The sequence below is a fragment of the Allomesorhizobium camelthorni genome, assembly GCF_011045125.1.
GTDB classification, from domain to species: domain Bacteria; phylum Pseudomonadota; class Alphaproteobacteria; order Rhizobiales; family Rhizobiaceae; genus Allomesorhizobium; species Allomesorhizobium camelthorni.
Genome location: NZ_JAAKZF010000002.1, coordinates 223382 through 279866, shown reverse-complemented (window position 1 = coordinate 279866; position 56485 = coordinate 223382). Strand labels below are relative to the sequence as shown.

Genomic DNA, 56485 nt, shown 5'->3' with positions numbered 1-56485 from the left:
CGTCGGCGATCTCGCGAAAGCGCTTCCAGTCCCAGATGCGCGAATAGGCGGTGCCGCCGGCCAGGATCAGCTTCGGCTTGTTCTCGCGCGCCAGCCGCGCCACTTCGTCCATGTCGAGCAGATGGTCGTCCTTGCGCACACCGTAGGAAATTGGCTTGAACCATTTGCCGGACATGTTGACCGGCGAGCCGTGCGTCAGGTGCCCGCCCGAATTCAGGTCGAGGCCCATAAAAGTGTCGCCCGGCTGCAGCAGGGCCAGAAACACCGCCTGGTTCATCTGGCTGCCGGAGTTCGGCTGGACGTTGGCGAAATTGCAGTCGAACAGCTTCTTGGCGCGCTCGATCGCCAGTTCCTCGGCGATGTCGACGAACTGGCAGCCGCCATAATAGCGCTTGCCCGGATAGCCCTCGGCGTATTTGTTGGTCATGATCGAGCCCTGCGCTTCCAGGACCGCGCGGGAAACGATGTTTTCCGAGGCGATCAGCTCGATCTCATGGCGCTGGCGTCCGAGTTCCTGGCGGATGGCGCCGAAAATCTGCGGATCGGTCTCCGCCAGTTCGGCTCCGAAAAAGGTCTCGAAATGTTGAGCGGCGGCCGCTGCTGCTGTTGCCATGACGGTTCAATCCTCGATGGGCGGACAATCGTGTCCGGGGCTTCACGATGGGGCCGGCAATTAGCACAGTTGCCCCGGTCCCGCCACGCTCGCGGCGCGAAATTTGCTGGCTGCTTTGCGCCAAACGGCGGTCACGGTTCAGGCGGGAATGGGCCGCGCCGGATTTCCGACCACGGAAGCGCCGGCGGACACACTTCTGGTCACGACAGAGCCGGCCCCGACGATGGCTCCATTGCCGATCGAAACGCCGCCCAGAATGATTGCGCCGCCGCCGACCCATACGCGCTCGCCGATCTCGACCGGCCGGGCGATCTCCAGGCCGGCGCTGCGCAGCGCGGCATCCTTGTGGTGTTCGGCGCAGTAGATCTGGATGTTCGGGCCGAGAAGCGATGATTTTCCAATCCTCACCCGCGCGGTGTCGAGGATGGTGCAGCCGGCATTGAGGAATACGTTGTCGCCGAACTCGATGTTGATGCCGTAGGCGCAGTGGAACGGCGCCTCGATGCGGACATTGTCGCCGACTTGCGCAAGCAGAAGCCGCAGCGCCGGCCCCATATTTCCGCGCTCGCCGGGCCGCATCAGATTGTGCTCGTGCAAGGCGTCGCGCGCAGCGACCCGCAGCGCCTCCAGTTCGGGGTCGATGCAGGTGTACCACTCGCCGGCGGCCATTTTTGCGCGTTCGCTGATGCTCACGAAAAAGCTCAAGTGATTCGGGTCCGCACTATCTTAGCATCGCGCCGGCCGCTGATCGCTCCGGCAATGCATTCTGGCTGCGCCACAGCCGTTTCAGGCTTCATGAGGTACCGGAAGCTTTGTAATGATGCTTCACCAGTTCATGGTCCCGCAAGGCTTCGGGCCGATAAGGCTTCAGCATGTTGTACTGCAGCACCTCGGGCAGGTCGAAGCGGTCGATAACGGACTGGTGCAACTCGGCATCGGGACGTACCCTGCGGACCAGAGTTTGGGTGTGCCTGTAGACACCGTTCCTTTTCTCGTCATGCTGCGGGCCGGCTGCATCGGGGAAAAGGCTCAACCAGGCTTGGTCATGGACCAATCCGACGGCCGTCGCGGCGTCCAGCATCCATCTGAGCGCCGTGTCCGAAAGGCGTGAATCGTTTTCCGGATAGCTGCCCCCGACATCGGAATGGTTCCCGGCGAACCAGACCTGCTCAAATCTCCTGACACCGTTTTCATCGCCCCCCTCGTCGCCTATCCATCGAACCGGGTTGAATTCGGCACGGTTCTCGTCGATCGAGATCGCGTGTCGGGCATAGGGGACTCGCGACGACAGCTTGAAATCGTGAAACCTCATGCGGAATTCTGTCCAGTGCCTGGTCTGGCGGGCGCTGTAACCAGGCAGGGGACCTGGAGCTTTCAGGTGCTCGCCTGCATACCAGACGGCGGCAAGGACAATGGCAAGGCCACCCAGAACTCCTGACCACCAAAGAAACGAGAAGGCAAAGAACGATAGTATCCAGGAAGCAGCCATGAGTATGGCGGCCAGCAAGGCTACGAGCATGCCGAGCGCCTGCGGATTGGCCAGCGAAGCAATCGTGTCGAACACTCCGATGAAATACGGAACGGTGTTCGACATGCCGCCGTCGCCCGATCCGTATTTCTGCCTGAATTGCGCGGCCAACAGGTCACGCTGTTCCAAGCGCATCAGTTGCTCGGGAGTGGCTTTCTCCCGGTACCTTGAACTTGTGAACTGGTACACATCCTTTACCGCCTCCTTTGCGATACGGATGGTCGAGGTCTCGTCGCGCAGGAGCGGCGTGCCGTCCGGCATTCGGGTCGGCACCCCGCAATAGGCGAGCACCCCGCCCAGCGCCCTGACCGTATACGCCCCACGGCTGAACCCGAACAGGAATATCCTGTCTCCCGGTCTCCACATCCTTATGATGGCTGCGTAACACTGGATCATGTTCAAGGTCAGACCGAGTCCGGTTGCCTGGCTGACTAGGTTATGAAGACGGCGGAACAGCTTGAGGAAGATATTGCCTTCGATGGGTTCGGTGCCGATTCCGGGGTCGTAGAAGGCCAACTGTTCGGCGGGATTGACCGAATACTCAGGCCCGCATCGGGTGGCCCGGTAGAGCTTGTAGATGTTGCTCCGGTTCTCGTCGAAAAAGATTCCGCCACGCTGTCCCGTCCCGTCCGCGAAAACAACAATGTTTCTTGGCATCGCACTCCTCGCCGAGCAGCAGCCGCTTCAGCTTGGCGTCCTCATCATCGAGACCTTCAGACTGGAACGCCAGTCTCCGTAAATCCGGCGCGATTCGCTATACCATCGCGCCGGGCTGGATGATCCTGGCCACTTCGAAGTGCATCCCGTCTGGTCGTTTGCTGAAATGGCCGCCCCAGGCGAATCCGAACCGATTTGCGATCGGAACCAATTCTCGCACGCACCCTTTCGCTCCCATCGCCGCCGGCTCCTGGCCTAGCGGATTAAATTGAGCGTTGATGTCGAATGCCGTTCCGAATGCATGATTGCTCAGGGTACGCGTGCTCCCGCGGATAAAGCGCGGCACAAATGAGCCATCAAAGGTCAGGATGCGATCCAGCAGCCCCTCTTTCTCCCACTGCAGCCACATTGCGATCAGTTGATCGGCAGCCGATCTATGGAATTCGAACTCAAGCGGACCGTTCCGGCCGAGGACGGAATTGACCGGGATGCTGACCTTGACGATGTTCTTCTCCGGCCAATCGTTTGTGATCCGAATGTTCTCTTTGTTTCCGGGTTTCGGATCGGCCACAAACGTGAAAGTACCGAAAAGTCTTTGACGTTCCGCGGTGCCAACCAGCGGAGAAAGCTCAGAGCGCGGTGCAGAGTCGGCCAGTTCCACATCGGGGCTCTGACCACCGATGGCCGACGCAAAACTGGGTACGGCCGGGTCGCTCGCCCAATCATCTTCAGCCGCCACGACCATACAATCCGAAAACCAGGCCACGAACTTGTCTATGTGCTTGCCAGTCCCGCGAGGGTGACAGACAAGCTTCCAGCGGTTGGCGTCTGCTTCGTCACGGCGTAGCGATCCGGCATTGTATGCGGCCGCAACCAATGGAGGATCGAACCATGTCGAGCTTCTCTGCTGAGCGATGTAGGCCGTCCCTGCTTCGATGGAGTTCCGGGGGTCGAGCAAGTCGTCGCTGCGCAGATTCTTTCGACCGGTAGCATTGCGGGCCGTCGCTACGAGTGTCTGCATCAAGCCGACGCTCTCGTCGTTTATTCGCGGTTCCGGCCGTCGTGCATTTGGATCGCCGGAACTCTCGGTCGCGATTGTTGCGACGATCAATTCGACAGGTACGCCGTACTGCTTTGCAGCCGCAGCACAAAGCGCTCCATAACGCTGCCAGATGGTCCGGACGGTCGTAGGCTTCCCTGGCGTTCCCTGCGCGGGGGCTTCCTCAATCGAAATGCCCCTTGATGAAAGCGCCCAGCTTACGCTGTCAGGGAAATGGCGATGAGGCTTCACCAGATCCGGGAGAAGTTCGTCCAGCAGGCCGGGAGCGGCCGGCTTAGCGGGATCGACGGTAGGTTCGCTGTCTTGCTGTTCGTCTGGAACCGCCGGCTTCGGCATTGGTAGGTCAACGCTGGAGGAGCGACGAACGACAACGTCCGTCGCTCTGTTTAGGACTTCCGATGCCTGAGCGGATTGTCTGGTCTGAATTTGGGCGACGAGTTCATCCTTCGAACGAGAACCCTGGGAGGATCCGAGCCAGAAGCTCATTACCGTAGCAAACGCCGCCGTCAGCGTTCCGACACAGATATTTATTATCTGAAGAACAAAATCACTGCGTACCGGAGCAGCCGCTGTAAATTGCGCATCAGTTAAATTGGCAAGCCCCATACCAGCAGGAACTACAGGCAATGAAGTCAATTCAAGACTGTTTTTGTTGAAGATGAACAAGCCTAAGACGACAAAGAAGCCGACCGTCACTATCAGGGAAAGGGTTGGAGCAACCCACGCCACAGGCGATTGCGCAGAACTCAGGTCTCTTTGTAGAATCCGTGCTCCGCTGCGATCCTCCCCGTCAACCCGACGGCTGTCGAGCTCCGTTTGACGCCTTTGACTCTCCAACTCGGCGCGAATCTTTAGATCCGCGAGCGCGGCTTCGCGCTGGCGCTGCTCATCGTCGAGCCGAACTTTGGTCTGCTCGAGAGCGATCTGCGCCAGTTTCTCGCGCAGGCTCTCCGCAATCTGCGGATTCTGGGTCAACTGCTGTTGTGCCTGGACGGGATCTTTGGTCTTGACAGAATCGGTCACCGCCCTGGTGACGCGATCTGCTACCGTTCCGGCGCGATCACCTGCGATCGCCTTTATTATTTCAGGAAATAGCGTTGCAGCAATTGCGATAAGAGGGCTCATAGCTCATCCTCCAGAATGGGTCGCGATCGCTGAGGTCCTGGCCAGAGCCATACCCCCGGAAGCTCTTGGCGCGCTCGGCCTACTCGCCGGTTGGGACAGCCGGAGCCAGTGGAGCATCCACACGGCCCCCCGCGAACTCTGTCACCGGAGTTCGAGGCAGATCCTGCCGCCGCGGACCGTTAGGCGATGTTTCAGCCTGACGCTTGCACAGAGCAGCGCACACGAATGCCATTAATGCCGCCGATACGTTGATGACGACCATCAGGACGGCCAGGTCCGCGCCATTGGGACCGAAGGGCGCATCGAACTTGTGCTGCACCTGCGCCGCTGCATAGAAAAGCGACGCCAACGCCACCCCCGCCACCAGGAGCGAGATCGTGGATGCCGCCCTCCACCTCGGCGGCTGCGTGCGGTCGTCCATGTAACGCAGCAGCACGAAGCAAACAACGAGCGATACGAAAGAGTGCAGCAGGTAGAAGGGCAGGCTTACCTGAACTAAAGCCACGAATTCCGTCGTTTTTCCAAGCCCGTAGGCTCCGTAATCAAAAAACGCCTGGAAAATGTCGAACAGGACGATGGCGATTACGGTAAAGGCCAACAGGCCCGCATAGCGGCTGAAATGGTCAGCCATTCCGGCAACGGGCTGAGGTTCGTCGACAGCGACCATCTGTGCTCGACCAAAAGCGCTTACCCATGTTGCTAAAGCAACGCCGATAGCAAGAAAGATTGGTCCGGCCTGCGATATGAGATACTGACCGGAGAACCGAAGATTGTTTGGCCAGAAGTCATATTCGGACCCAGCGCTCAGGAACCGTTCCGCCGTACTGTCAAACACCGGAATGAGGTTCCATAGGAATGTCATTCCGATAAGGAACAGAGTACCGCCCGCAAGGAAAGCGTTAGACCAGCCGGAGTTCGGAAGCATGGAAACGCGAAGATCGCCGGCCAGCCGAGACAGGGACGCCACGCCGCTCTCCCGTACGGTCGCGAGCGACGCCACGTCCACAAGCTGTCGCGTGAGGATTTTTAGTTCCCGCCGTGTCCCCTTCAGGAGCTCGGCTGCATCGTCGAGCTTCAGCCGCGCGAGGTGAGCCCGGTAGAAGTCCGCGTCGGCATAGGCTTCGATACGTTGCACAAAGGCGTCACCGACCAATATTTGAAGCTCCTTGGCCAACTGCTTTGTATCCTGACATCGCGTGAATATCTGGGTGGCGAAGAAGCTAGACGTGCTCATGACCCGGCTAGGGACTCCCATCCAGGCGTGGAACATGTTCCGCTGCACGTTCCCAATGTTGGAGAGAAAAGGAATGCCCGGCTGGGTAAAACCGATGTATGCGGCCGCGATGTAGAGAGGGTAGTTAACGGTGTCGACGAACTTCTTAAGCTCCTCGTCTAACTGCGCACCGGATACTTGAGCCCAACCGAGCAGGATGGTCGGGGATACTTTGCACAGGACGAAATAGATGAGGAATGTCGCTACCAGGAAAGCCACAAGCGTAGCGCAGTAGGTCACTCTTCCAGCGAAGTCGATCGCCCGCAGATTTGGGATGGTCGCGGAGCGCGCGGCGAACTCAGGGTCCAGCGAACTGAGCTCGCTGAACTTCGCGAACTGGTATGCGCCGAGCACGGCGGCGCCGAACCAGAACTCGGTCGAGAGGAACAAGTCCGACATGGCATTGTCCTCCCTCGCTTTCTAAGGACAAACGCCGTTCGGGCACTGTTGCGCATTGGCTTCGGGCGTTGCCTCGAGGAGCGTCACCGAGCCGATCAGCGCGGACAGGAATCCGAAAACCAGAAAGGCTTTGAACGATTTCATGCTGGCCTCCCTTGAGAGCGCACATGGCCTCGCTACTCGAAGTAGCGAGCATGCGAGGGTTCGGGAGCGGAAAAATTACTATGCCCGAGCTCGGCGCATGTCGAACTGTACGACCCTGGTTTCCGGTAGTCTGTGAGATTTGCCACACATATTAGCCTTGTCCAGTAGGCAACATAAGCTGCCTACTAGATGGCTACCGGCGGCATGCGATTTAGCTATAGTTCGATTGGGGTAATACGAGAGATGATCTGAACCACTTCCTCGTCAAGGAATAGGTCAACTCCTGCCAACGGCGACCGTCCGCTTTCGAGAAGCATCCCGAATATCTGGAAATAGCGCCACCCGCTCGTTCTGGTAGCCGCCGTGGACGCCGCACAGCCGAAATTCAAGCTGAGACGCTACCATTCCGCCACGGCTCTGCGCTGGGCTATTCGGCCGGAAGAAAGGCCGGGCCGACCAATCTCACACGCCGCTTCGCCGGTTCGCCGGACGCCGGCGCGGCCTCGGAGGGCCCGCCGGAGATGCTGGCAAAGGTGCTCATGTCAGGCCGGGGCGTCGGCAAGGGAATGACGACATCGGTCATCTTGAACGGGGTGACTGACCGCGCCCTCGCCTCCTCGACGCGCCGGTGATAACGCTGCAGGTCGCAGGCGCGGAATGCCGTGGCCTCGCGATAGGCGAAGGCCGACGGCAGCTCCGTATAGGGCTTTCGCGTTTCGACCGACACCATCTCCTCGGTTTCGCGGCTCACGTCGTCCAGCGTATAGACGTCCATGCCCTCTTCGCCGCAGATGAACCGGCAGCGGTCGAGGGTGGCCTTATAGTCGTCCTCCCCGACAAACTGGGAATGCGGCGGCGGAAACAGATAGCCGTCCGACAGCCTGACGCAGAACAGCATCGCCGGCGCCGGCGCCGCGCGGGCGGTGCGTTGCCGGCCGGGCGACGCCGCGCATCCGAGCGCTGCGAGCCTCCCCCGGATCGCCGCAGCGTCATCCGGCCCGGCGAACCCGCGGCTAGAAACCCGGCTTATCTGCCGCTGCACAGCGGCGCGGCGCTTTGCCAGATCGGCGCAGGGATTGAACCAACCGCCCCGTTCTCTGGTCGCGGAACACTGACGCTTGCGTTCGAGAGAGCGGATCGCCGCCAATTGCCGGGCAAGCTGCGCGGCCTCGGGATTGGCGCTCACGGAACGGCCGACCGTGCGAAGCTGGCTGCGCAAAGCGCTGCATGCGTCGGCATGGGCGTAGGACACGGCCGAAACCGTCAAGATGAATGCGGCAATCGCCGAAATGATCGGGGAGATTAGGCGACAGTTATAGTTTGGCTCGACCTGAAGCCAATTGACCCATCGCCCAACTATATAAGAAAAACGTAATTTAGGACCAGCTTGCATTGCCTTCGGCCCCGCACACAATTTGATAATCCGTAGTGCGGATGTGCGGAAGCTGTCAACAACCTGAGGCGCAACCTATGCGCGATGTTTAACGGCGGAGGGTGAATTCTCGCCCGCGTTAACGCCGGCTTATCTATGCCGGATGGCCGACCGTCTGTGCGGCGGAGCGCCTGCGGCCGTGATTGAGCTGCCAGAGTGAATGCAGGACGAGAGAGCCATACCGCCAATGGCGATCAGCAGCAGGCCCCGGGGCGTGATTGGTCTCGGTCGCTGACACGGTCTTGCTCCGTCAAGAAATCCAGCGGCAGCGTGGGTGTGCGGGGCCGGGAGTGTCAGGTCTGCGGCGGGAAGCGCTCCCAACCCCTCGGGCCGAGATGTTCCTGCGGCATGAAGCGCACCTTATAGCTCATCTTGCGCGAGCCGTTGACCCAATAGCCGAGATAGACATGGGGCAGGCCGGCGGCGCGGGCGCGCGCAATGTGGTCGAGGATCATGAAGGTGCCGAGCGAGCGATCCTCGAAGTCCGGATTGAAGTAGGAATAGACCATGGACAGGCCGTCCGCCATCTTGTCCGAGAGCGCCACCGCGATCAGCTCGCCCTGCCCCCGGCCGGTGATGAAGCTGTCCGGCCCGCGCTTGCGGTATTCGATGATCTTGGTGTCGACATGGGTGTCCTCCACCATCATGGCGTAGTCGAGCACGGTCATGTCGGACATGCCGCCCTTGCGGTGGCGGGCGTCGAGATAGCGGCGAAACAGCGAATATTGCTCGGTTGAGGGCTCGGCGTCGTGCATGGCGCCGATCAGGTCGGAATTGCGCTGGATGACCCGCCGCATGTTCTTCGTCGCCTGGAACTCGCCGGCAAGGATGCGCACCGAGACGCAGGCGCGGCAGGATTCACAGGCAGGCCGGTAGGCGATGTTCTGCGAACGGCGGAAGCCCCCCTGCGTCAGGAGGTCGTTCATCTCGGGCGCCTTGTCGCCGACCAGATGCGTGAATACCTTCCGCTCGAACTGGCCTTCAATATAGGGGCACGGCGAAGGCGCGGTCAGGAAGAATTGCGGCGACTGTGTCGTATGGTGCGTCATGGCGCGTAGGTTAGGCTCCCGCGAACAACACTACCATGGCCCCAGCAGCGAAAAATTCAACTCAATATTCGTGATCCTATTGTGATCGTTGTCGACCGATGCGGCCGACTGTTCGCCAAACGCCAGGTCAGCGGTCGGTGCGTGTGACCACGGTTCCGAGCAGCAGATCGTGAACGGCGCGCTTGCGGTCGGTGAACAGGGTCGCAAGCAGGATCAGCGGCGTCAGCACAACGTTCAGGCCCCAGAACAGAACGGAATGAACCACGGCAAGCATGCCGTCGACCCGGTTGCCGTCAAGCCTGTCGAGACGGATGCCCATCATGCGCATGCCGACCGTGGCCTGGTTGGGGCCGCCGAGCGTGTTCCAGACATAGACGAGCGCCACCGCCGGCACGAGAATGCTGAACAGCATCCAGCCGAGGCCGAGCGTCAGGACCCCCAAAATAGCGATCAGTATCGCGAAGGGAATGATGAGGACCGCAACGATCATATAGTCGATGCAGAAGGCGAGCACACGCCGGGTCAGTACGCCTTCATAAGCGCGTACATCGTCCAGCCGGGTTGCGATGATCTCGCCGTCGAGTGCCTGGGTGCCCATTGCCTTTCCTTTCGATAATCCGGGAAGATTACAAGCCGGACGCGCCGGAAATGGTGAAAAGCGGCAAAAACTTCAAGAGCGTGCCGGCTTGCCGTCGCCACACGCCAAGTGGCTCCCGGAAGGTCGGCGCGTCGGAAACTAATCCCTAAGATTACTCGTCTCACAATACGGCTAAGGCCACTTCGCCGACAAATCAGTTTGAAAATGGCCGAATCATGTTACTTTGATGGCAAAAAAGGGGCTTAAAGGGTGGTTACGTTGTGATTCGGGCGGGTGTCGTAAGACCTCGACCAGGGCTTATACGCAGATGGCGTGGCAGGGTTAATTCCCCTTCATTGACGCCCGTTTCTTCGATGTGCGGCTTCTGGGGCCTGATGCGGGCCTACTGGTTCTCGAACCGGTGGAAGGAAGCCTGGACGCTGACGGTGGTGATCGCGCTGTTCACGGCGGCTTCCAGCAAGACCAGCGTATGGATGGCCGAAGCCTCCGGCGAACTCGTCAACTCGATCGCCTACTTCCACGATCCCGGCAACGCCAGCCCGCTGGCCACGGTGCTCGGCAATGCCGGCCTGCTGGTCCTTCTCGTGATCCTCAAGGACGCCGGCATAATCGGCGTCCGGCACCTCTTCTCGACGACCCTCCACCGCAAATGGCGCGGCTGGCTGAACGGCCGCTTCAACGAAGCCCTGCTCGACGCCAATCATACCCACTTTCATTTGCAGCACGGCGCCCGCGATCAGGATGGCGCGCCGCTTGCCCCTCCCGACAACATCGACCAGCGCGTGCAGGAATCCATCAAAGGCATGACAGGCGGCGCGATCGGCCTTGCCATGGGCGTCATGGGCGTCGCCGCGTCGCTGTTCTTCGTCGGCCAGAAGCTGCTCGAGACCTCGACGGTGGTCGCCGGCCTCGAATTTCTGGGCGTCTATGGCGGCGCGATCGTCGCCTTCGCGGCGGTCGCCGCCTACGTGCCGCTGAACACCTTCATCGCCCTGAAGCTCGGCAGGATACTCGAGCAACTGACCATCGCCATCCAGCGCGCCGAAGGCAGCTACCGCAGCGAGTTGACCACGCTTTTACGCCGCAGCTTTCATGTCGCGGCCGCACGCGGCGAAGTCGTGCAGAAGGAGATGCACGAAAGCCTCTACACGGACATCGACCGCACATGGTCGCGCCTGAACTGGTTCCACTCAGGCTACATGTCCTTCGAGAAGATCTACGATTTCCTCGGCTCCCGGATCGTCGCGTACGGCCCGGGGTTGTTGCCCTACATGCACGAAAAGATCAGCCTGAAGGGCTACATAACCGGCGCCGAACTGGTCAATTCGCTGATCAGCCAATGTTCCTGGTTCATCCATGTCATGCCGGCGATCGCGACGCTGAAAGCCAACGCCAGGCGCGTGAGCGATCTCGCCAACGCCATTGAACAAGTGCAGCAGCCGGCCGAATTCTACCGCAGCACCGGCCGGTGCGATTTCCGCTTCGGCAACCAGCATGCGGTGTTCGGGCTGACCGTCCGCGATCTGGAACTGCTGCACGAGGGCGATGACGCGACACCCTTCGTCACCGCGGCCAATCTGCGCTTCCGCCGCGGCGAATGGACCTTCATGAAAGGCGAATCCGGCTGCGGCAAGACCAGCCTCCTGAAGGCGATCAACGGGCTCTGGCCGCATGGCGGCGGCGACGTGGTCTTTCCCGAAGGCGTCCGCTCCTTCTATGCGTCACAGGACATAAGGCTGTCGCGAGTATCGCTGAAGCAGCTCGTCTGCCTGCCCGAGAGCCATTGCGGCCATTCGGACGCAGCGGCCTCATCAGCCCTGCACAAGGCCGGCCTCGGCGAGTTCATCGAATTTCTGGGCGAGACCTGCCGCGATGGAAAATGCTGGGACGAGGTTTTGTCCGGCGGGCAGAAGCAGAAGCTGGTGCTGGCGCGCATCCTTTTGCACCGGCCGGGTCTGCTGTTCCTCGACGAAGCGACGGGCGCGCTCGACGTCGCAGCGAAAACCGCCTTCCACCAGGCAATCAAGGACAATTGTCCCGGCATCACGGTGATCAGTGTCATGCACGAGGCCTCGCCGCCGAAATCGGCGACCGGAGCGGAGTTCTACGACAGCGTGCTCAGCATCGCTGACGGCGTCGCGGTCAAGCATCCGCTTCGCGCCACGCTTCCGGCCGAACTCACGACGATCCTGGAACAGCCGGTCGCGGTAAGCAGGTTGGGCATTCCGCGTCTCCGCCGGAAGGACGGGACCAGCCAGCCCATCCGGTAAAGTCGCCGCGGCGTTGGGCTGGGTATGCTGAGAATCGGGTCAGGCCGGCATCACCTGATTCCGGGCGCGGCGGCCGTCGAGCCTCGGACCACGAGCTCGACATCCAGTATTTCCTGCCGGATCGTCCCGTCGAAGCCGAGAATCGCCTGCACGGCCCGGCGGCCAATCTCGACGATGGGCTGCGCGACCGTCGTCAGTGGCGGGATCGAGACGGCGCTTTCCGGCACCCCGTCGAAGCCGATCACCGATACCTCGCGGGGAACGTCGATGCCGCGCTCGCGCAGCCAATCGAGCGCCTCCAGCGCCATGCGATCCGACATAGCCAGGATTGCCGTCGGCGGCTCCGCGGCCGCGAACAAATGCTCCATGCCGGCGCGGGTGGACGCTTCGTCGTTTTCGGTTTCGTAGATCGGGACTGCCTTCACGTCGATCCCATGCGCGGCAAGCGCCTCGAAATAGCCGCGGACGCGGTCGCGCGTACCCGAATAGATGGCGTTTTGCGCACGCTCCAGGGTCGTCGGCCCGTAGCCGGTCTCGATGGTCGGCAACGCGAGAACGGCGAAGCCCCGGTGGCCGAGTTCGGCAAGGTGCCGGGCCGCCATGCCTGCGCCGGCGACGTCGTCGACACCGATGGTGGCGACCGTGTCGTCACGCTCAGCGAAATCCAGGGTCACGAAGGGCAGCTTTCGCTCCCGGGTCAGTTCGACCAGGCGCGACCCGCCCTCGACGCAGAAGACGATGAAGCCGTCGACGAGTGCGCTCTGGATGTTCCAGGCGAGTTGTTCCTTATTGGCCGCCGAGACCAGCGATATCCCCGCGCCGGTGGCGTCGCAGGCCTGGCTGATGCCGGACATAACAGTGCGCGCGAACGGATCGTCGAAGAAATAGGAAAGCGGCTCGGCAGTCGCCACGCCGATCGCGTTGACCTTGCCGGCACGCAGCAGCCGGCCCTTAGGATCCGGGCCGGCATAGCCGAGCTTTTGCGCGGCCGTGAAGACGCGTTCCCTCACCTCGTCCCGCACGATTTCCGGGCGGCTGAACACGTTGGAGGCGGTTCCATGCGAGACGCCGGCCTCCCTGGCCACATCCGCAAGCCTGACCGGTCTCGTCATTCGTTCTCCTTGCCGCGATCGAGGCGCCGTTTGGGCCACAGATAGCATAGCGCTTGGATCGATTCAAATTTTACTTGACATCATCGCCGATCGGATTATTTTTGAATCGATCCAATCGGAAGCATGGTTCCGCCGATTGGATCGATCCAAGCTGAAAGCGGAGGCCGCTATGCATCCCGTCAACTATTTGTTCGAAGACATCTACCGCAACCATTGGGGCATCCCGAAAGGCAATGCCTGGAACGAGCGCAAGCGCTGGTACGCCTCGCGCCGGAAGCGCTCGGCCCGCGACGCAGCCGCGATTTGACGGGTCAGTCATTGAATCGATCCAAAGGAATGAAGGAGGCTGCCATGCATCCTATCCATCTTCTGTTCGAAGACATCTATCGCAAGTACTGGGGCATCCCGCGCCCGAAGCGCGACGAGGATGCGCTGAAGGAAGCGCCGGTCAGGCCACGGATCCACCCCTTGCAGCGCCTGCTCCGGCTGCCGTGAGGATGGCGGAGCCGTTCTTATCTAATAGGCGACTGCCGTCGGGATTCTCCTGCGTTTCTGCCCAATGAGGCTGAAGCAGCTTCCGATCCTTCGCAGGCAAAGGAATTGCGATCGCGAGTTTAGTTGTCGTTGGCGAGCGATTCGGAAATGATTTCCATGGCGGAGCGTAACGAGGGCAAGCTGTCGACGACCACGGCCCAGACAATCGGGTCGGCGATCTTATGATATTCATGCCGCAGCACGTTGCCTATGCCACGAACTTGCTTCCAGGGAACGTCCGGAGCAAGCGCAAGCAGATCGTCAGGTATGTGACGAGCAGCTTCGGAGATGATCTCCAAGCCGCGCTGGACGCCATGCTTCAACAGCCAGTCAGCCTGAAATTCTTCAAGCGTCTTGCCGGCGGTCGCTGCCTCGATGCCATCGAGTGCCTCCAGTATTTCCGCCAGGATGGGGCCGATCTTGCGCTTAGCCATCAGAACACGCGGACGGCCGAGCGCTCGATGTCTTCCTTCAGCATCGGATGGAGACTGTCGCGTGTCGTGACGTCCACTTCCACCGCCATCTCCTCTTCGAGCAGTTGCTTGATGGCGATAAGATCGAGCAGAGAAAACCGTCTGCTGGCGTCATAGTCGATGAACAGGTCGAGATCGCTGCGCCCGGATGTTTCGTCGCGTACAGTCGAGCCGAACAGGTAAAGCGCCGTGGCGCCCATGCCCTTCACGGCATCCGCGCTTTTCCGCAACTTGCTGATGGCTTCAGTCCTGTTCATGCCTATATCCTACAGCAACGCAGCGCTCCCATATAGAACCGGTCGCTCACCTCCGCAGCAGCTCCGCCACTTCCGGCGCGAAGTAGGTCAGGATGCCGTCGCAACCGGCTCGCTTGAAGGCGAGTAGGCTTTCCAGCATCGCCTTCTCGCCGTCGATCCAGCCATTGGCGGCGGCGGCCTTGATCATCGAATATTCGCCCGACACCTGGTAGGCGAAGGTCGGCATCGAAAACTCGTCCTTCAGCCGGCGGATAATGTCGAGATAGGGCAGGCCCGGCTTGACCATGATCATGTCGGCGCCCTCGAGAATATCCTGCTCGGCCTCGCGCACCGCCTCGTCGGAGTTGGCGTGGTCGAGATAGTAAGTCTTCTTGTCGCCCTTGAGCAGGCCGGCGGTGCCGACAGCCTCGCGGTAGGGGCCGTAGAAGGCGGAGGCGAATTTCGTCGCATAGGACATGATCGCCACGTCCTGGAAGCCGTTGGCGTCGAGCGCGTCGCGGATAGCGCCGATGCGCCCGTCCATCATGTCCGACGGCGCGATGATGTCGGCGCCGCTCGCCGCCTGGATGACGGCGGCAGCGGCGACCTGCTCGACCGTCTCGTCATTGACGATGACGCCGTCGCGCAGGATGCCGTCATGGCCGTGGCTGGTGAACGGGTCGAGCGCGGCGTCGGTGATGATGCCGATCTCGGGCACGGCGGCCTTGATGGCGCGGGTGGCGCGGTTGATGACGTTTTCCGGATCGAGAATGTGCGAGCCGGTCTGGTCGCGCCGGTCGATTTCGATGTTCGGGAAAGTGGCGATGGCCGGGATGCCGAGCTTCGCCGCGCGCTCGGCTTCCGTCACGGCCAGATCTAGCGTCAGGCGGAAAACGCCCGGCATGGCCGGGATCGGCTCGCGCCGCCCCTCGCCTTCTATGACGAAGATCGGCCAGATCAGATCGTCCACCGTCAGCCGGTTCTCCTGGACCAGCCTGCGCGACCAGTCCGCCTTGCGCATGCGGCGCAGGCGGCGGCTGCCGGTGATTTCGTCGACCGAGCGGACGCCGGCGGGCTTTGCGGGGGTGAATCTGTTCATCGGCCTGCCTCCGGATCGCCGGTCTCTAGCACGCCGGGGCGTTCATCGCCAATGCGGCAGCTTGTGCCAGGCGCTTTTGCGGCGCGCCGTTTCCCGACAGGATCTGCGCCGCCCGCGCATTGCGGCGCGGAAAAAGCGCTACAGGCAATCACCCAGGCAATGCGCAAGATATCAGGCATATCCCCTCCCCTCCAAACCTGCCATTGACGCGCCCGTCCGCCCTCCTTTAGCACTTAAGCTCGGCAGGGGCCGCAAGGGATTTTTGCAACGATGGATTTTGGCGGCGGCGATGAGATCCGTTTCGAGCGAAGCGGCAAGGCCGGCATCGTCACGCTGACCCGCCCGAAGGCGCTGAACGCTGTCACCCACCGCATGGTCCGGGCGTTGAGCGCGGCGCTTGCGGCGTGGGAAGCCGATCCGGGCGTGGCGGTGGTGGTGATCAAGGCCGAGGGCAAGGCGTTTTCGGCGGGCGGCGACATCCTCGACATCTATGAAGCGGGCCGCGCCGGCAATCCGCCGATCGACTTCTTCGCCGACGAATACCGGCTGAATGCGGCCGTCGCCCGCTTCAAGAAACCCTATGTCGCGCTGATCGACGGCATCGTCATGGGCGGCGGCGTCGGCGTGTCGTTCCACGGCTCGCACCGGGTGATGACGGAGAATGCGGTCTTCGCCATGCCCGAAGTCGGCATCGGTTTCTTCCCGGATGTCGGCGGCAGCTTTCTTTTGTCACGCATCAAGGGCAGCTTCGGCATGTATCTCGGCCTGACCGGCAGCCGCATCCGCTACGGTGACGCGCTGTGGGCGGGGCTCGCCACCTATGTGGTGGCCGCCTCGAAGCTCGACGGCCTGGTCGAGGAGCTCTGCGCGACGGGCCGGCCGGACGCTGCCCTGAAGAAGGTATGCCATGTGCCGCCGCGCGAGACCGACGATGCGACGCTGCATCTGATCGCGCAGTCCTTCTCGCGCGAAAAACTGCACGACCTGCTCACCGGCCTGCGCCGGCACGCGGCCGAGCCTGCCGGCGAGTTTGCCGCAGCCGCGCTCGCCACCATCGAGAAACGCTCGCCGACCAGCGTCAACGTCGCCTTCCGGCAGATCAATATGGGCGCGATGCTCGACATGGACGAGTGCATGCGCATGGAGTTCAGGATCGTCAACCGCATGCTCTCCGGCCATGATTTCTACGAGGGCATCCGCGCCGCGATCATCGACAAAGGCTCGAAGCCCGAGTGGTGGCCGGCGACGCTGGACGACGTCGACCCCGCCGCCATCGAGGCCTATTTCGCGCCGCTTACGGGCGGAGATCTGGTTCTGTGAGCGTGTTCATGGACAGGCAGCCGGCGATCGGGCTCTCCGCCGTCGAGATCGCTTTCGCCTGGTTCCAGCGCATCATCGCCGGCTATTGCCTGCTGTTCGGCGTGCTTTATTGGGTGCGCCTGATCGGCATCTATGACGGCGCGCTGTGGCGCTTCGACCTGATGCCGGTCCACTGGCAGATCGCCGCGGTCACCCTGTCGGTGTTTTATCCGTTCGCCGCCAGCGGCCTGTGGATGCTGGCGTCGTGGGGACCGGTGATCTGGTTCATCTGCGCGGCGACCGAGATCGTCATGTATGCCGGCCTCCCGGACCTGTTCGGCGCCCGCCCGGCCATCGTCTGGTCGCACGCCTTCGTCGCGCTTCTCTACGTCGCCTTCCGCATCGTCATTTTCTTGCAGAAGCGGCGACAGGCCCGACACGGTTAATTTTATCCGTTCGCGTCATCGTTCATTAAGCCTCTTTCGAAAGCCATGCCCGGTAAGGCATTGTTAAGCTTGGCGTTTAAGTCGAATTTTATGTGCATTCGATAGTGTCGCGATCAAGGTGAGAAACAAAACAATCACCGGGCGACAAACGAGAGGCAAAGACAATGATCAACCAGCGTCAAGCGGCCAAGACCGCTAACGTATCCGACGATCGCCGCGACGCGATCCGCTCCCTTTACATGGAATCGCTTCAGCTCGTCGAACGGCTGCACCGCCGTTTGCTCGACGTCATCAAGGATGAATTCGACCGCAACGGCCGCAGCGACATCAATGCTATCCAGGCACTGCTGCTGTTCAACATCGGCAATTCCGAGCTGACCGCCGGCGAACTGCGCTCGCGCGGCTATTATCTCGGCTCCAACGTCTCCTACAATCTGAAGAAGCTGGTCGATCTCGGCTTCATCAACCACCAGCGCTCGCGCATCGACCGCCGCTCGGTTCGCGTCAGCCTGACGCCGAAGGGCCAGGAAGTCGCCGAAGTGGTGGCCGGGCTCTACGACCGCCATGTCGGCTCGATCGAGCAAGTCGGCGGCATCAACACCGAAGAGTTCAAGCAGATGAACCGCGCCCTGCAGCGCCTCGACCGCTTCTGGAACGATACGATCGCTTACAGGATGTAAGGACTACGCCGATATTGCTGGCTTGCCGCAGCGGCTTTCGCTCGCGGCCGGCAGCAGCGGCAAACGAGCAACACTTTTCAAGCAAAGCCCACGCCGGCGACGGCGCGGGCTTTCTTTTTGGTCTTCGTCACGGCTACGTGTCCATGGCGGTCACGCTAACGCCATAATCCAGTGAAAATCCGGATGCTGAACTGACCGTCAAGCCGGATGCCGCTTGCCGACGCCCACATCCCTTCGTTGCATTCAGGACAGGGGCGGCGGGGGATTATGGTTGGCCATTTGTTAACGATGGCCGCCATAGAATCCGGATGAAATTCGTCCGTTGTCGAAACGCAGGATCGATGTCTGGAATGTCCATGAAAACAACCCGCCGCTTCTTCCTCTCCGGTGCGGGCGCGATCGCCGCAACCGCATTCGCGGGCGCCGCCAGCGCCCAGGACGTGATCGGCGATATCCTCAAATCGTCGCGCCGCGGCAACTGGGACGACACGTTCGACGCCCGCGCCAGCGAAGGCGGCAAGGTCGCCTCGAACCTGCCGATCTTCTCGCCGCAGACGGTCTCCTACATCGAGCAGGCTGTCGCCCGCTATCAGGGCATCGTCGCCCAGGGCGGCTGGCCGATCGTTCCGGCTACCAAGAAGCTGAAGCTCGGCGTCATCGACCCGGACGTCGAGGCGCTGCGCAAGCGGCTGATGATCTCGGGCGACCTGTCGCAGAACGCCGGCATTTCGCCGGCCTTCGACACCTATGTCGACGGCGCGGTCAAGCGGTTCCAGGCCCGTCACGGCCTGCCGTCCGACGGCGTCCTCGGCCAGTATTCCTATGCCGCGATGAACGTGTCGGCGCCCGTCCGCCTCGGCCAGCTCGAGACCAACCTGGTCCGGCTGCGCAGCATGTCGGGCGATCTCGGCTACCGCTATGTCATGGTCAACATCCCGGCCGCGCAGATCGAGGCGGTCGAAAACGGCCGTGTGGTGCTGCGCCACACCGCGATCGTCGGCAAGATCGACCGCCAGACGCCGATCCTCAATTCCAAGATCAACGAAGTCATCGTCAACCCTTACTGGAACGCGCCGGAATCGATCGTCCGCAAGGACATCATCCCGCTGATGCGGAAGAACCCGCAATATCTGACCGAAAACAGCATCCGCATTCTCGGGCCGGACGGCAACGAGCTCGATCCGACCACGATCGACTGGAACACCGAAGACGCGGCGAAGTTCCGTTTCCGTCAGGATCCCGGCGCCGGCAACGCCATGGCTTCGGTCAAGATCAACTTCCCCAACCCGCATGCCGTCTACATGCACGACACGCCGCAGCAGAGCCTGTTCTCCAAGCTGATGCGCTTCGATTCGTCGGGCTGCGTGCGCGTCCAGAACGTGCGCGACCTCGTCACCTGGCTGCTGCGCGGCACCGAAGGCTGGGACCGCCAGCGCTTCGAGCAGACGATCAAGAGCGGCGAGAGCACGCCGGTGCAGCTTGCCGATCCGGTCCCGGTCTACTTCACCTATGTCTCGGCCTGGTCGACGGGTGACGCGGTGGTGCATTTCCGCGACGACATCTACGCCCGCGACGGCGTCGACGAGCTGCAGATTTCCTCCGCACTCTGAGCGTTCGGGAAATTTCAAAGAAAAAGCCGCCTCCGGGCGGCTTTTTTTGCGCGTATCTCCGCCTTGCGAGGGAGAAACCCTACTCCGCCGCGACCGGGAACTCCTCGCGCTGCGGCAGGACATGAACGGTTGCGCCGTGCTCGGCATCCGGCTCGTCAGCCTGGTTCGGGTTCACCAGCCAGCGGAACAGCCTTGCCGTGCCGACAGCCGCGTCGTCCATGATCGTGTAGAAGGACGGCACGAACACCAGCGACAGAAGCGTCGAGACCAGAAGCCCGCCGACCACCGCGATCGCCATCGGCGCGCGGAACTCGCCGCCGTCGCCGAGCGCAAGCGCGGCCGGGATCATGCCCGCCGACATGGCGATCGTGGTCATCACGATCGGCCGGGCGCGCTTGCGGCCGGCGTCGATGATCGCCTCGGCGCGCGGCACGCCCTGCTTGCCCTCCTCGACCGCGAAGTCGACCAGCATGATGGCGTTCTTGGTGACGATGCCCATCAGCATCAATATGCCGATCACGACGGGCATGGAGACAGCCGAATTGGTGAGCCACAGCGCGGCCACTACGCCGCCGATCGCCAGCGGCAGCGAGCCCAGGATGGTGAAGGAGTGGAACACCGAGCCGAACAACAGGATCAGCACCACCAGCACCAGCATGATACCGGTGCCCATGGCGGTCGCGAAGCCCGCGAACACCTCGCCCATGATCTCGGCGTCGCCGGTCTCCTGGATGCGGGTGCCGGCCGGCATGTCCTTGACCTCCGGCAGCGCCCAGACGATGCCGAGGCCCTCGCTGAGCTCGGCGCCCTGCGCCATGTCGGCGCCGATGACGACGCGCCGCTCGCGGTTGAAGCGGGCGATCGAGGACGGCCCCTGCCCGAAGCGGATCTCAGCGACCGAGGCCAGCGGCACCGAAACGCCTGACGCGGTCGGCACCGGAAGCTGGCTGACCACGGAAAGATCGTCGCGCGCCGCCTCGTTCAGCTGGACGCGGATCGGTATCTGCCGGTCACCGACGGTGAACTTCGCCAGATTGGCGTCGATATCGCCAATCGTGGCGATGCGCAGCGTCTCTGCGATGGTCGCCGTCGAGATGCCGAGCTCGGCAAGCCGCTCATGGTCGGGAACGATAATGACCTCCGGCCGATCGAGAGCAGCGTTGGAGGTGACGGCGCGGAATTTCCCGGTCGCCGTCATGGCGCTCTGGATCTTGCGGGCCTGCTCGTCGAGTACAGCGCCGTCCGTTCCCATCACGCCGAAGGCCAGCGCGCGCTCGCCGCGGTCATTGACGAAATAGGCGCGGACATCGGGAACCGTCTCCATCTTGCGGAGCAGGATTTCTTCGATCTCGTGCTGCGGCACGTCGCGCTCGGACTTGTGCTTCAGGTCGGCGACCACCGTGGCGCGGCGCGTCTCCAGCGTGCCGGTGGGGCTCGCGCCGCCGATCACATAGACGTTCTCGACCTCGGAAACCTCGCGCATCAGCCGCGTCACCTCATCAGTCGCAAGGCGCGTGTCTTCCAGCCGGCTGCCGGGCGGCAGCTCGACCGAGAACACGATGCGGCTCGCATCCTCGCGCGGAATGAAGCCGGACGGCAGGAAGCCGATGGCGTAGATCGAGCCGGCGAAGAAGGCGATGCCTGCGGCAAGCGTCAGCCAGCGGAAGCGCAGCGTCATCTTCAGGAAGGCGACATAGGCCCGCATGACAATGCCCGGCTTAGGCTCGGCATGGCCGTGGCAGCGCAGGAAGTAGGCCGCCATCATCGGCGTGATCAGGCGCGCCACCAGCAGCGAGAAGAACACGGCGACGGCGACCGTCAGGCCGAACTGCTTGAAATACTGGCCGGCAATGCCGCCCATGAAGGAGACCGGCGCGAACACCGCCATGATGGTCGCTGAAATAGCGATGACGGCCAGGCCGATCTCGTCGGCCGCCTCGAGCGAGGCGCGATAAGGCGACTTGCCCATTTTGACGTGGCGCACGATGTTCTCGATCTCGACGATGGCGTCGTCGACGAGAATGCCGACCACCAGCGTGATGCCGAGCAGGCTAACCAGGTTGAGCGAAAAGCCCATCATGTCGAGCGCCCAGAAGGTCGGGATGATCGACAGCGGCAGGGCGGCGGCGGCAACGATCGTGGCGCGGATATCGCGCAGGAACAGGAAGACGACGATGACCGAGAGCACCGCGCCTTCGAGCAGCATCTCCATCGCCGAATCGTAATTGCCCTCGGTATAGGTCACCGAATCGTCGACCTTGGTGATCGACACGTCGGGATAGGTCTTCTGGAGGTCGGCAATCGCCGCCGTCGCGCGCTCGTTGACCTCGACATCGCTTTCGCCCTTGCCGCGGAAGATGCCGAACGACACCACCGTCTGGCTGTTCACCCGGGCGAAGGATTTCGGCTCCTCCCAAGAATCGGTGACCGTCGCGATGTCGGTGAGCTTGACCTTGCGGTCTCCCGCCAGCGGGATTTCGAGTGCTTCCAGGTCGGCGATCTTCTTGGCGCCGCCGAGCGTGCGGATCGACTGGTCGCGGTTGCCGAAATCGGCGCTGCCGCCTGTCATGTCGGCATTGACCGAACGCAACGCGCGGTTCACGTCGCCGGCGGTCACGCCGAGGGAATTCAGCCGGTCCGGATCGATCTCGACCTTGATCTCGCGCGTCACCCCGCCATAGCGGTCGACGCGGGCGACGCCCTTCAGGCCCTGCAGCTTGCGGATGACGGTGTCGTCGACGAACCAGGAAAGCTCCTCGATGGTCATGGCCGGCGCGGAGACGGCGTAGGTCAGGATAGCCTGGCCCTCGACGTCGACACGGTTGACGACCGGCTCGTCGGAGGTTGCCGGCAGGTCGGAGCGGATGCGCTCGACTGCGTCCTTGACGTCGTTGACGGCGGTCTGCGTGTCCACTTCGAGCCGGAATTCGACCGTCGTCTGCGAATTGCCCTCGGTGATTGTCGAGATGACGTTCTTGACGCCGGAAATGTTGGCGACCGCGTCCTCGACGCGCTTGGTCACCTGCGTCTCCAATTCGCTCGGCGCGACGCCTGGATCGGTGACCGTGACGTTGACCAGCGGCACGTCGATGTTGGGAAAGCGGGTGATCGGCAGATTCGCAAAGCTCATCAGACCGAGCACGACCAGCACGATGAAGAGGAGGAACGCGGGAACCGGGTTGCGGATCGACCAGGCGGAGAAATTCATGGCTGGATGGCTCCCGTCTCATCTGCGCGCACCGGCGTCACCATGTCGCCGTCGGCGACGAAGGTGCCCGCTCGCGAAACCACTTCCTGGCCTTCTTCAACGCCCGAGACGACCTCGACGAAGCCGCCGTCGCGCACGCCGAGCGTTACGGGCACGGTCGCAATCTTGCCGTCGGTTACCTGTTGCAGAAAGGCATTCTGGCCGCGGAAGATCACTGCCGATGCCGGCACCGCGACGGCGTCGCTGCGCCTTGTCTCGACCTCGCCCCGCGCGAAACTGCCGGCGCGGGCCTCGCTGCCGGCGTCGAGCGTGATGCGGATCGAGCCCAGCCGCGACTTGCTGTCGATCTCGGGCGAAATCCGGCGGATCTTGCCGCCGATCGTCTTGTCCGAGCCGGCAAGCGATATCTCCGCCCGCATGTCTTTCGAGAGCTTCGGCAGCACCGTCTCGGCGACGGTCGCCGCAAGCTCGAATTCCGAGCCGATGGCGATCCGGAACAGGGGACCGCTGCCGGCCGAAACGATGCCGCCCAACGTGGCGTCGCGGGCGAGAACCAGGCCGTCGGCGGGCGCCCTCACCTCGGTCTTTTCGATCTGCAGCAGCACATTCTTCTGCTGTGCGTCGATGACGCCGAGCTGCGCCTGCGAAGCGGCGAGCGCCTTCTGCGCCGAAACCAGCTTGGCGTTGGCGCTGTCGAAGGCGTGCCGCGCATTGTCGAGTTGAGCCTGGGTGGCGACGCCCTTGCCCTGCAGCGCCTTCGCCCGTTCGAGCGCGTCCTTCGCCTGGCTGACGCCGACCTCGGCATCGCCGATCTGGGCGTTCATCTGCGCGATGTTGGCTTCCGCCTGGGCGCGGCTCGCCTGCATCTGCGCAAGCTGCGTGTCGAGCGTGGAGCGGTCGAGGACGGCGAGCACGTCGCCCTTCTTCACCATGTCGCCTTCGTCGGCGTTCAGCGCCGTCACCGTCAAGCCGTTGAGATCGGTGCCGGCGGCGGCTTCCTCGCGCGGCAAAATCGTTCCGGTCACCGACAGCGTCTCGACCAGTTCGCGCCGCTCGGCCCGCGTCACGCGGATCGAGGGCGGCGTCTGCACGACGGCCGGCTCGGCTTCGCTCGCGGCAAAGGAGGCCGGGGCGAACCCGGCCACGGCGGCTGCGCCGGCCAACAGCACGCCAAGTGAAACGGCAATAACGGCATTACGCGACATGGGAATTCAACCAGTTTGGCTTGAGGGTTCGAAGGCCGCCTATTCGGCGGCCGGAGTGCTTTTGATTGGCCGAAGCATGCCTTCGACCATGGCGCGAAAGGCGATTTCGAGCTTGTCGAGCGGCACGCCGCGGGCCGGCAAATCGTTGATCGCCAGACCCTCGCCGACCGACATCAGCACGGCCATCAAGACAGGAAGTTCGACCACCGGATTAATCTCGCCCTGCGCAATCGCCTCCGCCAGAAGCGGCTCGATCATCGCGGCCACTTCGCCCTTGTGTCCGTCGACGGTGGCTCGGACCGCCTCGTTGCGCATGGATTCGGAGCGCATTTCGGCGAACAGCGGGGCGCTGCCCTTCATGCTCGTATGGGTGATATGCGCCATCGCCGCCTGCACGAGGCCCTCGGCCGCCGAAGTGGCGCCGCGCAACACTCCGAAGCAGGTCATGTCGTCCTGGCGGTCCGCTTCGCAGATCGCCTCGACGATCGCTTCCTTCGACGGGAAGTAGCGGTAGAGCGCTCCCGGACTCATGCCCACCTCGGCGCAGATCTGCTGCATCGACGCGCCCTGGAAACCTGAACGCACGAAGCATGTCTTTGCCGCGTCCAGAATGCGCTGAATCTGCTGGTCGCGGCGCTCGGCGCGCGACAGCAATTCGCCGTCCATCGCTTCGGCGCCGCCCGGCTGGTTCTCGGTATTGGACAATTCTACCATTGTTCTTTCCCGCAGAAAGCGAACGTTCGCTCTCATTTGATGCGAATGATCGTTCTCCCTTTATGCGAACGATCATTCGCAGTCAATGGAAAGTCTGAATCATGCTGACAGATGGCGTGCGACATGGCGGCGCATGGGCAGGTCGTGCCCCGCCACCGCTCCAGCCGGGATCGTCGAGTTTTCCAGCCAAACCCAATTCATGCTCTAATCGTAGCGATTCCCTTCGCGCCGCACGCTTTTCCCGGTCAGCCGGTTGGAGCCGCCATGTCGTTTTCTGACTTTATCTATCGCCCCTTCGAGACGCTCATCCGTCCGCTGGACATTCCTCCCACGCCGCTGCCGGCGAGCGGGCCGTTCGCGCTTCTCCTGCATTTCGCCCGGATATTCCGTGGCGTCCTCGTGGCCGTTACCCTCCTCATGGTTGCGATCGAGGGGATCAACCTGGCGACGATCTGGGGCATCTCGTTCCTCGTGGACGGGGTGAGCACGAAGGGTGCGGCCGTTTTCCTGCAGCAGGACTGGCGGACGCTGGCCGTCCTTGGCGTACTTATATTCCCCGTGCTGCCGCTGCTGATCTTCCTCGGCAATACGTTGAACTCACAGGCGGTGGCCGTGTGCATGCCGGCGGCTATGCAATGGCAGGGCCACAAGGCGGTGGAACGCCAGGACCTTGCTTTCTTCCATGATCTGTTCGCTGGTCAGGTTGCCTCCCGCATTTCGCAGGTGGCGTCGGCAGTGCAGCAACAGATCGTCGTATCCTTTTACAGGATACCGCTTTTTCTCGTTCAGTTCGTCGGTTCGCTTGTCCTGCTTGCCACGCTCTCATGGCCGTTGGCGGTTCCCGTCTTCGTCTGGATCGCGGCCAACATCGCCCTCGCAGTGGCGGCCGTGCCGCATTTTTCCGAGCGTTCGCGCCGTACGGCCCGCGCGCGCAGCCTGATCGTCGGCGCGATGACCGACCTCTACAGCAACATCCAGATGGTCAAGCTGTTTGCGGCGGAAGACAGCGAGGCGGGCGCGATGCGCACATTCATGGGAAACGCTATCGAGACCCAGCAGCGGGAACGGCGCATCCACCTGACGACCGACACGAGCGTCGTCCTGCTCAACGTTGCCCTTTCGCTGAGCAGCTTCGCCATAGGGTTTTGGGGACTTGTCGCCGGCTTCGTCACCCTTGGCCAGTTCGTCGCCTCGATCGCAATCGTACAGCGGCTCAATGCCAACTCTCGAACTTTTCTGCAGATGGGCCAGCAGATATTCCAGGCGGTGGGCACGATCCGCGACGCGATGCCGGTGGTGACCACGCCGCCGACCATAAAAGATGCGCCGGACGCGAGGCCGCTTGCCATCACTGGCGGCGAAGTCGAGTTCGAAAACATCCGCTTCGAATATCGGCAAGGGCAAGAGGTGATCGAAGACTTGTCGCTCACGGTGCAGGCCGGCGAGAAGGTCGGGCTCGTCGGCCTGTCCGGAGCCGGCAAGTCGACCCTGGTCAGCCTGCTCTTGCGCTTCTTCGACCTGAAGGAGGGCATGATCCGAATCGACGGTCAGGACATCCGCTCCGTTACGCAGGCGAGTCTCAGGGAAAGTATCGGCGTTGTGACGCAGGATGTTTCGCTGCTGCATCGCTCCGTCGGCGACAATATCCGCTACGGCCGGCCCGCTGCCTCGCGGGAGGAGATTGAGCGCGCGGCAATGCTGGCCGAGGCGAGCGGCTTCATAGCCGATCTCAGGGACAGCGAAGGCCGCACCGGTTATGACGCTTTCGTCGGCGACCGCGGGGTGAAGCTTTCCGGCGGCCAGCGCCAGCGCGTTGCAATCGCCCGCGTCTTGCTCAAGGACGCGCCGATCCTCGTTCTCGATGAGGCAACATCCGCACTGGACAGCGAAGCCGAGGCGGCGGTCCAGGATAAGCTCGCGCTCCTGATGGAAGGCAAAACGGTGATCGCGATAGCCCACCGCCTGTCGACGATCGCCCGGATGGACCGGATCGTCGTGCTCGACAAAGGCCGCATCGTCGAGGAGGGAACGCCGTCGGCGCTGCTCGAACGCGATGGGCTTTATGCCCGACTGTGGCAACGGCAGACCGGGGGCTACATTGCCGACGCCATCGAGGAGACGTGAGCCACCTGTCAGGAGCACGCAGCCCCACGGCTCCGTTCTCAAATCTGATGGGGTGACGCGCCTGCCTGCTGGAAATTCAGGAAGAGCGGCTTAGCCCTACCCGAACTTCCCCGTCCTCGGAAAATCCTTCGGCGCAAGGCGACCGGCGGAGGCGCGCGAGCCTATCCATTCGATCAGTTCCTCGCGCGTCTTACGCCAGCGGAGGCTTTCAGTTGCATTCCCCAGGCAGTTGATCCTAATATGCAACTGATTGCAATATGCAATCATTTTCTGAAGGAGGGTACGACCATGCTGCTGCGAGGACAAACCGCGATCGTCTATGGAGGCAGCGGCGCGATCGGCGGGGCAGCGGCCGGGGCGTTCTCCCGCGAGGGCGCAAAAGTATTTCTTGTCGGGCGCACGCTGCAAAAGCTCGAGGCGGGAGCGCAGGAAATCGTCAGGCGGGGCGGCGCCGCTGAAGTCGCTGTCGTCGATGTTCTCGACGAGCAGGCGGTCGAGCACCATGCCGAAGCCGTGGCAAGAGAGACCGGCGGCATCGACATTGCCCTGAACGCGGTGGGCTTTTCCCACGTGCAAGGAACGCCGCTGGCAGAGCTTTCTCTCGTCGACTTCATGCTACCGATCGAGACCTACGCAAGGGCGGTCTTCATCACGGCCAAGGCTGTATCGCGCTTCATGGCGCAAAGAGGCTCGGGCGTCGTCATGAACATATCGACGCCGGGATCGCGTCTGCCTGGTATCGGCTATCTCGGCTATGGCGCGGCCTGTGCGGTCACGGAAGGCATGACCCGACTGCTGGCCGCTGAACTCGCGCCGCGCGGCATTCGTGTCGTTTGTCTGCAGCCCCACGCTATTCCGGAGGCGCTGACAAAGGGCTCGCACAGCAAGGGTGTCTTCCAGCCCGCAGCCGACCGCGCCGGCATGACTGTCGAGGAAATGCTTCAAGGTGCGGCGGAAGGAACCCTGCTCAAGCGGCTGCCGACACTCGGCGAGTTGGCAGATGTCGCAGCGTTCATGGCGTCAGACCGTGCGCGTGCCATGACAGGCGCCGTCGTGAACATGACTTGCGGAGCCCTGGTCGACTAGGAGAATCTCAGCGCAACAGCATCACGCCGCCCAAGCCTACCCGAACTTGCCCGTCCGCGGAAAACCCTTCGGCGCAAGGCGGCCGGCGGAGGCGCGCGAGCCTATCCATTCGATCAGTTCCTCGCGCGTTTTCAGGAAGGTGCGGCCGGCCGAATCCTGCCAGCTCAGGCCGGCATCCATGGCGAACAGCTTGACGTCGAGAACGCCGCCATCCTTGTATTTCTGCAGGCGGACGCCCTTGCCGCGGCCCATCTCCGGGACATCGGCCAGCGGAAAAACCAGCATCTTGCGGTTTTCGCCGACGATGGCGATGTGGTCGCCATCGACCGGAACACAGCGCTGCGCCTCGTCGGGCGCGCGCACATTCATCACCTGCTTGCCCTTGCGGGTGTTGGCCGCGACCTCGGCCTCGGGCACGACGAAGCCATTGCCCTCGTGGCTGACCAGCAGCAGCTTGCGGCCCGGATTGTGGACGAAAGCGGTGACGATATCCTGGTCGTTGTCCATGTCGACGATGATGCGGATCGGCTCGCCATGGCCACGCCCGCCCGGCAGCCGGTCGGCGCCGATCGTGTAGAACTTGCCGCCCGTGGTGAAGACGATGATCTTGTCGGTGGTCTGCGCCGGAAAGGCGAGCTTCAGGCTGTCGCCTTCCTTGAACGTCAGCTGCGATAGGTCCGAGAGGTGCCCCTTCATGGCGCGCAGCCAGCCCTTGGCCGACACGACCACCGTTACCGGCTCCTTCTCCACCATGGCGTGGTGGATGTCCGTCAGATCATGGTCGGGCGCGTCTGCGAAGGTCGTGCGGCGCTTGCCAATCGGGGTATGCGAGCCGAACTTGTCGCGCACCTTCTCAACTTCCCAGCGGATGGTCTTCCACTGCTTGGCGTCGGAAGCGAGCAGCGCCTCGATCTGCGCCTTTTCCGCCGACAGGCCGTCGAATTCCTTGCGGATCTCGAATTCCTCCAGCTTGCGCAGGGCGCGCAGCCGCATGTTCAGGATCGCCTCGGCCTGGTTGTCGGTCAGGTCCCAGCGGGCCATCATGACCTGCTTGGGCTCGTCCTCCTCGCGGATGATCCTGATCACCTCGTCGATGTTGAGATAGGCGATCAGATAGCCGGCGAGGATTTCCAGCCGGCGCTCGATCTCGCCGAGACGGTGGCGCGAGCGGCGCAAGAGCACGTCGCGGCGGTGCTCCAGCCATTCCTGCAGCACGCTTTTCAGCGACAGCACGTTCGGCACCTTGCCGCGCGATAGGACATTCATGTTGAGCGGAAAGCGGCTTTCGAGCTCGGTCAGCTTGAACAGCGATTCCATCAGCAGCGCGGGGTCGACGGTTCGGCTCTTCGGCACTAGGACGAGGCGGATGTCCTCCGCGCTCTCGTCTCGGACATCCTCCAGCAGCGGCAGCTTGCGCGTGATCAGAAGCTCGGCGATCTTCTCGATCAGCCGCGCCTTCTGCACCTGGTAGGGAATTTCGGTGACGACGATGTTCCAGGTGCCCCTGCCCTGATCCTCGGTCTCGTAGCGCGCCCGCACGCGAAAGCCGCCGCGGCCGGTCTTGTAGGCCTCGACGATCGATTCCCAGCTATCGACGATGATGCCGCCGGTCGGGAAATCCGGGCCGCGCACCATGTTCTCGTCCGCATCGTCCGGATGCGGCTCCTTGGTCATCAGGTCCTCGACAGTCGCGTCGGGGTTGTCGATCAGATGCAGAGCGGCCTTGCAGAGTTCGGCGGCATTATGCGGCGGGATCGAGGTCGCCATGCCGACCGCGATGCCCGAGGAGCCGTTGGCGAGCAGGTTAGGGAACGCGCCGGGCAGGACCACCGGCTCTTCGTCTTCCTCATTGTAGGTGGGGCGGAAATCGACGGCGTCCTCGGTGATGCCGGCGAGCAGTTCGGTCGCCACCTCGGTCATGCGCGCTTCCGTGTAGCGCATGGCGGCGGCGAAATCGCCGTCGATATTGCCGAAATTGCCCTGCCCGTCCACCAGCGGGTAGCGCACGGCGAAGTCTTGCGCCAACCGCACCAGCGCATCGTAGATCGACTGGTCGCCATGCGGGTGGAACTTGCCCATCACCTCGCCGACGATGCGGGCGCATTTGGCAAAGCCCTGGTCGGGGTTCAGCCGCAGGAGCCGCATGGCGTGCATGATGCGGCGATGGACCGGCTTCAGCCCGTCGCGGACATCGGGCAGCGCCCGGTGCATGATGGTCGACAGCGCATAGGCGAGATAGCGCTCTTCGAGCGCCTTTTTCAGATCGACCGGTTCTATTGCGTCGCCACCGCCGGACCCCGGCGGCAAAAGCCCTTTTCCCATGGCGTGCAGTTAGCTTAGCCGGCGATTCGCGGCAAGAGGAGGCTTGCCGGAACGGTCCCTTCACCGTGCGCAAGCGCCCAATCTTGCCTTTTTACGCGAATTTCGACCAATGTGTTGCGATGCGCCTTCATCCGGTCCGGATGATACGCGACAGAGAGGCGCAACAAGTTTCAAAGACCAGTTTCAGGGAACATTCCGATGACCATTCGCCGTCACGTATTCCATAAGCTTGCCGTTTCGACATTCCTGCTGACCATTCCGCTGCACGCGGCCTACGCTCAAGACGCCAACGCTGTCGCCGAGCGCTTCAAGAAGGCGCTGGCGGATCAGGGCATGAACTTCACCTGGACCGGCATCAGCGGCGACGCATCATCGCTGGCGCTCGAAGGCGTGTCCTTCACCCCCGCAGCGCAGACCGAGCCTGTGGCGCTGGGCAAGATCACGTTCGACGGCATTACCGAGCAGGATGGCGGCTACCGGATCGAGACGATCACAACCGAGCCGTACAGCATGACGGAAGAAGGACTGACCTTCGACATCAGCGCCGCGACTTTTACCGGCCTGACGCTTCCGCCCGAGGGCTCGACCGACCCGGTCGCCTCGATGGTGATGTATGAGGGTATGGAAATAGCCAGTATCAGCGCCAAGATGGCCGACAAGACCTTGTTCTCGCTCGACAGTCTCTCGTTCGACATCACGCCGCCGGCCGACGGCGCCGCCCTTGAATTCACCGGCTCGGCCGAAAAGTTCACCGCCGACCTTACCCAAGCCGAGGATCCCCAAGCCAAGAAAGTCATCGAGGCGCTGGGCTACCAGACCATCAGCGGCAATTTCGAGATGGCGGGATCCTGGCAGCCGAGCGACGGCCGCATGGGGCTGACGCAGTACGACATCACCGTCGACGACGCCGGCACGCTGGGCTTCACCTTCGATCTCGGCGGCTACACGCCGGCCTTCCTGAAATCGCTGCAGGAGATGCAGAAGAAGATGGCCGAACAGCCGGCCGGCGCAGACAATTCGGCGCAGGGGCTGGCCATGCTCGGCCTGATGCAGCAGCTGACCTTCCATGCGGCGAATATCCGTTTCGACGACGATTCGCTGACCGGCAAGGTGCTGGACTATGTCGCCAAGCAGCAGAATATGAAGCCCGAGGACATCGCCAACCAGGCCAAGGCGATCGTGCCGTTCCTGACGGCGCAGCTCAACAACCCGGAACTGTCGGCCGAGATCACCGCCGCGGTGAGCAAATATCTCGACGATCCGCAAAGCATCGAAGTCGTAGCCGCGCCGCCGGCGCCGGTCCCCTTCGCACTGATCGCGGCCGGCGCAATGTCGACGCCGCTCGACCTGCCCAAGACGCTCGGGGTAAAGGTCAAGGCAAACGACGGCGAATAGGCCGGCTGCTCGTAAACGCTCAAGAAAAAGCCCGGCTTCACAGCCGGGCTTTTTGCTTTCCAGTAAATCGCTTGCGAGGTTTTCCTAAACTTCCTTCTTAGGCGTCGCCACGCGCAGCCCAAGCTCGCGCAGTTGCTGGGGCGTTGCCTCCGCGGGCGCGCTCATCAGCAGATCGTAAGCCTGCTGGTTCATCGGGAACATCGTCACCTCGCGCAGGTTCTTCGCGCCAACGAGCAGCATCACGACGCGGTCGATGCCGGCCGCCATGCCGCCATGCGGCGGCGCGCCATACTGGAACGCGCGGTAGAGGCCGCCAAAGCGCTCCTCAACGATTTCACGCGAAAGCCCGACCATCTCGAACGCCTTCACCATGGTTTCCGGCAGATGGTTGCGGATGCCGCCCGAGGCAATCTCGAACCCGTTGCAGACCATGTCGTACTGGAACGCCTTGATGCCAAGCGGCTCCTGGCTTGTCAGTGCTTCAATGCCGCCCTGCGGCATGGAGAACGGATTGTGGGCGAAGTCGATCTTCTTCTCGTCCTCGTTCCATTCGAAGAACGGAAAGTCGACGATCCAGCACAGTTCGAAGCGGTCGCGGTCGACGAGGTTCAGCTCCTCGCCGGCGCGGGTGCGCGCGGCGCCCGCAAACGACACGAACTTCTTCGGATCGCCGGCGACGAAGAACGCCGCGTCGCCCTCGCCCAGGCCGAGCTGGACGCGGATGGCCTCGGTCCGCTCGTCGCCGATATTCTTGGCGATCGGCCCGGCGCCTTCGAGCTTTTCGCCCTCCTTGCGCCAGAAGATATAGCCCAGGCCCGGCTGGCCCTCGCCCTGCGCCCAGGAGTTCATGCGGTCGCAGAATGCGCGGGAGCCGCCAGTCTTTGCCGGAATGGCCCACACCTCGGCCTTCGGGTCGCCGGCCAGAATGCCCGCGAAAACCTTGAAGCCCGAGCCGCGGAAGTGTTCGGACACATCGTCCATGACGATCGGGTTGCGCAGGTCGGGCTTGTCGGTGCCGTATTTGCGCATGGCGACATCGAAAGGAATGCGCGGGAAATCCTGCGTCACCGGCTTGCCGTTGGCAAATGCCTCGAAGACGCCGCGCATCACCGGTTCCATGGTCTGGAACACGTCTTCCTGCTCGATAAAACTCATTTCGAGGTCGAGCTGATAGAATTCGCCCGGCAGCCGGTCGGCGCGCGGGTCCTCGTCGCGGAAGCAGGGCGCGATCTGGAAATAGCGGTCGAAGCCCGAGACCATGATCAGTTGCTTGTATATTTGCGGCGCCTGCGGCAGGGCGTAGAAATTGCCGGGATGGATGCGGCTCGGCACCAGGAAGTCGCGCGCGCCTTCCGGGCTCGACGCGGTCAGGATCGGCGTCGAGAATTCGGTGAAGCCCACCTCGCCCATGCGCTTGCGCATCTCGGCGATGATTTTCGTCCGCGCCACGATGTTCTTGTGCAGCGTGTCGCGGCGCAGATCGAGGAAGCGGTATTTGAGGCGGATATCCTCGGGATAGTCCGGCTCGCCGAACACGGGCAGCGGCAGTTCCTTCGCGGCAGACAGGACCTCGATCTCCCGCGCGAAAATCTCGATCTCGCCGGTCGGCAGGTTCGGGTTGACCGTGTCGGCCATGCGCGCCTTGACCTCGCCGTCGACGCGGATCACCCATTCGCCGCGCACGGTTTCAGCGATCTTGAAGGCCGGCGAATCCGGATCGGCGACGATCTGCGTCAGGCCGTAATGGTCGCGCATGTCGATGAACAGCAGACCGCCATGGTCGCGAACGCGGTGGACCCAGCCCGAAAGACGGACGCTCTGCCCGACATCGGACTTTCTCAACTGGGCGCAGTTATGGCTGCGGTAACGGTGCATGATCGAATCCGGTCTGGAAATGTTGGAGTGGCCGTGCCGGCGCGGCGTCGCGCCTGGCTCGAAAATTCGCGCGAAAAGCGCATGGGAGGCCCTGTTTGTCAAGGCAAAGCAGCGGGACAGCGCTAAAGCTTCAGTCCCTTGACGCTGCGGCCGTGAACGACAGCGACGATCAGCACGTGATCGGGCTGCTCCTTGTAGATCACGACATGGCTGCCATGCTCATGCCGGCGCAAACCGGCGCGGATCGTGTCCGACAGCCGTCCCATGCGCGGGTTGTCGGCAATCAGCTCAAAACATCTTTCGAAGCTGAACTGATATTCGACGGCTTGCGGGCGTCCAAACCGTGCGACGCCATACAGATAAATGTCGAGTAGATCCTCGTCAGCCTGGTCGGAGACCCGATACTCACCCATTCGTCCGGCCACGCAGGCCGGCTATGCGGTCCCCCTCAGCGATCCTTTCTGCAAAGGTCCGTTTGCTGACGCCGCCGTTCAGGCCTTCGTCGACGATGCGGCGAAGCTCCTCGAGCCGAGCTTCGTTGCGGCGTTCGCGGTCGCGGCGGATGAGATCGCGCACATAGTCGCTCGAGCTCGCATATTCGCCATCTTCGACCTGCATCTCGATCCATTCCTTCATCGGGTCGGGCAGGGAAACGGTCATCGTGGCCATTGCGGATTCTCCTTCACAAGAATCATATAGAAAATGTGAAAATTTCACAAGATCGGCTGGACCAGCAGGCGCGCCAATTGGTGCATCGCCACACCATCTGCTTCGGCCTATAGAGGAATCAGATACTTTATTGCCCGTGGCTTCATGTCCTCCGTCCGCCCGCTGATCCCCCTCCTTATCGCCGCGGGCATTCTTCTCGGCGGCAACGGGCTGCAAGGCACGCTGATTGCGCTTCGCGGCGCCTCGGAAGGCTTTTCCTCGTCGACGATCGGCTTCATGGGCACGGCCTATTTCGCCGGTTTCCTGCTCGGCTGCGTGTTCATCACCCGCATTATGAAGGCAGTCGGCCATGTCCGCTCTTTCTCGGCGCTGGCCGCGATCGCGTCCGCCGGCACGCTGCTGCTCGTGCTGGTCATAGATCCGGTCATGTGGTCGGCGGTGCGCTTCGCCTCGGGCTTCTGCTTCGCCGGCCTGTTCACCATCATGGAAAGCTGGCTGAACTCCGGCGTGTCGAACCACGACCGCGCCCGCGTACTGGCGCTTTACCGCATCATCGACATAGGCTCGGTCACCGGCGCGCAGTTCCTGATCCCGGTTTTCGGGGCCGACGGCTTCGCCATCTTCGCCATCATGTCGATCATGATCACGCTTTCGCTGGTGCCGGTCTCGCTCGGCGACCGTTCCAACCCGACGCCGCCGGAAAGCGTGAAGCTCGACCTCGCGCGGGTCTGGCGCATTTCGCCGCTCGGCTGCATCGGCTGCATCGCGGTCGGCGTCACCAACAGTTCCTTCCGCACGCTCTCGCCGGTCTATGCCGAGCAGATCGGCATGAACGTCACCAACGTGGTGACGTTCGTCAGCGTCGGCATCATCGGCGGCGCCATCATCCAATACCCGCTCGGCTATCTGTCCGACATCTGGGACCGCCGCATGGTGCTCCTGCTGACGGCGATCGGCGCGCTCGCCTCGGCGCTGGCCCTGGTCTTCTTCGCCGGCAGCGACGCGCTCACCAATTTCGCCAGCGTGTTCGTATTCGGCTCGTTCGCCATGCCGCTATTCTCGCTGTCGGCCGCCCATGCCAACGACCGCGCCGGCAAGGACGAGTTCGTGCTGGTGAACGCGGCCCTGATGCTGTTCTATTCCTTCGGCGCGATCGGCGGGCCGATCTCGGCGTCATGGATGATGCAGAATTTCGGCCCGCACTCGCTGTTCATCTTCTCAGCGCTGGTCTATTCGGCCCTGATCTTCATCATCCTCTACCGCATGCTGGTGCGCTCGGCCGTGCCCGCTTCCAAGCGCGGCCGCTTCATCGCGCTGCTCCGCACCTCCCCCATTTTCGCCCGGCTGGCCCGGCGCAATGGCGGCGGCGACAAGTCCGCAGACTAGCCGCAAGGCGGTTACGCTTGACGAAAGCCTCCGCGGCTGAAATGGAGACAGACCCATTTTGAAGCCGAAGAGCCTTCATGCACGTTATAAAGACCCAGAATGAACTTGAAACGGCCATCGCTGCGCTCGAAAAGTCGAGCTTCGTGACCGTCGACACCGAATTCATCCGCGAAACCACCTACTGGCCCGAGCTCTGCCTGATCCAGATGGCGGCCCCCGGTGTCAGCGCTCTGGTCGACCCGCTTTCGCTCGATATCGACCTCGCTCCGTTCTTCGCGCTGATGGCCAACGAAGCCGTCACCAAGGTGTTTCACGCCGCACGCCAGGACATCGAAATCGTCTTCCATCTCGGCGGGCTTCTTCCCCACCCGGTTTTCGATACCCAGGTCGCGGCCATGGTGTGCGGCTTCGGCGACAGCGTCTCATACGACCAGCTGGTGCAGCGCATCACCGGCGCGCATCTCGACAAGTCGTCGCGCTTCACCGACTGGCGCCACCGGCCGCTGTCGGACAAGCAGCTCGAATACGCGCTGGCCGACGTCACCCATCTAATCGAGGTCTATCAGCATCTCAAGGCGCAGCTCGAGCGCGACGACCGCGCCCACTGGCTGAACGAGGAAATGGAAATCCTGACCTCGCGCGAAACCTACGACCCGCATCCCGACGATGCCTGGAAGCGCCTGAAGATGCGGCTGAGGAAGCCGGTCGAACTCGCGGTAGTGCAGGCTGTGGCCGCCTGGCGCGAGCGCGAGGCGCGCGACCGCAACGTGCCGCGCGGCCGCGTGCTCAAGGACGACGCCATCTACGAGGTGGCCCAGCAGCAGCCACACGACGCCGCGGCTTTGGCCAGGCTGCGCACCGTGCCGAAAGGCTGGGAGCGCTCGTCGACGGGGACGGCGCTGCTCGAGGTGGTCAACGCCGCGCTCGCCATCCCCAAGGAAGAAATGCCCAAGCTGCCGCGCTTCGCGCAAGCGCCGGAAGGCACCAGCGCCGCCGCCGAACTGTTGAAGGTGCTTTTGCGCCAGGTCGCCGAACAGGAAGGCGTGGCCGCAAAGGTTCTCGCCTCGGGCGACGACATCGACCGCATCGCCGCGGAAGGCGAAGCCGCCGACGTTCCGGCCATGCATGGCTGGCGCCGCGAGGTTTTCGGCGACATCGCCGTCAAGCTGGTGCGCGGCGAGATCGCGCTCAAATTCGACCGCAAGAAGATCGCGGTATTCGAGACGCCGCGCTGACGGCATCTCGCTCGGTAGGCTGCCTACGCTTTTAGATTCAGGTCAGGTGCTTCACCTGAATCAGACGATCGCCAGCAGGTGCAGCGCGAAATAGATCCACAGTAGCGCTAGCACGGCCGCGCCGGCGACGAAGGCCGGGTTGCGGTGCCGGATGCGGTTGGTGGTGAGATGCACCCACGCATGCAAGTAGCGCGTGGCTATGAACAGCCATGCCAGGACGAGCGCGAACCAGGAAACGCCGGCAGTCACGAAAAGCGCCAGGCACACTACGTGGAACAGCACCGGCAGCTCGAACTGGTTCATCAGGTTGGCGCTCGAACTGGCGCTGCTTTCCGGATCCCTGCCGCGGTCGCGGAACTGCGACGCCTGCGCCTCGCCGGATCTGATTGCGCCGACCCTGCGCCGGAACAATACGAGATAAACGACATAGACCAGCACGACATGGGCGATCATCGGCCAGAAAATCTGCGTCGCGCTCATCCGCTCTCCCTGGCTGGCCATCCGTGGTCGACGAGTTTTTTCCAGCAGGCTGCTTTAGCTATTGCTTCTTCGCAGCGAGCCTTTCGAGTAGGGCAAGATCGTGCAGGATAAGTCTTCTCCCGCGCCTGTCGATGAGCCCCCTCCTGGCGAGGGCGCTCATCTCGCGTGAGACCGCCTCCCGGTGAGTACTTATCCTTGCCGCCAACTCGGAGTGCGTCGGCGCCGGGCTTATGGAGACCTGGCCATTGACGGACCCGTTCTCCTCTGCCCGGCGCAACAGTTCAAGGATCAGGCGTTTGCGCACGACTAGAGTGCTAAACTCGAAGACCCTGTCGGTCATGCGCCGCAACTGAGCCGACAAATGCTCAAGAAGCACCCAGGCGAAAGTCGGATGGTTAATCACAATGTCCCGGAATGCCGCCCCGGTCAGTCGCGCAACGCGGGTTGGCTCAAGCGCGACGACGCTGGCCGAGCGCGCTTTCCCATCGATCCCGGCCAGTTCCCCGAAAATTTCGCCTGGCGCGATATCGCGATAGGCAATCTCTCTGCCGTCCTCTGAAAACATTGTGACCCGAGCCCGCCCCTCCAGCAGGAAGAAGACGTCCCGATCACTATCGCCGTGCGCGATGATCAGCTCATTGTGCCGAAAGTTGCACTCGCTCCATCGCCGGGCAATGGCGGCGAGATCGGTATCGTCCAGCCTCGACATGAAGGCGAGCGCGGGTGTCACGACGGTATCCCCCTGGTTGTTCGACCAAGTGTACTTCCCCTGACTCACTCCCGAAAGGAAATTGATTGCTGTCGCAACGTTGCCGGTGGCGAGGGTCGATTTTGCGAATGGCTTCGAAGGGTGTGGGAATTCCCACATACGAAACCGACGCCACTGCCTACCCTGTATCGCATCAGCGTACAGGCCTCGGTCGTCAACACCGAGGCAGATGAGGTAAAAGGACCGGTGTCATGAAACTCCTGGCTCCCGTCATGCAACTTATGTCAGCGGTTCGCGAATTCGTGGCGCCGCGCTACCGCCCGGAGTTGCACTACATGCGCGGCCCGGGGCCAGCCTTCGCCCGTCGCATGGCCGAGCACAACCAGTCCCTGGATCGCTACGCATAGATCGTTTCACGGACAGCTGCGGCTTTGTCCAAAAGTGCAGATCGCCACATTCCCTCGTCAATTCAGGTGAAGGGACGATCCAATGATGGATAAGGTTCTTCTTGTCGCCATCGGTCCGATTCGCAGGTGGTCCCGCCGTCGCGCAGAGCGAAGAGCCATGCGGTGGACAACGGATCAATTGAGCCGTTCACCGGATGACGTTCTCAACGACATCGGCATTTCACGCGATGACATCACCTGCGCTTCTCAAAGCAGATTTTTGCCGTAGCCAGCCGTGGTCCGGACGTCGACCATCGGATCGCCGGACCCCTGTCGCTCATCAGATCCCGCCGGGATAATTCGGGCTTTCGCGCGTGATCGTCACGTCATGCGTATGGCTCTCGCGCAGGCCCGCATTTGAGATGCGCACAAAGGTCGCCCTTTCGCGGAAATCGGCCAGGTTGCGCGCGCCGACGTAACCCATGGCGGCCTTCAGCCCTCCGGCAAGCTGGTGCAGCACGCCCGCCACCGGACCCTTGTAGGGCACCTGGCCCTCGATCCCTTCGGGCACCAGCTTCAGCGTGTCGCGCACTTCGGCCTGGAAATAGCGGTCGGCCGAACCGCGCGCCATCGCGCCCACCGAGCCCATGCCGCGATAGGCCTTGAACGAGCGGCCCTGGTAGAGATAGGCCTCGCCGGGGCTTTCGTCGGTGCCGGCGAGCAACGAGCCGATCATCGCGGCGCCCGCGCCTGCGGCAAGCGCCTTGGCGAGATCGCCCGAATATTTGATGCCGCCGTCGGCCACCACCGAAACGCCGGCCTTCTCGGCTGCCTCGACCGCCGACATGATCGCCGAAAGCTGCGGCACGCCGACGCCCGCGACGATCCGCGTCGTGCAGATCGAGCCGGGGCCGATGCCGACCTTGACCGCATCCGCGCCGGCGTCGATCAGCGCCTGCGTGCCGGCCGCCGTCGCGACATTGCCGGCCATGATGCGCACCGAATTGGAAAGTTTCTTCGCCCGGGTCACGGCGTCGAGGACGCGCTGCGAATGTCCGTGCGCGGTGTCGATCACCAGGAGGTCGACGCCTGCTTCGATCAGGCGCTCGGCGCGCTCGAAGCCGTCGTCGCCGACGCTGGTGGCGGCCGCCGCGCGCAGCCGTCCCTGGCTGTCCTTGGTGGCGTTCGGGTTGAGCTGCGACTTCTCGATGTCCTTGACCGTGATCAGGCCGACGCAGTTGCCGGCCTTGTCGACGACCAGCAGCTTTTCGATGCGGTGCTGGTGCAAAAGCCGCTTGGCCTCAGTCTGGTCGACGGTCTCCTTCACCGTGATCAGGTTCTCGCGGGTCATCAGTTCATAGACCTTCTGGCCCGGATCGGTGGCGAAGCGCACATCGCGGTTGGTCAAAATGCCGACCAGCCGTCCGACCTTATGGCCGCCCGTACCGCCATTCTCGACCACCGGAATGCCGGAAATCGAGTAGGTGCGCATCAGCGCCTGCGCGTCGGCAAGCGTGGCGTCCGGCCCGATCGTGACCGGATTGACCACCATGCCGGATTCGAACTTCTTGACCTGGCGCACCTGCTCGGCCTGTTCGGCCGGCGAGAAATTGCGGTGGATGACGCCGAGTCCGCCGGCCTGCGCCATGGCGATCGCGAGCCTCGCCTCGGTCACGGTGTCCATGGCCGCCGAAAGGATTGGAGTGTTCAGGTCGATGTCGCCGGCGATGCGGGTGCTCACATCGGTCTCGCCGGGCATGACCTCGGAATGGCCCGGCTGCAGGAGCACGTCGTCGAACGTGAGGGCGAGCGTGCCGGTTGCCGTTTCGATGATCTTTGCCATGCCAAACCCTCAAATACGTGAAGCCGGCGCTCAAGCCCGTTGGACTGCGCCGACTCGTGATCTTCCCTTGCAGGATTGGCAAGGGCTGGTACCACGTATGTCGCGCGATGAAAAGCCGGCCTCACGTGCGGTAGTGTTTCTGTTTTAAATCCCGCGCTGGATGGCGCGCGGACACGCTCTGGCAGCAATTTGGCCCGCAAGACGCGATGGAACGTCAGCCGCGCCGCGCCGCCTCGATCGCTGCGACGTCGATCTTCGTCATATCCATCATTGCGTCAAACGCGCGCTTTGCTTCGGCGCCGCCAGCCGCCAGGGCGTCAGTCAGGACGCGCGGAGTGATCTGCCAGGAAACCCCCCATCTGTCCTTGCACCAGCCGCACGCGCTCTCCTGGCCGCCATTGCCGACGATGGCATTCCAGTAGCGGTCGGTCTCCTCCTGATCGTCGGTGGCGATCTGGAACGAGAAGGCTTCGTTGTGCTTGAACATGGGACCCCCGTTGAGGCCGAGACAAGGAATGCCCGCAACCGTGAAGTCGACCGTCAACACGTCGCCCTCCTTGCCGGCCGGGTAGTCACTGGGCGCACGGTGCACGGCGCTCACCATGCTGTCAGGAAAGATCTCGCAGTAGAAGCGGGCGGCAGCCTCTGCGTCCTTATCGTACCAGAGGCAAATCGTGTTCTTTGCAATTGCCATTGCGTGTTCCTCTCGCTTTGAAGCCAGGATTTCGGCTTGTATCCCCGTCCGCTCTCTTCCGAAATAGGCAGCCAACCGCTTTTCTCCACCCGGAAGGATGCGGAAGCTCAGCGCGAACATGCCGACCAGCCGCCTTGCGGACGAAACCGGGGCTTTCATTGATTTTGTTTGCCATATGGTGAACTTTCACCTATAGTTCACCATATGGAAAACTATAAGACCTCACTCGACGCCGCATTCCACGCGCTTTCCGACCCCACAAGAAGAGCGGTCATCAACCGCCTGACAAAGAGTCCCGCGCCCGTCAAGGAACTGGCGAAGCCCTTCGATATGGGGCTTCCAGCCTTCCTGAAACACCTGCGGGTGCTTGAGGAGAGCGGACTTATAGCGACCGAGAAGACCGGCCGCACCCGCACTTGCCAGGTGAAGATCGGGCGGTTGGCGGAGGCCGAGTCGTGGCTTTGCGAGCAACGCGCGCTTTGGCAGGCCAGAACGGATCGGCTTGCAGACTATGTCGAAACCCAAATGTCACGGGACACTGAAAATGACGGTTGAAAACACTGAACTTGCGATCTCACGCTTCATCAATGCCCTCCCGACCACCGTCTGGAAGGCATGGAGCAAGGCCGAGCATCTTGCGAAATGGTGGATACCCGATCCCATCGAATGCAAGGTCGTCAAACTGGACCTGCGCCCGGGTGGCGACTTCGAGACGCGGATGCGCGAGGGCGGTGGCGAATTCCAGCCGCATGTCGAAGGCTGTTTCCTGGACATAGTCCCCGAAAAGCGCCTCGTGTTCACCACGGCGCTGGCCGAGGGTTGGCAGCCAACGGAACCTTGGCTGGCGCTGACCGCGATCATCACGTTCGAGGCGGAGGGACAGGGCACCCGGTATTCGGCCCGCGTGCTGCACAGAAATGCCGCCGACAGCCGCAAGCACGAAGAGATGGGATTTCAGGAAGGCTGGGGCACAGCGCTCGACCAGCTCGCGGCCCTTTGCAGAGCGCCTGGAATGAACGGTAATCGGGAACCCAGGGTGCAACGCACCGCAGAAGGCCCGCGAAGGGGTGGACTTCGGACCTTCCCGAAAAGCTGACTGAATGGTGATGTTCAGCTCTTTTCGGACTTTCCTGCAATCCTCGGGCCGGTTAGATCTCGCAGCCTCCCAATAAAATACTATCTGCTGTACATTGATCCTCGCTTATCTGGCTGACATTCGGGCAGGCCAGCGTTGTTGAAGCAAGACGAGGCCCTTCGTGCTGGGCAGGCAGCGTTGCTGCGAGCAGCGTGGCAGGAAGCGCGTGTTCATTTCGAAGCGGCGCTGACCAGAGGCGAAACGCCGCAAGCTCTTGAGGGCCTTGGAGCTGCGGCGTGGTGGTTGAGCGACGCCCCGGCGGTGTTCGCCGCGCGTGAGCGCGCCTATCGGCTCTATCGCAAAAGTGGAGAAGATCGGAGCGCCGCGCGTGTCGCGACCGCCCTGGCAATGGATTGCTGCACTTTCCGAGGCAGGGCGGCGATCGCTCGCGGATGGGTTCGGCGCGCTGAGCGCCTCCTCGGCGACGAGATTTGTCGCGAACTCGGTTGGCTTCTGATCGTCAAAACGCATGTCGCGCTGATGATCGACCATGATCCGGCTACTACACGTGACTTTGCGACGCGTGCTGGATCGCTCGGCGAGACCCTTGGCGATATCGACCTGGAGATGCTTGCGCTCGCCTACAGGGGCCTGGCGCTCGTCAGCCTTGGCCAAGTGGACGCGGGGATGCGCTGCCTGGATGAGGCAGTGATAGCCGCGGCTGCCGGCGAGATGGGCGACATCGATGCAACCTGCACCGCCTGCTGCTTAATGATCTACGCTTGCGAAAAGGCGCGGGACCTGGAGCGGGCGGCCGAGTGGTGCGCGCAACTCAAGGAGCGCTCGCAGCAATCCTCCTACAGGCTTATGTTTGCCCTGTGTCGGGCTCATTACGCCGGAGTGCTGATCCGGCGCGGCGTGTGGGCCGAGGCTGAAATAGAGCTCATCGAAGTTATTGACGAATTGGAGCGGACCCATCGCGCGCAGGCAGCGGAAGCGCTCGTGCTGCTGTCGGAGTTGCGCTGGCGGCAGGGACGGCTCGAGGAAGCCGAAGAGTTGTTGCAGCGTGCGGAATCCCCGCCTTACCAGATGTTTGTTGGCAAGCGCTGTTTGCTCCGGCGAGGAGCTTTGGCCCTTGAACTGGGCAATGCCGACGCCGGGTGTGATCACATACAGCGCTTCCTGCGCTCGGTTCCGGCAGAGGATCTGTTGGAACGCGCTGCGGGATTGGAACTGCTTGTGCAGGCTCATGTCATGCTCCGAGATCGTCACCGGGCGGAAGCGACCCTTCAGGAGTTGCGCGATGTAGTCTCGAACGTATCCACGGGCCCAATGCAGGCAGCGTTGCGTTTCGCCGAAGGACGCGTCAGCGCCTTGTCAGACCCGCTTGCGGCCAAAGTCTGTTTCGAAGACGCTGTGGAGTTGTTTGCGCGCAGCAGTTCCCCCTTCGAATCGGCCCAGGCGCGCGTCGAGCTTGGTGGAAGCCTTTCTGCACTGGGGCGCAAGCCGGCTGCAATAGATGAAATCCTGACGGCTGTCCGGACCTTCGATAAGATTGGAGCCGCGCGTTGGACCCGCAAGGCGCAGTCGCTCGCACGTGAGCTGCGCAGTTTCGGCGGCGGAGAGACGCGGGCCGATCCCCTCCATTGCCTGACCAGGCGGGAAATCGAGGTCCTGACGTTGACTGCCCAAGGGCTGACCAACAGGGAGATCGCGACCCGCCTTTGTCGGAGCGAACACACGGTGCATCGCCACGTCGCCAACATCCTCACCAAGCTAGGATTGCCCTCGCGGGCCGCGGCGGCTTCTTTTGCCGCTAAGCACAATCTGCTTTAGCCGGAAGCCGCTCCAATCGACGGCCGGAAATGGCCCGAACGGGCCATAAAAACCTCTCGCACAAAATGGCCTGCGCGGGCGACGCGTCTTTTGTCCCCGCCGTTAAATTATGACGCTGCGATCGCAATGTTCGCGCGAAAGCGGAGGCAGGCAACCGCTTGAGTCGGAAGGAAGTATGCCATGACAAAAGGTGCGTTGAATCCCAACAAGGTCGAGGAATTCCGAAAGAGCTTTCGTGGCGCGATCCTCCAGCTCGGCGATGAGGGCTACGAGGGAGCGCGCCGAATCTGGAACGGCATGATCGACAGGCGTCCTGTGGCGATCGCGCGCTGCACCGGTTCGGCGGACGTCATGGCTGCGGTCCGCTTTGCCCGGGAGCGGCAGCTGCCGATCGCGGTACGGGGCGGCGGACACAATGTCGCCGGCAATGCGATTTGCGAGGGCGGACTCGTCATCGACCTCACGCCAATGCGCGAGGTGCGGGTGGACCGCTCGCGGTCGGTCGTCAGGGTTGGGGGCGGAGCGCTTCTCGGCGACATCGATCACGAGGTTCAGGCGTTCGGGCTGGCGGTGCCGGTGGGCGCGGTGTCGGAAACCGGTATCGGAGGGCTCGCGCTTCACGGCGGGCTCGGATTCCTGACCCGGAAATACGGCCTCACCGCGGACAACCTGGTATCGGCCGATGTGGCGACGGCCGACGGAAAGCTGATCACGGCAGACGAACGGAACCACTCAGACCTGTTCTGGGCGCTTAAGGGTGGCGGCGGCAATTTCGGTGTGTGTGGTCACCTCCTTCGAATTTCGGGTCCACCCGGTCGGCCCCGAGGTGTTCTTCCTCCTCACTTTCTACCCGGCGTCCGCTGCGGAGGACATCCTCAAGGAGTTCCGCTCCTTTATGTCGTCGGCTCCCGACGAGCTGATGGCAATCGCTATCTATTGGAACGCCCCGAACGGCGAGCCTATCCCCGACAAGCACCGAGGAGCGCCCGTGATGGTGGTCGTGGGGTGCTGGTGCGGCCCTCTCGATCAGGGCGAGGAAGCCACGCAACCGCTCCGCCGGATCGCAACGCCGATCGCCGACCTCAGTGGGCCGATGCCATATGTCGAAGCTCAGCAGCTCTTCGACCCCGACTATCCCAAAGGTCTCCGGTATTACTGGAAATCGCTTTACCTCAATGAGTTGAGTGACGATGTGATCCGTCTGGCCTGCGGCGCCGGAGCCGACCGCCCCACGCCAGCAAGCACGGTGGAGGTATGGGCGCTCGGCGGAGCGATGGGGCGCGTCGGGCCGGAGGCGACCGCCTTCTACCATCGCGATGCGCCCTTCCTGCTCACGATCGAGGCCAATGCCGAAGACCCCGAAACCGACGAGGCGAATATCGCTTGGGTGCGTCGATGGCATCAGGACGCCACGCACTTCTCACGAGGCGGTACCTACTTCAACTTCGGTGGTTTCTGGGAGGGTGGAGAAGAAGTGCTCGCCCAGTCGTTTGGGGCGAACTACCCGCGCCTCCGAGAGGTCAAGATAAGGTACGACCCGGAGAACGTCTTCCATCACAGCTTGAAGATCCCGGTCGACAGGACAGGCACCCTGCCGTAATCGCGTTAAGACGCCATGGTGACAGTCCGCTTTGTCCGCGTACTTGCGCCGCGCGGCCTTCGACATTCTCTGTTGCCTCCGTGCCTTCATCCAGACTCAAAGCCTCTCTACCCGCCGATTCATGAACCTCCCGCCCATCGCAATCCTTGCCGGCCTCCTCCTGCTCGCCGCCTGCGCAACCCCGGCGCCGATAGCGCAGGGCGACGCACCGCCCGAACCGGTGCCGGCCGGCATCACGCCGCTGACCCAGGAGCAGGACGAGCTTTTGGCCCAGTAGCCGGTTGTCTCCACCTTGGGCGGAGGGAGACGCCCGGTTCTGCCGCAACCACCTCCCCTGCCCGCCTCTCTTGGTTCAGCCGCTTGCCGCCCCGCCTGGCCCAACCGAACCGAGGCAAAAATCGGCGACAGCGGGCGGCATTCGTGATACCCGCCCTGATTGCCGGCAGCCCCACCGGCCAGCCGGCAATCACATCCGGAAGATGCCTTGAAACGCACCATCCCGCTCATCCTCGCGGTCGCCCTGTTCATGGAGAACATGGATTCGACGGTGATCTCGACCTCGCTGCCGGCGATCGCCGCAGACATCGGGACCAGCCCGATCGCGCTCAAGCTGGCGCTGACCGCCTACCTCGTATCGCTCGCCATCTTCATCCCGATCAGCGGCTGGATGGGCGACAGGTTCGGCGCAAAACGCATCTTCCGCATCGCCATTGCGGTGTTCGTCCTGGGCTCGGTCGCCTGTGCCGCCGCGGGTTCGCTCGGCGCATTCGTCGGTGCGCGCTTCCTGCAAGGCATGGGCGGCGCGATGATGACGCCGCTCGCGCGCCTCGTCCTGGTGCGCGCCACGCCGCGGCGCGAACTCGTCGCGGCGATGGCCTGGCTCACAATACCGGGCCTGATCGGGCCGCTGGTCGGACCTCCGGTCGGCGGCTTCATCACCACCTATTTCAGCTGGCACTGGATCTTTCTCATCAATGTGCCGATCGGGCTCGCCGGCATCTGGCTAGCCGGGCGCTTCCTTCCAGATGTCGAGCTTGCAGGCAGTCCGCCGCTCGACATTCTGGGCTTTCTGCTTTCGGCGGCCGCCGCCTCGGGGATAGTCTTCGGCCTTTCGGTGGTTAGCCTGCCGGCGCTGCCGCCCATCGTCGGCGTCGTCACGCTGCTGATAGGTGTCGCCGCAGGCCTTCTCTACGTCCGCCATGCGCGCCGCAAGCCGCACCCGATCCTGGATCTCAGCCTCTTCCGGATACCGGTCTTTCGCGCCGCCATCAGTGGCGGCTCGATCTTCCGCATCGGCAATGGCGCGGTGCCGTTCCTGCTGCCGCTGATGTTCCAGCTCGGCTTCGGCATGACGCCGTTCCAGTCGGGCATGCTGACCTTCGCTTCCGCGCTCGGCGCGATCGCCATGAAATTCCTGGCCTCGGCAATGCTCAGGACCGGCGGTTTCCGCACCGTGCTGATCGCGACCGTGCTGCTCGCCGCCTGCTTCGTCGCCGCCAACGGGCTGTTCACGCCGCAGACTTCGCCTGCGATCATCATTCCGGTGCTGATCGGCGCCGGCTTCCTGCGCTCGCTGTTCTTCACCTCGGCCAACGCCCTGGTGTTCGCCGATGTCGAGGACCGCGACGCCAGCCAGGCAACCGCGATCGCGGCTGCCTCCCAGCAGGTCAGCATCGCGCTGGGCGTCGCCGTCGGCGGCGGCATATTGGAGGCGACCGCCATGCTGACCGGCGAGCCGGTCGGCCTCTCCGCCTTTTCGACGGCGTTCTTCATCGTCGCTGCAATCACGGTATTGTCGGTGATACCGTTCCTGCGGCTGAGCGCCGACGCCGGCAGTTCGGTCTCTGGACATCGCCTTCGCGATCCCGACGCCGCCGAGCCCACGCAATAGCCGTGGGCTTGCGCCGCTACGCTTCAGGCGTCGGCAGCCGTTCGTCCTTTGAAATCCTTGGCGAGCAGATAGAGCTCGGCCGATTCCTCGCGCGAAGCCGGCGGCTTGACGTGGTGCACGGAGCGGAAGTTCTGCTTGAGCATGCTGAGAACGCTGTTTTCAGTGCCGCCCTGAAAAGTCTTGGCCAGGAAATGACCACCGGGCTTCAGCACCGAAACGGCGAAGTCAGCAGCCACCTCGCACAGATGCATGGTGCGGATGTGGTCGGTCTGGCGGTGCCCGGTGGTCGGCGCGGCCATGTCGGAGAGCACGATGTCCGGTGCCCCGCCGAGCGCTTCGGCAAGCTTCTCCGGCGCATCCTCGTCCAGAAAATCCATCAGCAGCACCGGCGCGCCCGGCACCGCGTCCATCTCCAGATAGTCGATGCCGACGACATTGGGATGCTCCGGCGTCGATTTCGTCCGCGCCGCGGCGACCTGGCACCAGCCGCCGGGCGCCGCGCCCAAATCGATGACCCGCATGCCCGGCTTCAGGAGATGATGCTTGTCGTCGATCTCGATAAGCTTGTATGCCGCCCGCGAGCGATAGCCGGCAGCCTTCGAGCGCTGCACATAGGGGTCGTTCATGTGGCGCTCGAGCCAGCGCCGCGACGATTCCTTCAGCCCGCTCTTCTTCTTGATCCGGGTCTTCAGCACGCGAATGCTGCCCGGACCGGCTTTTCCCGGCTTCTTGGTCATGGCCGCGCTCCGTTCCGCCAGTTGCGCCGCCAGACCCCGTCTTCGGCCATCAGCTCGCTCAAGATGCCCTCGCGCAGGCCGCGGTCGGCGACGCGCAGGCGTTCCGACGGCCAGACGCGGCGGATCGCCTCGAGGATGGCGCAGCCGGCCAGCACCAGATCGGCGCGATCAGCCCCGATGCAGGCATTGGCAACGCGCGCCTGGAAGTCCCAGCCGAGCAGCTTTTCGATCATCAGATCGACATTGGCATTGTCCATCCACAGCCCGTCGACGCGGCGGCGGTCGTATCGTTCGAGACCGAGATGCACGCCGGCCAGCGTCGTCACCGTTCCGGATGTCCCGAGCAGGTGGAAGCGCGACGCCTTCATCAGATGGTTGATCCTGTCGCGGCCCTCGAAGGCATGCAGCATGCCGGTCACGTCGGCGACCATGGCGTCGAACACCTGGCGCGTCACGTCGCGTCCGCCAAAACGCTCGGCGAGCGAAACCACGCCGACCGGCAGCGAGGTCCACGACACGATGTGGTTGGCGAGCCGCGGCGACCTCTGCCCGGAAATGTCGATGAGCGCGATCTCGGACGAGCCGCCGCCAATGTCGAACAGCACGACCGCGTCCGTGTCGCGCTCGACCAGCGAGCCGCAGCCGGACACGGCGAGCCTGGCCTCGGTGCGGCGGTCGATAATCTCCAACTTCAGGCCGGGCTCGGTCTCGACGCGGGCGAGGAACTCGCTGCCGTTCTCGGCGGCGCGGCAGGCTTCGGTGGCGATCAGCCTTGCCCGCCTGATCGAGCGGCTGGCAAGCTTGTCGCTGCAGATCTTCAGCGCCTCGACCGCGCGGTCCATGGCCGGCCGGCTCAGCCGCCCCGTCGACGAAAGCCCCTCGCCCAGCCGCACGATGCGCGAAAAAGCGTCGATGACGCGGAACTGGCCAGGCTTCGTCGGCACCGCGACCAGCAGCCGGCAATTGTTGGTGCCGAGGTCAAGCGCCGCGAAAACGGGAAGATCGTCGTTGAAGCGTCTGCGCGGCGGCGGCACCGCCTCCTTGACGGGCGGCGCAACACTCGCCGCCCTCGCCGGGCGCACCTCGATGCGCTCGGCCGGCGCGGCTGCCCCGGCCGCATCGGCACGCACACCGTCGCGCGCAAAAACCTTGCGCCCGCGCTTGCGCTTGCGCCGCTTCTTGGCCTTGCCTGTCGGGTGCGGGCTGCCGTCGCTCGCCTGTCCGTCGCCGGATCTGGCGCCCGCCAAAGGATTCCGATTGGCGGTGAAGCCGTTCATGCCGCGTTGCGGCCGACCGCTCCTGGACGCGCCCGCTTCCGGCGCTTTTGCGCCGGCTTCGGGATCTTCCACCTTCAATGTCCTTCTCGCGCCGCGCGAACCGTTGCCGGACGCTGCACACGCGTCGAGATTTTCCGTTGCAGGCAAGATAGCAGCGCCGCGCGCATTCACCAAGCCTGCGGGAGCGGAATTCCATCCTTCGTCGCACCCGCCGCCTTCGAGGTTGAACATGCGGCTTCGATAAGGCATTGCTGAAATACGCGGATTTGCCCGTCGGCGCACGCCGCGCCGCGCCGCATCAAACTGAAAGGAAGATCGACCGGCATGGCCGTCGCGTAATGAAGCTGAAATCCTATCTCTGGCCGGCGATCGGCCTTGCTGCCGTCGGATTCTCCGTCTGGCTGCTCTACCACGAACTGCGCGGCATCTCGCTCGAGGATGTCGGCGAGGGCATGGCCGCGATCCCGCTCCACCGCTGGCTGCTTGCCGGCCTGAGTTCGGTCGTCGCCTATATTGCGCTCGCCGGATACGACCACATCGCGCTGACGCATCTCGGCCGAAAGATACCGTTCGGCTTCATCACCATCTCCTCCTTCACCACCTACGCGCTCTCGCACAATATAGGCGGCTCGGTCCTGTCCGGAGCCGTCATCCGCTACCGCGCCTACGCCTCGAAGGGTTTGAGCGGCCAGGAAGTCGGCGTGCTGGTCGCGCTCTGCTCGTTCACCTTCGTTCTGGGAGCGGCCCTGCTATCGGCCCTTCTGCTCATCCTGGAGCCGCACGTGCTCGACCGCTTCGTCGACCTGCCGCCGATCCCGGCCGGGAGAGTGACGGGGGTAGCGATTCTCGGGCTGATCGCCCTCTACATCTTCGGCAGTTGGCTGCACCTGAAGCCGCTCCGCATCGGCTCGCTGCAGATCCACTACCCCCGGCTGCCGATCGTGGCGCGCCAGATGATCATCGGGCCGGTCGAGCTGATGGCGGCCGCCGCGATCATCTATTTCGCGCTGCCGGTAGCGGGCAATCCCGGCTATTTCGTCGTGCTCGGCGTCTTCGTCATCTCGTTTTCGGCGGCGTTGATCTCGCATGCGCCGGGCGGCCTCGGCGTCCTGGAGATCGTCTTCCTCGCCGGCCTCTCCGACATGGACCAGGCCGCGGTGCTCGCCGCCCTGCTCGTCTTCCGGCTGTTCTACCTGATCATCCCGCTGATCCTGGCGCTGTTCGTCGTAGTCGTTTTCGAACGCTCGCAGTTCCAGCGCGGCTAGATTCGGAACCATGGGTCAAGCCCCGCAACGCCGGTCAAGCTCCACCCATCCTACAAAGCCCTGCTATGTTTTGCGGGGCAACTATCAGCCGGTGGCGGCGCATTATTCTTCCGGCGCCGGCATCTCCGGCTATTGATCGTCAGGGCAAATGTGATACAAGCCGGCTCGAAACGGGAACGAGTTTTGCCTGACCGGGGCAGAATGAGCGTCAGCTCCCCTCGCTCGTTTCCGCCAAGCGATTGTTTCCGATCGCTTCTTGGGGAATAGGTTAACGGTAGACCCACGGACTCTGACTCCGTTAGTCCTGGTTCGAATCCAGGTTCCCCAGCCAGTTTCTTATTTATTTTCAATGATTTAGCGCAAATTTGCCCATATCGGGAATACCCTACCGGCACGTCCACATTCAACCGAAACCAAAGGCCAGATTTAAGGCCAGATTTATTGAAGCGTAGGGCCTGGAGAAATCGTCGGCAGGCTGGCTGTCGTCGCCAGCCGGGGGCTCACCTGCCGCTAGCAGATGCCTTTGCAATCTTTGCGCAGATGTTCACTATCACTGAACAGTCTCCGAACCAAAGCCGCGCGAGAGTTCTAGCCCTATGACCGCGGCTTTTGTTATGCTTGTCTGGTGACGGCCACGGATCAAGCCCGTAGGTTCGTGTTTTGTTTAGCTTATCATTGTCCGAGGCAAAAATCTTACCAAGGGAGACATTCGATCCGTGGTTTCATCTTATCGGCAACCGGTTTGGCTCTGATTGCGTTGGTCGGGTGTGTCACGCCGGAAGACCAACGGGCGGCGGATCAGAACAGGTGCGCGAGCTTCGGTTTCCAGCCGGGGACAGACGGTTATGCGAACTGCATGATGAGCGCGTCATTGCAGCGAGATCAGCAGGTCGCTGACTGGAGGTTGCAGCGAGATCAGCAGACCGCTGACGCGATGCTGGAGCGGGAACGCTGGAAGCAACTGAGCCAATTGCGTCGGGGCGACGATCGATTTCCAGTCTGCCAGCTCTCGGATCCCGACGTCCATCTCGATTTTGAGACAGGCAAATGGGTCGGACCGAACTGCCAAGCATCAGATTGGGCCGGGTGAGTCCCCAGCTGGATTCTCTCCTCCTCTCCGACCTATGGGTCGGCTGCGTCGCTCCCCGGGGAGGAGCTCACGCCCTCGCGGGGGCGATCAGGTCCGTTCCCCTCGCGCCGTGCCGGCACTCGGGGAACACCGGAAACGAATTGTTGACACCCCCACAAGTTACCCCCACATTGCGCGCGCGAACTCGCCTAAGAAATCAGTGACGCCTGACTACATCGTCTCGTTAGAAGACGGCAAACGGTTCAGGTCACTCAAGCGCCACCTGAAGACCAGCTACGGCATGACGCCGGACGAATACCGGGCGAAGTGGAACCTGCCGAGCGACTATCCGAAGGTCGCGCCCAACTACTCAGCCAGCCGATCCGCTTTGGCCAAGTCATTGGGCCTTGGCAGGAAGCTGGCCGACAAGCCGAAAGGCCGCGGTCGCAAGAAGGCTGCATAATCCTGCTTGGGCGCGCGACCTTTTCGCAAGCGCGATAAACTTATTGTGCTTTGCGGAATCCCGTCGATCTCGTAGTTTTTGGCAGTCGGCCATCTACTCCTCCCAGATGCGATGCCGGCGCACAGCGAACTCACCTCCTCCCGGGTTCGCCCAAATAGAGAGCCCGCTGCACCTCCTCCCGCAGCGGGCTTTTTTGTGCGAGTAAGGAGAAAAAACCCGCGGGGCAGGCTGGCCTGGTCCTTTCGCCGTCCTTGCTGAACCGACAAGTATCCCAACATATTGTGGATTCCGAGGGCGAAGGCGAGCAAATGTGGCGTGAACAGATCGCCCGTGCTGCCGAATCATGGTACATTTAGTTAGTTGGCTGTCGCTCCTCCCACGAAGCCAACAACGAGCGTCTACACCCAATCGATACTCGTAAAGTCTGGCCCGCCGACCACCGTGGCGGGTCTCTTTTTGGTTGACTTGCTGCCTGGCTTGATCGCGAAGCCATTGTGCCATTTGACTCTCATTGCCCTCTCCATTCGGAGATCGGAGTTGATCAGGCCACCCTGACCATCTCTAAGTTGCGTAACGCCGCAGAAAGCAACTCACCCGATTGGGCAGGCTGCTGTGGCAGATGTATTGGTTACAATTATTCCTGCCGGAATCGCATGTCCGGCATGGCCGGCGCACTCAGGTGGCCTTGCTTTCTTGCGCCGGCCTTTCATGCGGAGCCTTGATGCTGGAGTGAGGGGATGGCAAAGAATCTCGACATGGTCGATGAGTTGCTCGGCATGGCCAAAGAACCCGATCAGTTCACCAAAGACGATCTCGGCGACATGATTTTGGTCGCCGCAACTGAGATCATGAAACTGCGAGGATTTGGGTCGCTGACCAATCCTTCCGCGAAAGCTGCCAAGAGACGCCGGTTGTAGACTAAGGATCGGCTGCGCTCGTAGCTCAACGGGACAGAGCACCAGCGAATTTAGGTAATGCAGGTTCGAACCCTGCCGAGCGCACCAATCAAAGTATCCTCCCAACACCCGTCGGATCCTCTCCTGCTTCTGTGCAGCCGCGGCTGACTGGGCCAGTCGCGGTGCTGCTGAACGAACCGATGGACGTTTTGTCATTGGCAAGCGCAGCTGGCTTTCGGTGCTTTACCTCGGCCGCGGAGTTCCGCAGCTATGTGACAGGCGAAATCCTGAAGTTTGAAGCAACTTCATTGTTGGACCAGTCACTTATATTACCCACTACGAGAGGCGAACGGATGTTGCCCTCCTAATCAGCGGCCCCGAGCCAGCGTTTCGCTCACCCGACACATACGTTGTGATTCGAGATCGCTTTTCGGTTTTGCAATCACGATGCAAACCGCTCGGCCCCTTCACGGAATTTGCGACAGCGCGTCGAGCTGCGGCGGCAGGCGCAGGTTCGGGTAGCGCTGCTTGAGCCCGCGCACGGTCTCGCGAGCAGCGGCGAGATCGCCCGATGCCACCTGATGAAGTGCGTGCAGGATCTCGACCTCCGGCCGATCAGGAGCGCGGGAGCGCAGCAGGTCGATCTCGGCGGCGGCGGCGGAAAGGTCGCCGGTCTGCAGCAGGGCGAAGGCGAGGTTGATCCGCATCTCCTCATTGCCGGGATCGGCGGCAACGCTATCCTTGAGCACGGGGACCGCCTCGCGCGGCCGGCCCTGCTGGATCAGCAATTGCGCCAGTTGCGCGGCAAGCCCGGCGTCGTCCGGGTTGTGCTCGCGCGCCGACGCGAGGATGGCGGCGGCCTCACCCATCTCCCCCAGCGCTTCGGCGATGCGCGCGCGTGTCAGCCAGGCCTGGATCAGTTGGGGATCCATGAACACGGCTTCCGCGAAGGCGGCCTGCGCGGCGTCCCAGTTGCGCATGGTCATGGCGAGCCCGCCAATCGCCATTTGCGCTTCAGGGAAATCGGCCTTGGCGCCCATCGAGGCGCGCAGCCCATCGAGTGCGGCCCCGAGCGCGGCGCGGCGGTCTTCGGCCAGAGCCTCGGGCGGGATGCTGGCAAGCTCGAGCGCGGCGGCAATGCGCACCGAAGCCACCGGGTCGTCAAGCAGGGGCTGCAGCCGCTCCACCCGCTCTTGCGGCTGCGTCTGCCGCCACAGGCGCACCGCCGTCATGCGGATCAATTCACTGTCATCGGTGAGCAGACCGGCAAGCGCGCGTGCGGTTGCGGCATCGCCGCGGTCGCCGATTTCGCGCAGTGCGCTCGCGCGCACGATCGCCGGTTCCTCGGTGTTCCGCGCCAGATCGACAAGGCCCGCCAGCTTTTCCGGATCGAGCCCCTGGCGCTGCACGCCGGCAAAGAGGGTCGCATAGGCGTGGTCCCGCGGCTTGCTGTCGGGCGCCCAACCGGCGATCGCGGCCGACGCCCACTGTGCCGTTTCGCCTGTGTGGCAGGAAAGGCAGGCATCGGGCGATCCCACGCTTTGCGACAGGAGCGGGTCGGGCACGCGGAAGAAGTGGTCGCGCCGGCCGTCGACCACCATATAGTCGCGCTCCGGCATGTGGCAGCTCACGCACTGGGCGCCGGCGCTGCCCTCCTTGTGGTGATGGTGGTCAGGCGTGTCAAAATCCTTCAGCACGAGCGAGGGAAATTCGCTGCGCCCGACCGGATTGTGACACTGCGTGCAGACCGCATTGCCTTCGGCCACCAGCCCGCCTGAATGCGAGTCGTGGCAATCGCTGCAGGTTACGCCCTTCTCGTGCATTTTCGACTGCAGGAAGGAGCTCAGAATATAGACCTCCTGATCCTGCTGGCCATCGGGGAAATAAAGCCCGTCGCCGAGGGTGGAGAGATTGTAGTGATCGCCGAAGGGCGCGCCCGGCAGGGTGCTGTCCGGTCCGATCGCCTCACGCCGCGCGTGGCAGGGGCCGCACATATCCTGCTCGATCGCCTGCCGGCCTTCCGACCTCGGGGTGAGCAGCCCGTGCGGCGCGAGCCCGCTCCAGCGTCCGGAATCGTAGCCGGGCCGCTTCTCGGCCCAGGCGACATGCGCCTCGCCAGGGCCGTGACAGGCCTCGCAGCCGACGGTCAGCTCCGCCCATGTGCTCTGGTAGCTGCGCGACTTCGGATCGTAGTTCTTCTGAAAATCGGTCTGGTGGCACACCGCGCAGCGCGCCTGCCAGTTCTTGTAGAAACCGGTCCAATGCAGGCCGTTGCCGGCAGAGACATCCTCGTCGGGATAAAGGTGATACCAGCGCCCGGCCTCCACATTCCAGGCGATGTCGAGCGCCTGCAGACGTCCGCCTTCGATCTCGACCAGATATTGCTGTAGCGGCGCGACGCCGACGACATATTTGATCTCGAACCGGGCGAGCTTCCCGTCGGCGCCGTCCGTCTCGACAAAAAATCTCTCATTCTCGCGGAAGAAGCGCGACGTGATGCCCTTGTGCTCGAAGCTTGCATCGTTGAAATCGCCGAGCACGTTTTGCGGCGTCGGCTCGCGCAGCGCCCAGCCATGGTGCGAGTCCGTCCAGGCTTCAAATTCCGTCTGGTGGCAGCTTGCGCAGCTTTGCGAGCCGACAAAGCTCGGTGCCTCGGATGCGGACGCTGTGGCCAGACCGCAGAGAGCGGCAGTGATGAGAAAGATGCCCAGCAGCATCCATCGAAGCCGGGTCGCAGCCAAAACCACTATATGCCTCTCTCACTTTGGCAAGGCTTACGCCGTCCTCGCCATTATCTCGTCCTTAGCGGCACCATAGCAATTTTTCCCAAGACCTGGAGCCCGCAACGCTGCAACGATTGTGGCGGCAATGTTCCGGCGCCTTGTCGTTGCTCGCTTATCCATTGGAGAAATCATGACGATCACAATTTCCCCGTTTCTCGCTGCTCTCGGATCTGAAGGTCCCCCCGCCGGCCGAACGAAAGACATGGACCTGTATGGATGGTTGATTGGAAGCTGGGAAATGGACTCCGTCCACTATCTCGACGACGGCACAACCCGGAAATCGAATGGAGAATGCCATTTCGGCTGGGTGCTCGAAGGCCGCGCGATTCAGGACGTCTGGATCAGGCCCAAGCGCCCTGCGCCGTCCACCATGTATGGCACGACTTTGCGCATCTTCGATCCGGGGATCGGTGGCTGGCACATCATCTGGAGTGATCCGCTCAACCAGGATTACTCGCGCCAGATCGGGCGGGCCGAGGGTAAGGACATTGTCCAGATCGGCGATGACTCGCGCGGTCTGCAAACTCGATGGCGTTTCACTGAGATCACTGCCAACAGCTTCCATTGGATCGGCGAGGAAAGATCTGCCGGGAGCGACCCTTGGCAAGTGACGTATGAACATTTG

At 62.8% G+C, this 56485-nt stretch carries 50 protein-coding genes, 2 tRNA genes and 2 pseudogenes (2 of these 54 cut by a window edge); 26 read left to right on the top strand and 28 right to left on the bottom strand.

The window, feature by feature from the left end:
* The 9 genes from glyA to G6N73_RS03730 form a co-directional block, all read right to left on the bottom strand.
* Positions 1-613, bottom strand: the start of a protein-coding gene (gene glyA / locus G6N73_RS03765) for a serine hydroxymethyltransferase (RefSeq protein WP_165023538.1). The gene continues 704 nt to the left of window position 1, outside the view; only the first 613 of its 1317 coding nucleotides appear in the window; it begins with the start codon at positions 611-613; its stop codon lies off the left edge, out of view.
* 138 nt (positions 614-751) lie between these two features.
* Entirely contained in the window at positions 752-1306 is a 555-nt protein-coding gene (locus tag G6N73_RS03760; RefSeq protein WP_165023535.1) for a DapH/DapD/GlmU-related protein, read from the bottom strand.
* A 100-nt stretch (positions 1307-1406) separates the two neighbouring features.
* The gene (locus G6N73_RS03755) at positions 1407-2798 is read right to left on the bottom strand and encodes a DUF2235 domain-containing protein (RefSeq protein WP_165023532.1); all 1392 of its coding nucleotides are present in this window, start codon (positions 2796-2798) and stop codon (positions 1407-1409) included.
* A 97-nt stretch (positions 2799-2895) separates the two neighbouring features.
* The gene (locus G6N73_RS03750) at positions 2896-4983 is read right to left on the bottom strand and encodes a transglycosylase SLT domain-containing protein (protein ID WP_165023530.1); all 2088 of its coding nucleotides are present in this window, start codon (positions 4981-4983) and stop codon (positions 2896-2898) included.
* Between the two features lie 79 nt (positions 4984-5062).
* Complete coding sequence (locus tag G6N73_RS03745) at positions 5063-6655, bottom strand: hypothetical protein (RefSeq protein ID WP_165023527.1); 1593 nt, start codon at positions 6653-6655, stop codon at positions 5063-5065.
* Between the two features lie 21 nt (positions 6656-6676).
* Entirely contained in the window at positions 6677-6799 is a 123-nt protein-coding gene (locus tag G6N73_RS37870; protein WP_281352830.1) for a hypothetical protein, read from the bottom strand.
* A gap of 427 nt (positions 6800-7226) precedes the next feature.
* Positions 7227-8066, bottom strand: a complete 840-nt coding sequence (locus G6N73_RS03740) for a DUF2865 domain-containing protein (RefSeq protein WP_246251586.1) — start codon at positions 8064-8066, stop codon at positions 7227-7229.
* Between the two features lie 458 nt (positions 8067-8524).
* Positions 8525-9280 carry an arginyltransferase gene (locus tag G6N73_RS03735; RefSeq protein ID WP_165023522.1) on the bottom strand — a complete coding sequence of 252 codons (756 nt, stop codon included), beginning with the start codon at positions 9278-9280 and terminating at the stop codon, positions 8525-8527.
* Between the two features lie 127 nt (positions 9281-9407).
* Positions 9408-9878, bottom strand: a complete 471-nt coding sequence (locus G6N73_RS03730) for an RDD family protein (RefSeq protein WP_165023520.1) — start codon at positions 9876-9878, stop codon at positions 9408-9410.
* 353 nt (positions 9879-10231) lie between these two features.
* Between G6N73_RS03730 and G6N73_RS03725 the strand changes: the two genes are divergently transcribed.
* Positions 10232-12148 (top strand): ABC transporter ATP-binding protein/permease, encoded by a 1917-nt coding sequence (locus G6N73_RS03725; RefSeq protein WP_165023627.1) that lies wholly within the window; start codon positions 10232-10234, stop codon positions 12146-12148.
* A 50-nt stretch (positions 12149-12198) separates the two neighbouring features.
* On the opposite strand, the gene G6N73_RS03720 is transcribed toward G6N73_RS03725, so the two are convergent.
* The gene (locus tag G6N73_RS03720) at positions 12199-13260 is read right to left on the bottom strand and encodes a LacI family DNA-binding transcriptional regulator (RefSeq protein WP_165023517.1); all 1062 of its coding nucleotides are present in this window, start codon (positions 13258-13260) and stop codon (positions 12199-12201) included.
* 169 nt (positions 13261-13429) lie between these two features.
* Here G6N73_RS03720 and G6N73_RS03715 point away from each other — a divergent pair, with 169 nt between their 5' ends.
* Positions 13430-13567: a hypothetical protein gene (locus G6N73_RS03715; RefSeq protein WP_165023514.1), complete on the top strand. Its 138-nt coding sequence runs from the start codon at positions 13430-13432 to the stop codon at positions 13565-13567.
* Positions 13568-13611: 44 nt separating this feature from the next.
* Positions 13612-13755: a hypothetical protein gene (locus G6N73_RS03710; protein ID WP_165023511.1), complete on the top strand. Its 144-nt coding sequence runs from the start codon at positions 13612-13614 to the stop codon at positions 13753-13755.
* Positions 13756-13874: 119 nt separating this feature from the next.
* On the opposite strand, the gene G6N73_RS03705 is transcribed toward G6N73_RS03710, so the two are convergent.
* The 3 genes from G6N73_RS03705 to hemB are packed head-to-tail and all read right to left on the bottom strand — an operon-like array spanning position 13875 to position 15602.
* Positions 13875-14228, bottom strand: a complete 354-nt coding sequence (locus tag G6N73_RS03705; protein ID WP_165023508.1) for a HepT-like ribonuclease domain-containing protein — start codon at positions 14226-14228, stop codon at positions 13875-13877.
* Entirely contained in the window at positions 14228-14524 is a 297-nt protein-coding gene (locus G6N73_RS03700) for a nucleotidyltransferase family protein (RefSeq protein WP_165023505.1), read from the bottom strand. The genes G6N73_RS03705 and G6N73_RS03700 overlap by 1 nt, the downstream gene beginning before the upstream one ends.
* Positions 14525-14570: 46 nt before the next feature.
* The gene (gene hemB, locus G6N73_RS03695; protein WP_165023502.1) at positions 14571-15602 is read right to left on the bottom strand and encodes a porphobilinogen synthase; all 1032 of its coding nucleotides are present in this window, start codon (positions 15600-15602) and stop codon (positions 14571-14573) included.
* 270 nt (positions 15603-15872) lie between these two features.
* Here hemB and G6N73_RS03690 point away from each other — a divergent pair, with 270 nt between their 5' ends.
* The 4 genes from G6N73_RS03690 to G6N73_RS03675 all read left to right on the top strand — a co-directional run bounded on the left by G6N73_RS03690 (position 15873) and on the right by G6N73_RS03675 (position 19637).
* Positions 15873-16922, top strand: a complete 1050-nt coding sequence (locus G6N73_RS03690) for an enoyl-CoA hydratase/isomerase family protein (protein WP_165023499.1) — start codon at positions 15873-15875, stop codon at positions 16920-16922.
* Positions 16923-16930: 8 nt separating this feature from the next.
* The gene (locus tag G6N73_RS03685; RefSeq protein ID WP_165023496.1) at positions 16931-17347 is read left to right on the top strand and encodes a DUF6163 family protein; all 417 of its coding nucleotides are present in this window, start codon (positions 16931-16933) and stop codon (positions 17345-17347) included.
* A 164-nt stretch (positions 17348-17511) separates the two neighbouring features.
* Positions 17512-18027 carry a transcriptional regulator LdtR gene (gene ldtR / locus G6N73_RS03680; RefSeq protein WP_008836742.1) on the top strand — a complete coding sequence of 172 codons (516 nt, stop codon included), beginning with the start codon at positions 17512-17514 and terminating at the stop codon, positions 18025-18027.
* Positions 18028-18383: 356 nt separating this feature from the next.
* Complete coding sequence (locus tag G6N73_RS03675) at positions 18384-19637, top strand: L,D-transpeptidase family protein (protein WP_165023492.1); 1254 nt, start codon at positions 18384-18386, stop codon at positions 19635-19637.
* A 79-nt stretch (positions 19638-19716) separates the two neighbouring features.
* On the opposite strand, the gene G6N73_RS03670 is transcribed toward G6N73_RS03675, so the two are convergent.
* Genes G6N73_RS03670 through G6N73_RS03660 form a run of 3 tightly spaced genes read right to left on the bottom strand, consistent with a single transcriptional unit; the run spans position 19717 to position 24764 of the window.
* Positions 19717-22845: an efflux RND transporter permease subunit gene (locus G6N73_RS03670; protein WP_165023489.1), complete on the bottom strand. Its 3129-nt coding sequence runs from the start codon at positions 22843-22845 to the stop codon at positions 19717-19719.
* A complete protein-coding gene (locus tag G6N73_RS03665) occupies positions 22842-24050 on the bottom strand; it encodes an efflux RND transporter periplasmic adaptor subunit (protein ID WP_165023486.1) in 1209 nt (402 codons plus the stop codon). The genes G6N73_RS03670 and G6N73_RS03665 overlap by 4 nt, the downstream gene beginning before the upstream one ends.
* A 39-nt stretch (positions 24051-24089) precedes the next feature.
* Positions 24090-24764 (bottom strand): TetR/AcrR family transcriptional regulator, encoded by a 675-nt coding sequence (locus G6N73_RS03660; protein WP_246251585.1) that lies wholly within the window; start codon positions 24762-24764, stop codon positions 24090-24092.
* 264 nt (positions 24765-25028) lie between these two features.
* Between G6N73_RS03660 and G6N73_RS03655 the strand changes: the two genes are divergently transcribed.
* Positions 25029-26888 (top strand): ABC transporter ATP-binding protein, encoded by a 1860-nt coding sequence (locus G6N73_RS03655; RefSeq protein WP_165023483.1) that lies wholly within the window; start codon positions 25029-25031, stop codon positions 26886-26888.
* 288 nt (positions 26889-27176) lie between these two features.
* On the top strand, positions 27177-27974 hold the full coding sequence (locus G6N73_RS03650) for an SDR family NAD(P)-dependent oxidoreductase (protein WP_165023480.1): 798 nt from the start codon (positions 27177-27179) through the stop codon (positions 27972-27974).
* Positions 27975-28010: 36 nt separating this feature from the next.
* Here G6N73_RS03650 and parC read toward each other — a convergent pair whose 3' ends face one another.
* A complete protein-coding gene (gene parC / locus G6N73_RS03645; protein WP_165023477.1) occupies positions 28011-30296 on the bottom strand; it encodes a DNA topoisomerase IV subunit A in 2286 nt (761 codons plus the stop codon).
* 198 nt (positions 30297-30494) lie between these two features.
* Between parC and G6N73_RS03640 the strand changes: the two genes are divergently transcribed.
* Positions 30495-31691, top strand: a complete 1197-nt coding sequence (locus tag G6N73_RS03640) for a hypothetical protein (protein ID WP_165023474.1) — start codon at positions 30495-30497, stop codon at positions 31689-31691.
* Positions 31692-31775: 84 nt separating this feature from the next.
* Here the strand turns inward: G6N73_RS03640 and aspS are convergent, their stop codons facing one another.
* The 3 genes from aspS to G6N73_RS03625 all read right to left on the bottom strand — a co-directional run bounded on the left by aspS (position 31776) and on the right by G6N73_RS03625 (position 34235).
* A complete protein-coding gene (aspS, locus tag G6N73_RS03635) occupies positions 31776-33566 on the bottom strand; it encodes an aspartate--tRNA ligase (RefSeq protein WP_165023472.1) in 1791 nt (596 codons plus the stop codon).
* Between the two features lie 122 nt (positions 33567-33688).
* Complete coding sequence (locus G6N73_RS03630; protein WP_165023471.1) at positions 33689-33979, bottom strand: type II toxin-antitoxin system RelE/ParE family toxin; 291 nt, start codon at positions 33977-33979, stop codon at positions 33689-33691.
* A complete protein-coding gene (locus tag G6N73_RS03625; RefSeq protein WP_165023469.1) occupies positions 33972-34235 on the bottom strand; it encodes a type II toxin-antitoxin system ParD family antitoxin in 264 nt (87 codons plus the stop codon). The genes G6N73_RS03630 and G6N73_RS03625 overlap by 8 nt, the downstream gene beginning before the upstream one ends.
* 144 nt (positions 34236-34379) lie before the next feature.
* Between G6N73_RS03625 and G6N73_RS03620 the strand changes: the two genes are divergently transcribed.
* Positions 34380-35621, top strand: a complete 1242-nt coding sequence (locus G6N73_RS03620; protein ID WP_165023467.1) for an MFS transporter — start codon at positions 34380-34382, stop codon at positions 35619-35621.
* Between the two features lie 77 nt (positions 35622-35698).
* Complete coding sequence (gene rnd / locus G6N73_RS03615) at positions 35699-36856, top strand: ribonuclease D (protein ID WP_165023465.1); 1158 nt, start codon at positions 35699-35701, stop codon at positions 36854-36856.
* A 60-nt stretch (positions 36857-36916) separates the two neighbouring features.
* Here the strand turns inward: rnd and G6N73_RS03610 are convergent, their stop codons facing one another.
* Both G6N73_RS03610 and G6N73_RS03605 read right to left on the bottom strand, forming a co-directional pair.
* On the bottom strand, positions 36917-37336 hold the full coding sequence (locus tag G6N73_RS03610) for an MAPEG family protein (protein WP_165023463.1): 420 nt from the start codon (positions 37334-37336) through the stop codon (positions 36917-36919).
* Between the two features lie 58 nt (positions 37337-37394).
* On the bottom strand, positions 37395-38066 hold the full coding sequence (locus G6N73_RS03605; protein WP_165023461.1) for a cyclic nucleotide-binding domain-containing protein: 672 nt from the start codon (positions 38064-38066) through the stop codon (positions 37395-37397).
* 230 nt (positions 38067-38296) lie between these two features.
* Here G6N73_RS03605 and G6N73_RS03600 point away from each other — a divergent pair, with 230 nt between their 5' ends.
* Positions 38297-38452 carry a hypothetical protein gene (locus tag G6N73_RS03600; RefSeq protein WP_165023459.1) on the top strand — a complete coding sequence of 52 codons (156 nt, stop codon included), beginning with the start codon at positions 38297-38299 and terminating at the stop codon, positions 38450-38452.
* 319 nt (positions 38453-38771) lie between these two features.
* Here G6N73_RS03600 and guaB read toward each other — a convergent pair whose 3' ends face one another.
* The gene (gene guaB / locus G6N73_RS03595) at positions 38772-40274 is read right to left on the bottom strand and encodes an IMP dehydrogenase (protein ID WP_165023457.1); all 1503 of its coding nucleotides are present in this window, start codon (positions 40272-40274) and stop codon (positions 38772-38774) included.
* A gap of 214 nt (positions 40275-40488) precedes the next feature.
* Entirely contained in the window at positions 40489-40962 is a 474-nt protein-coding gene (locus G6N73_RS03590) for a VOC family protein (RefSeq protein ID WP_343044549.1), read from the bottom strand.
* 210 nt (positions 40963-41172) lie between these two features.
* On the opposite strand from G6N73_RS03590, the gene G6N73_RS03585 reads away from it, so the two are divergent.
* From G6N73_RS03585 to G6N73_RS03560, 7 genes and pseudogenes are all read left to right on the top strand, one after another.
* Positions 41173-41523 (top strand): ArsR/SmtB family transcription factor, encoded by a 351-nt coding sequence (locus G6N73_RS03585; protein ID WP_165023453.1) that lies wholly within the window; start codon positions 41173-41175, stop codon positions 41521-41523.
* Positions 41513-42064: an SRPBCC family protein gene (locus G6N73_RS03580; protein WP_165023451.1), complete on the top strand. Its 552-nt coding sequence runs from the start codon at positions 41513-41515 to the stop codon at positions 42062-42064. Before G6N73_RS03585 ends, G6N73_RS03580 begins: the two co-directional genes overlap by 11 nt.
* Positions 42065-42583: 519 nt before the next feature.
* Complete coding sequence (locus G6N73_RS03575) at positions 42584-43879, top strand: LuxR C-terminal-related transcriptional regulator (RefSeq protein ID WP_165023449.1); 1296 nt, start codon at positions 42584-42586, stop codon at positions 43877-43879.
* 180 nt (positions 43880-44059) lie between these two features.
* Positions 44060-44584, top strand: a pseudogene (locus G6N73_RS38495) (FAD-binding oxidoreductase); the annotation flags it as partial.
* Positions 44585-44636: 52 nt separating this feature from the next.
* A complete protein-coding gene (locus G6N73_RS38220; RefSeq protein ID WP_343044547.1) occupies positions 44637-45479 on the top strand; it encodes an FAD-binding oxidoreductase in 843 nt (280 codons plus the stop codon).
* A 121-nt stretch (positions 45480-45600) separates the two neighbouring features.
* The gene (locus tag G6N73_RS03565; protein ID WP_165023448.1) at positions 45601-45756 is read left to right on the top strand and encodes a hypothetical protein; all 156 of its coding nucleotides are present in this window, start codon (positions 45601-45603) and stop codon (positions 45754-45756) included.
* Positions 45757-45963: 207 nt separating this feature from the next.
* Positions 45964-47370, top strand: coding sequence for an MFS transporter (locus G6N73_RS03560; RefSeq protein ID WP_165023446.1), 1407 nt, complete (start codon positions 45964-45966; stop codon positions 47368-47370).
* A gap of 23 nt (positions 47371-47393) precedes the next feature.
* Here the strand turns inward: G6N73_RS03560 and G6N73_RS03555 are convergent, their stop codons facing one another.
* Both G6N73_RS03555 and G6N73_RS03550 read right to left on the bottom strand, forming a co-directional pair.
* Positions 47394-48107 carry an RlmE family RNA methyltransferase gene (locus G6N73_RS03555; RefSeq protein ID WP_165023444.1) on the bottom strand — a complete coding sequence of 238 codons (714 nt, stop codon included), beginning with the start codon at positions 48105-48107 and terminating at the stop codon, positions 47394-47396.
* On the bottom strand, positions 48104-49384 hold the full coding sequence (locus G6N73_RS03550) for a Ppx/GppA phosphatase family protein (RefSeq protein ID WP_206078646.1): 1281 nt from the start codon (positions 49382-49384) through the stop codon (positions 48104-48106). Before G6N73_RS03550 ends, G6N73_RS03555 begins: the two co-directional genes overlap by 4 nt.
* A gap of 338 nt (positions 49385-49722) precedes the next feature.
* On the opposite strand from G6N73_RS03550, the gene G6N73_RS03545 reads away from it, so the two are divergent.
* Both G6N73_RS03545 and G6N73_RS03540 read left to right on the top strand, forming a co-directional pair.
* Positions 49723-50649: a lysylphosphatidylglycerol synthase domain-containing protein gene (locus tag G6N73_RS03545; protein ID WP_165023622.1), complete on the top strand. Its 927-nt coding sequence runs from the start codon at positions 49723-49725 to the stop codon at positions 50647-50649.
* Between the two features lie 257 nt (positions 50650-50906).
* A tRNA-Gln gene (locus G6N73_RS03540) sits at positions 50907-50980 on the top strand.
* Between the two features lie 537 nt (positions 50981-51517).
* Here the strand turns inward: G6N73_RS03540 and G6N73_RS03535 are convergent.
* Positions 51518-51676: a hypothetical protein gene (locus G6N73_RS03535; protein WP_165023440.1), complete on the bottom strand. Its 159-nt coding sequence runs from the start codon at positions 51674-51676 to the stop codon at positions 51518-51520.
* Between the two features lie 241 nt (positions 51677-51917).
* Between G6N73_RS03535 and G6N73_RS36680 the strand changes: the two are divergent.
* From G6N73_RS36680 to G6N73_RS03520, 3 genes and pseudogenes are all read left to right on the top strand, one after another.
* A pseudogene (locus tag G6N73_RS36680) lies at positions 51918-52181 on the top strand (Ros/MucR family transcriptional regulator); the annotation flags it as partial.
* 737 nt (positions 52182-52918) lie between these two features.
* Positions 52919-53098: a hypothetical protein gene (locus tag G6N73_RS03525; RefSeq protein WP_165023436.1), complete on the top strand. Its 180-nt coding sequence runs from the start codon at positions 52919-52921 to the stop codon at positions 53096-53098.
* A gap of 14 nt (positions 53099-53112) precedes the next feature.
* Positions 53113-53185 (top strand) — tRNA-OTHER (locus G6N73_RS03520).
* Between the two features lie 359 nt (positions 53186-53544).
* Here the strand turns inward: G6N73_RS03520 and G6N73_RS03515 are convergent.
* On the bottom strand, positions 53545-55794 hold the full coding sequence (locus G6N73_RS03515; protein WP_165023434.1) for a tetratricopeptide repeat protein: 2250 nt from the start codon (positions 55792-55794) through the stop codon (positions 53545-53547).
* A gap of 196 nt (positions 55795-55990) precedes the next feature.
* Between G6N73_RS03515 and G6N73_RS03510 the strand changes: the two genes are divergently transcribed.
* Positions 55991-56485: the 5' portion of a hypothetical protein gene (locus G6N73_RS03510; RefSeq protein WP_165023432.1), read on the top strand. 21 nt of this gene lie beyond the right edge of the window; 495 of the gene's 516 nt are visible here — the first part of the coding sequence; it begins with the start codon at positions 55991-55993; its stop codon lies beyond the right edge, outside the window.

What these genes read in the sequence shown, in the direction of transcription:
- G6N73_RS03755 (WP_165023532.1), bottom strand. Translation starts at nt 2,798, where the DNA reads ATGCCAAGAAACATTGTTGTTTTCGCGGACGGGACGGGACAGCGTGGC.
- G6N73_RS03750 (WP_165023530.1), bottom strand. Translation starts at nt 4,983, where the DNA reads ATGAGCCCTCTTATCGCAATTGCTGCAACGCTATTTCCTGAAATAATA.
- G6N73_RS03745 (WP_165023527.1), bottom strand. Translation starts at nt 6,655, where the DNA reads ATGTCGGACTTGTTCCTCTCGACCGAGTTCTGGTTCGGCGCCGCCGTG.
- G6N73_RS37870 (WP_281352830.1), bottom strand. Translation starts at nt 6,799, where the DNA reads ATGAAATCGTTCAAAGCCTTTCTGGTTTTCGGATTCCTGTCCGCGCTG.
- G6N73_RS03735 (WP_165023522.1), bottom strand. Translation starts at nt 9,280, where the DNA reads ATGACGCACCATACGACACAGTCGCCGCAATTCTTCCTGACCGCGCCT.
- G6N73_RS03730 (WP_165023520.1), bottom strand. Translation starts at nt 9,878, where the DNA reads ATGGGCACCCAGGCACTCGACGGCGAGATCATCGCAACCCGGCTGGAC.
- G6N73_RS03725 (WP_165023627.1), top strand. Translation starts at nt 10,232, where the DNA reads ATGTGCGGCTTCTGGGGCCTGATGCGGGCCTACTGGTTCTCGAACCGG.
- G6N73_RS03720 (WP_165023517.1), bottom strand. Translation starts at nt 13,260, where the DNA reads ATGACGAGACCGGTCAGGCTTGCGGATGTGGCCAGGGAGGCCGGCGTC.
- G6N73_RS03715 (WP_165023514.1), top strand. Translation starts at nt 13,430, where the DNA reads ATGCATCCCGTCAACTATTTGTTCGAAGACATCTACCGCAACCATTGG.
- G6N73_RS03710 (WP_165023511.1), top strand. Translation starts at nt 13,612, where the DNA reads ATGCATCCTATCCATCTTCTGTTCGAAGACATCTATCGCAAGTACTGG.
- G6N73_RS03705 (WP_165023508.1), bottom strand. Translation starts at nt 14,228, where the DNA reads ATGGCTAAGCGCAAGATCGGCCCCATCCTGGCGGAAATACTGGAGGCA.
- G6N73_RS03700 (WP_165023505.1), bottom strand. Translation starts at nt 14,524, where the DNA reads ATGAACAGGACTGAAGCCATCAGCAAGTTGCGGAAAAGCGCGGATGCC.
- hemB (WP_165023502.1), bottom strand. Translation starts at nt 15,602, where the DNA reads ATGAACAGATTCACCCCCGCAAAGCCCGCCGGCGTCCGCTCGGTCGAC.
- G6N73_RS03690 (WP_165023499.1), top strand. Translation starts at nt 15,873, where the DNA reads ATGGATTTTGGCGGCGGCGATGAGATCCGTTTCGAGCGAAGCGGCAAG.
- G6N73_RS03685 (WP_165023496.1), top strand. Translation starts at nt 16,931, where the DNA reads ATGGACAGGCAGCCGGCGATCGGGCTCTCCGCCGTCGAGATCGCTTTC.
- ldtR (WP_008836742.1), top strand. Translation starts at nt 17,512, where the DNA reads ATGATCAACCAGCGTCAAGCGGCCAAGACCGCTAACGTATCCGACGAT.
- G6N73_RS03675 (WP_165023492.1), top strand. Translation starts at nt 18,384, where the DNA reads ATGAAAACAACCCGCCGCTTCTTCCTCTCCGGTGCGGGCGCGATCGCC.
- G6N73_RS03670 (WP_165023489.1), bottom strand. Translation starts at nt 22,845, where the DNA reads ATGAATTTCTCCGCCTGGTCGATCCGCAACCCGGTTCCCGCGTTCCTC.
- G6N73_RS03665 (WP_165023486.1), bottom strand. Translation starts at nt 24,050, where the DNA reads ATGTCGCGTAATGCCGTTATTGCCGTTTCACTTGGCGTGCTGTTGGCC.
- G6N73_RS03660 (WP_246251585.1), bottom strand. Translation starts at nt 24,764, where the DNA reads ATGGTAGAATTGTCCAATACCGAGAACCAGCCGGGCGGCGCCGAAGCG.
- G6N73_RS03655 (WP_165023483.1), top strand. Translation starts at nt 25,029, where the DNA reads ATGTCGTTTTCTGACTTTATCTATCGCCCCTTCGAGACGCTCATCCGT.
- G6N73_RS03650 (WP_165023480.1), top strand. Translation starts at nt 27,177, where the DNA reads ATGCTGCTGCGAGGACAAACCGCGATCGTCTATGGAGGCAGCGGCGCG.
- parC (WP_165023477.1), bottom strand. Translation starts at nt 30,296, where the DNA reads ATGGGAAAAGGGCTTTTGCCGCCGGGGTCCGGCGGTGGCGACGCAATA.
- G6N73_RS03640 (WP_165023474.1), top strand. Translation starts at nt 30,495, where the DNA reads ATGACCATTCGCCGTCACGTATTCCATAAGCTTGCCGTTTCGACATTC.
- aspS (WP_165023472.1), bottom strand. Translation starts at nt 33,566, where the DNA reads ATGCACCGTTACCGCAGCCATAACTGCGCCCAGTTGAGAAAGTCCGAT.
- G6N73_RS03630 (WP_165023471.1), bottom strand. Translation starts at nt 33,979, where the DNA reads ATGGGTGAGTATCGGGTCTCCGACCAGGCTGACGAGGATCTACTCGAC.
- G6N73_RS03625 (WP_165023469.1), bottom strand. Translation starts at nt 34,235, where the DNA reads ATGGCCACGATGACCGTTTCCCTGCCCGACCCGATGAAGGAATGGATC.
- G6N73_RS03620 (WP_165023467.1), top strand. Translation starts at nt 34,380, where the DNA reads ATGTCCTCCGTCCGCCCGCTGATCCCCCTCCTTATCGCCGCGGGCATT.
- rnd (WP_165023465.1), top strand. Translation starts at nt 35,699, where the DNA reads ATGCACGTTATAAAGACCCAGAATGAACTTGAAACGGCCATCGCTGCG.
- G6N73_RS03610 (WP_165023463.1), bottom strand. Translation starts at nt 37,336, where the DNA reads ATGAGCGCGACGCAGATTTTCTGGCCGATGATCGCCCATGTCGTGCTG.
- G6N73_RS03600 (WP_165023459.1), top strand. Translation starts at nt 38,297, where the DNA reads ATGAAACTCCTGGCTCCCGTCATGCAACTTATGTCAGCGGTTCGCGAA.
- guaB (WP_165023457.1), bottom strand. Translation starts at nt 40,274, where the DNA reads ATGGCAAAGATCATCGAAACGGCAACCGGCACGCTCGCCCTCACGTTC.
- G6N73_RS03585 (WP_165023453.1), top strand. Translation starts at nt 41,173, where the DNA reads ATGGAAAACTATAAGACCTCACTCGACGCCGCATTCCACGCGCTTTCC.
- G6N73_RS03580 (WP_165023451.1), top strand. Translation starts at nt 41,513, where the DNA reads ATGACGGTTGAAAACACTGAACTTGCGATCTCACGCTTCATCAATGCC.
- G6N73_RS03575 (WP_165023449.1), top strand. Translation starts at nt 42,584, where the DNA reads ATGATCGACCATGATCCGGCTACTACACGTGACTTTGCGACGCGTGCT.
- G6N73_RS03565 (WP_165023448.1), top strand. Translation starts at nt 45,601, where the DNA reads ATGAACCTCCCGCCCATCGCAATCCTTGCCGGCCTCCTCCTGCTCGCC.
- G6N73_RS03555 (WP_165023444.1), bottom strand. Translation starts at nt 48,107, where the DNA reads ATGACCAAGAAGCCGGGAAAAGCCGGTCCGGGCAGCATTCGCGTGCTG.
- G6N73_RS03550 (WP_206078646.1), bottom strand. Translation starts at nt 49,384, where the DNA reads ATGAACGGCTTCACCGCCAATCGGAATCCTTTGGCGGGCGCCAGATCC.
- G6N73_RS03545 (WP_165023622.1), top strand. Translation starts at nt 49,723, where the DNA reads ATGAAGCTGAAATCCTATCTCTGGCCGGCGATCGGCCTTGCTGCCGTC.
- G6N73_RS03535 (WP_165023440.1), bottom strand. Translation starts at nt 51,676, where the DNA reads ATGGACGTCGGGATCCGAGAGCTGGCAGACTGGAAATCGATCGTCGCC.
- G6N73_RS03525 (WP_165023436.1), top strand. Translation starts at nt 52,919, where the DNA reads ATGGCAAAGAATCTCGACATGGTCGATGAGTTGCTCGGCATGGCCAAA.
- G6N73_RS03515 (WP_165023434.1), bottom strand. Translation starts at nt 55,794, where the DNA reads ATGCTGCTGGGCATCTTTCTCATCACTGCCGCTCTCTGCGGTCTGGCC.